General features: G+C 61.9%; 45 protein-coding genes, 1 tRNA gene and 2 pseudogenes. 12 read left to right on the top strand and 36 right to left on the bottom strand.

Annotated elements, in window-relative coordinates:
* Positions 1-36 precede the first annotated feature (36 nt).
* The 6 genes from lon to NTZ26_15165 form a co-directional block, all read right to left on the bottom strand.
* The gene (lon, locus tag NTZ26_15190; GenBank protein ID MCX6561843.1) at positions 37-2,478 is read right to left on the bottom strand and encodes an endopeptidase La; all 2,442 of its coding nucleotides are present in this window, start codon (positions 2,476-2,478) and stop codon (positions 37-39) included.
* 1 nt (position 2,479) lies between these two features.
* Positions 2,480-3,730: an ATP-dependent Clp protease ATP-binding subunit ClpX gene (gene clpX / locus NTZ26_15185; GenBank protein ID MCX6561842.1), complete on the bottom strand. Its 1,251-nt coding sequence runs from the start codon at positions 3,728-3,730 to the stop codon at positions 2,480-2,482.
* A gap of 17 nt (positions 3,731-3,747) precedes the next feature.
* Positions 3,748-4,344 carry an ATP-dependent Clp protease proteolytic subunit gene (locus NTZ26_15180; GenBank protein MCX6561841.1) on the bottom strand — a complete coding sequence of 199 codons (597 nt, stop codon included), beginning with the start codon at positions 4,342-4,344 and terminating at the stop codon, positions 3,748-3,750.
* 19 nt (positions 4,345-4,363) lie between these two features.
* Positions 4,364-5,644, bottom strand: coding sequence for a trigger factor (gene tig / locus NTZ26_15175; protein MCX6561840.1), 1,281 nt, complete (start codon positions 5,642-5,644; stop codon positions 4,364-4,366).
* A gap of 31 nt (positions 5,645-5,675) precedes the next feature.
* Positions 5,676-5,758: transfer RNA gene (locus NTZ26_15170), tRNA-Leu, on the bottom strand.
* Positions 5,759-5,974: 216 nt separating this feature from the next.
* Entirely contained in the window at positions 5,975-7,807 is a 1,833-nt protein-coding gene (locus tag NTZ26_15165) for a tetratricopeptide repeat protein (GenBank protein ID MCX6561839.1), read from the bottom strand.
* Between the two features lie 116 nt (positions 7,808-7,923).
* Here NTZ26_15165 and NTZ26_15160 point away from each other — a divergent pair, with 116 nt between their 5' ends.
* From NTZ26_15160 to NTZ26_15145, 4 genes are read left to right on the top strand one after another with little or no spacing between them, the layout of a single operon-like run.
* The gene (locus NTZ26_15160; GenBank protein MCX6561838.1) at positions 7,924-9,078 is read left to right on the top strand and encodes a glycosyltransferase family 87 protein; all 1,155 of its coding nucleotides are present in this window, start codon (positions 7,924-7,926) and stop codon (positions 9,076-9,078) included.
* A 26-nt stretch (positions 9,079-9,104) separates the two neighbouring features.
* Positions 9,105-9,584, top strand: a complete 480-nt coding sequence (locus NTZ26_15155) for a DUF2085 domain-containing protein (GenBank protein MCX6561837.1) — start codon at positions 9,105-9,107, stop codon at positions 9,582-9,584.
* A gap of 24 nt (positions 9,585-9,608) precedes the next feature.
* Complete coding sequence (locus NTZ26_15150) at positions 9,609-10,118, top strand: hypothetical protein (protein ID MCX6561836.1); 510 nt, start codon at positions 9,609-9,611, stop codon at positions 10,116-10,118.
* Positions 10,115-11,050: a diacylglycerol kinase family lipid kinase gene (locus NTZ26_15145; GenBank protein ID MCX6561835.1), complete on the top strand. Its 936-nt coding sequence runs from the start codon at positions 10,115-10,117 to the stop codon at positions 11,048-11,050. The genes NTZ26_15150 and NTZ26_15145 overlap by 4 nt, the downstream gene beginning before the upstream one ends.
* Before the next feature lie 13 nt (positions 11,051-11,063).
* On the opposite strand, the gene NTZ26_15140 is transcribed toward NTZ26_15145, so the two are convergent.
* The 12 genes and pseudogenes from NTZ26_15140 to NTZ26_15085 all read right to left on the bottom strand — a co-directional run bounded on the left by NTZ26_15140 (position 11,064) and on the right by NTZ26_15085 (position 25,279).
* The gene (locus tag NTZ26_15140) at positions 11,064-11,651 is read right to left on the bottom strand and encodes a lytic transglycosylase domain-containing protein (GenBank protein ID MCX6561834.1); all 588 of its coding nucleotides are present in this window, start codon (positions 11,649-11,651) and stop codon (positions 11,064-11,066) included.
* A 76-nt stretch (positions 11,652-11,727) separates the two neighbouring features.
* Positions 11,728-14,364, bottom strand: a pseudogene (gene alaS, locus NTZ26_15135) (alanine--tRNA ligase).
* A 4-nt stretch (positions 14,365-14,368) separates the two neighbouring features.
* Complete coding sequence (locus NTZ26_15130; GenBank protein MCX6561833.1) at positions 14,369-15,514, bottom strand: type IV pilus twitching motility protein PilT; 1,146 nt, start codon at positions 15,512-15,514, stop codon at positions 14,369-14,371.
* A gap of 119 nt (positions 15,515-15,633) precedes the next feature.
* Positions 15,634-16,566 (bottom strand): protein kinase, encoded by a 933-nt coding sequence (locus NTZ26_15125; GenBank protein MCX6561832.1) that lies wholly within the window; start codon positions 16,564-16,566, stop codon positions 15,634-15,636.
* Between the two features lie 8 nt (positions 16,567-16,574).
* Positions 16,575-17,318, bottom strand: coding sequence for an RsmE family RNA methyltransferase (locus NTZ26_15120; GenBank protein ID MCX6561831.1), 744 nt, complete (start codon positions 17,316-17,318; stop codon positions 16,575-16,577).
* On the bottom strand, positions 17,315-18,454 hold the full coding sequence (gene dnaJ, locus NTZ26_15115) for a molecular chaperone DnaJ (protein ID MCX6561830.1): 1,140 nt from the start codon (positions 18,452-18,454) through the stop codon (positions 17,315-17,317). The genes NTZ26_15120 and dnaJ overlap by 4 nt, the downstream gene beginning before the upstream one ends.
* Positions 18,441-20,018 (bottom strand): molecular chaperone DnaK, encoded by a 1,578-nt coding sequence (dnaK, locus tag NTZ26_15110; GenBank protein ID MCX6561829.1) that lies wholly within the window; start codon positions 20,016-20,018, stop codon positions 18,441-18,443. Before dnaK ends, dnaJ begins: the two co-directional genes overlap by 14 nt.
* A 1-nt stretch (position 20,019) precedes the next feature.
* Entirely contained in the window at positions 20,020-20,703 is a 684-nt protein-coding gene (gene grpE / locus NTZ26_15105; GenBank protein ID MCX6561828.1) for a nucleotide exchange factor GrpE, read from the bottom strand.
* A 13-nt stretch (positions 20,704-20,716) separates the two neighbouring features.
* Positions 20,717-21,763: a heat-inducible transcriptional repressor HrcA gene (gene hrcA, locus NTZ26_15100; GenBank protein MCX6561827.1), complete on the bottom strand. Its 1,047-nt coding sequence runs from the start codon at positions 21,761-21,763 to the stop codon at positions 20,717-20,719.
* 31 nt (positions 21,764-21,794) lie between these two features.
* Entirely contained in the window at positions 21,795-22,583 is a 789-nt protein-coding gene (gene amrB / locus NTZ26_15095) for an AmmeMemoRadiSam system protein B (GenBank protein ID MCX6561826.1), read from the bottom strand.
* Positions 22,584-22,614: 31 nt separating this feature from the next.
* Positions 22,615-23,943 (bottom strand): saccharopine dehydrogenase NADP-binding domain-containing protein, encoded by a 1,329-nt coding sequence (locus NTZ26_15090; GenBank protein MCX6561825.1) that lies wholly within the window; start codon positions 23,941-23,943, stop codon positions 22,615-22,617.
* A complete protein-coding gene (locus NTZ26_15085) occupies positions 23,936-25,279 on the bottom strand; it encodes a bifunctional lysine ketoglutarate reductase /saccharopine dehydrogenase family protein (protein MCX6561824.1) in 1,344 nt (447 codons plus the stop codon). Before NTZ26_15085 ends, NTZ26_15090 begins: the two co-directional genes overlap by 8 nt.
* Positions 25,280-25,403: 124 nt before the next feature.
* Between NTZ26_15085 and cysS the strand changes: the two genes are divergently transcribed.
* Both cysS and NTZ26_15075 read left to right on the top strand, forming a co-directional pair.
* Positions 25,404-26,828, top strand: a complete 1,425-nt coding sequence (gene cysS / locus NTZ26_15080) for a cysteine--tRNA ligase (protein ID MCX6561823.1) — start codon at positions 25,404-25,406, stop codon at positions 26,826-26,828.
* Positions 26,795-27,163, top strand: a complete 369-nt coding sequence (locus NTZ26_15075; protein MCX6561822.1) for a YraN family protein — start codon at positions 26,795-26,797, stop codon at positions 27,161-27,163. Before cysS ends, NTZ26_15075 begins: the two co-directional genes overlap by 34 nt.
* A gap of 13 nt (positions 27,164-27,176) precedes the next feature.
* Here NTZ26_15075 and NTZ26_15070 read toward each other — a convergent pair whose 3' ends face one another.
* The 5 genes from NTZ26_15070 to NTZ26_15050 form a co-directional block, all read right to left on the bottom strand.
* Positions 27,177-29,378, bottom strand: a complete 2,202-nt coding sequence (locus NTZ26_15070; protein MCX6561821.1) for a TonB-dependent receptor — start codon at positions 29,376-29,378, stop codon at positions 27,177-27,179.
* A 46-nt stretch (positions 29,379-29,424) separates the two neighbouring features.
* On the bottom strand, positions 29,425-29,907 hold the full coding sequence (folK, locus tag NTZ26_15065) for a 2-amino-4-hydroxy-6-hydroxymethyldihydropteridine diphosphokinase (GenBank protein MCX6561820.1): 483 nt from the start codon (positions 29,905-29,907) through the stop codon (positions 29,425-29,427).
* Positions 29,908-29,929: 22 nt separating this feature from the next.
* Positions 29,930-31,345 (bottom strand): (Fe-S)-binding protein, encoded by a 1,416-nt coding sequence (locus tag NTZ26_15060; GenBank protein MCX6561819.1) that lies wholly within the window; start codon positions 31,343-31,345, stop codon positions 29,930-29,932.
* On the bottom strand, positions 31,342-32,049 hold the full coding sequence (locus NTZ26_15055) for a hypothetical protein (protein MCX6561818.1): 708 nt from the start codon (positions 32,047-32,049) through the stop codon (positions 31,342-31,344). Before NTZ26_15055 ends, NTZ26_15060 begins: the two co-directional genes overlap by 4 nt.
* Positions 32,050-32,130: 81 nt before the next feature.
* Complete coding sequence (locus NTZ26_15050) at positions 32,131-32,574, bottom strand: CGGC domain-containing protein (GenBank protein MCX6561817.1); 444 nt, start codon at positions 32,572-32,574, stop codon at positions 32,131-32,133.
* A gap of 475 nt (positions 32,575-33,049) precedes the next feature.
* Between NTZ26_15050 and NTZ26_15045 the strand changes: the two genes are divergently transcribed.
* Entirely contained in the window at positions 33,050-34,225 is a 1,176-nt protein-coding gene (locus NTZ26_15045) for an aminotransferase class V-fold PLP-dependent enzyme (protein ID MCX6561816.1), read from the top strand.
* A 16-nt stretch (positions 34,226-34,241) separates the two neighbouring features.
* Here the strand turns inward: NTZ26_15045 and NTZ26_15040 are convergent, their stop codons facing one another.
* Entirely contained in the window at positions 34,242-34,562 is a 321-nt protein-coding gene (locus tag NTZ26_15040) for a TusE/DsrC/DsvC family sulfur relay protein (protein MCX6561815.1), read from the bottom strand.
* Between the two features lie 67 nt (positions 34,563-34,629).
* Positions 34,630-36,300, bottom strand: a complete 1,671-nt coding sequence (locus tag NTZ26_15035) for an aminotransferase class V-fold PLP-dependent enzyme (protein ID MCX6561814.1) — start codon at positions 36,298-36,300, stop codon at positions 34,630-34,632.
* 84 nt (positions 36,301-36,384) lie between these two features.
* On the opposite strand from NTZ26_15035, the gene NTZ26_15030 reads away from it, so the two are divergent.
* Entirely contained in the window at positions 36,385-37,164 is a 780-nt protein-coding gene (locus NTZ26_15030; protein MCX6561813.1) for a hypothetical protein, read from the top strand.
* Here NTZ26_15030 and NTZ26_15025 read toward each other — a convergent pair.
* The 7 genes and pseudogenes from NTZ26_15025 to NTZ26_14995 form a co-directional block, all read right to left on the bottom strand.
* Positions 37,155-38,906: an ATP-binding protein gene (locus NTZ26_15025; protein MCX6561812.1), complete on the bottom strand. Its 1,752-nt coding sequence runs from the start codon at positions 38,904-38,906 to the stop codon at positions 37,155-37,157. The two genes, NTZ26_15030 and NTZ26_15025, sit on opposite strands and share 10 nt — an antisense overlap.
* The gene (locus NTZ26_15020) at positions 38,903-39,583 is read right to left on the bottom strand and encodes a response regulator transcription factor (protein MCX6561811.1); all 681 of its coding nucleotides are present in this window, start codon (positions 39,581-39,583) and stop codon (positions 38,903-38,905) included. Before NTZ26_15020 ends, NTZ26_15025 begins: the two co-directional genes overlap by 4 nt.
* An 82-nt stretch (positions 39,584-39,665) precedes the next feature.
* Positions 39,666-40,406: pseudogene (pstB, locus tag NTZ26_15015) on the bottom strand (phosphate ABC transporter ATP-binding protein PstB).
* Between the two features lie 25 nt (positions 40,407-40,431).
* On the bottom strand, positions 40,432-41,283 hold the full coding sequence (pstA, locus tag NTZ26_15010; GenBank protein MCX6561810.1) for a phosphate ABC transporter permease PstA: 852 nt from the start codon (positions 41,281-41,283) through the stop codon (positions 40,432-40,434).
* A complete protein-coding gene (pstC, locus tag NTZ26_15005) occupies positions 41,283-42,176 on the bottom strand; it encodes a phosphate ABC transporter permease subunit PstC (protein MCX6561809.1) in 894 nt (297 codons plus the stop codon). Before pstC ends, pstA begins: the two co-directional genes overlap by 1 nt.
* A gap of 127 nt (positions 42,177-42,303) precedes the next feature.
* On the bottom strand, positions 42,304-43,215 hold the full coding sequence (locus tag NTZ26_15000; GenBank protein MCX6561808.1) for a phosphate ABC transporter substrate-binding protein: 912 nt from the start codon (positions 43,213-43,215) through the stop codon (positions 42,304-42,306).
* Positions 43,216-43,249: 34 nt separating this feature from the next.
* Positions 43,250-44,326: a hypothetical protein gene (locus tag NTZ26_14995; protein MCX6561807.1), complete on the bottom strand. Its 1,077-nt coding sequence runs from the start codon at positions 44,324-44,326 to the stop codon at positions 43,250-43,252.
* A 354-nt stretch (positions 44,327-44,680) separates the two neighbouring features.
* Between NTZ26_14995 and NTZ26_14990 the strand changes: the two genes are divergently transcribed.
* Positions 44,681-46,540 carry a M28 family peptidase gene (locus NTZ26_14990; GenBank protein ID MCX6561806.1) on the top strand — a complete coding sequence of 620 codons (1,860 nt, stop codon included), beginning with the start codon at positions 44,681-44,683 and terminating at the stop codon, positions 46,538-46,540.
* Positions 46,541-46,605: 65 nt separating this feature from the next.
* Here NTZ26_14990 and NTZ26_14985 read toward each other — a convergent pair whose 3' ends face one another.
* On the bottom strand, positions 46,606-49,002 hold the full coding sequence (locus NTZ26_14985; protein ID MCX6561805.1) for a glycoside hydrolase family 127 protein: 2,397 nt from the start codon (positions 49,000-49,002) through the stop codon (positions 46,606-46,608).
* Between the two features lie 39 nt (positions 49,003-49,041).
* Positions 49,042-50,073, bottom strand: coding sequence for an SEC-C domain-containing protein (locus NTZ26_14980; protein ID MCX6561804.1), 1,032 nt, complete (start codon positions 50,071-50,073; stop codon positions 49,042-49,044).
* Positions 50,074-51,087: 1,014 nt separating this feature from the next.
* Here NTZ26_14980 and NTZ26_14975 point away from each other — a divergent pair.
* Positions 51,088-51,399 carry a hypothetical protein gene (locus NTZ26_14975; GenBank protein MCX6561803.1) on the top strand — a complete coding sequence of 104 codons (312 nt, stop codon included), beginning with the start codon at positions 51,088-51,090 and terminating at the stop codon, positions 51,397-51,399.
* A 112-nt stretch (positions 51,400-51,511) separates the two neighbouring features.
* Positions 51,512-52,153 carry a hypothetical protein gene (locus NTZ26_14970; GenBank protein ID MCX6561802.1) on the top strand — a complete coding sequence of 214 codons (642 nt, stop codon included), beginning with the start codon at positions 51,512-51,514 and terminating at the stop codon, positions 52,151-52,153.
* A gap of 1,537 nt (positions 52,154-53,690) precedes the next feature.
* Here NTZ26_14970 and NTZ26_14965 read toward each other — a convergent pair.
* Positions 53,691-54,797 carry a hypothetical protein gene (locus NTZ26_14965; GenBank protein ID MCX6561801.1) on the bottom strand — a complete coding sequence of 369 codons (1,107 nt, stop codon included), beginning with the start codon at positions 54,795-54,797 and terminating at the stop codon, positions 53,691-53,693.
* 866 nt (positions 54,798-55,663) lie between these two features.
* Here NTZ26_14965 and NTZ26_14960 point away from each other — a divergent pair.
* Positions 55,664-56,641 carry a DUF4263 domain-containing protein gene (locus tag NTZ26_14960; protein MCX6561800.1) on the top strand — a complete coding sequence of 326 codons (978 nt, stop codon included), beginning with the start codon at positions 55,664-55,666 and terminating at the stop codon, positions 56,639-56,641.
* A 763-nt stretch (positions 56,642-57,404) separates the two neighbouring features.
* Here NTZ26_14960 and NTZ26_14955 read toward each other — a convergent pair.
* Complete coding sequence (locus NTZ26_14955; protein MCX6561799.1) at positions 57,405-57,542, bottom strand: ATP-binding protein; 138 nt, start codon at positions 57,540-57,542, stop codon at positions 57,405-57,407.
* Between the last annotated feature and the right edge of the window lie 3 nt (positions 57,543-57,545).

Raw genomic sequence — 57,545 nt, 5'->3', positions numbered from 1 at the left:
GCGCCCTTGTCTCTGATTCGGCATGGTCGTTTCCTCCTAGTGCGTGACCGGCGGTTCGGGGCTGTCCTTGGCCTCGCCGGCCGGACCGGCCGGGGTCTCCCCCGCCCGGACATCGGTCTTGCCGCCGCCGGGCCGGGCCGGGCCGGGCGCCAGCGGCAGCTCCCTGGTCAGAACGAGCTTGAGAACGTCGTCCATCGTCTCGACCAGGTGGATCTTCATGGATTGCAGGATGGTCTTGGGCAGATCTTTCAGGTCGGCCTTGTTGTCCCGCGGCAGGATCGCTTCCCGGATCCCCTCGCGATGGGCGGCCAGCAGCTTCTCTTTGATCCCGCCCACGGGCAGAACCTTGCCCCGCAGAGTGATTTCCCCGCTCATGGCCAGCTTCTTGCTGACCGGGATCTCGGTCAGCAGCGAGAGGATGGCGATGGCGATGGTGATCCCGGCCGAAGGGCCTTCCTTCGGAGTCGCCCCCTCGGGGACATGGATATGGATGTCGAAGTCCTTGGTCACGTCCTTGGCCACGTTGAGCTCGAAGACCTTGGCCCGGACATAACTGAAGGCGGCCTGGGCCGACTCCTGCATGACCTCGCCCATCTGCCCGGTCAGGACGAAAGTGCCCTTGCCGTGAACCCTCATGGCCTCGAAGGTCAGCATTTCGCCGCCGAACTCGGTCCAGGCCATACCCATGGCCACTCCGATTTCGTCTTCGTAGTCCAAGGCCGAGCGCCGGAACTTGGGCACGCCGAGATAGGCCTCCAGGTTCTTGACGCTGACTTTTTCCTTCCGATCCTTGCCCTTCTGGACAACCCGCTTGACGACCTTGCGGCAGATGCGGGTGATCTCCCTCTCCAAGTTGCGCACACCCGCTTCCCGGGTATAGTCGTCGATCAATTGGCCGAGCGCCGAATCGGAGATGGCCAGATTGGCCGCCGTCAGCCCGTGGGCCTTTAACTGCTTGGGCCACAGGAACTGCTTCGCGATCTGGATTTTCTCCTCCTCGGTGTAGCCGGGGATGCGGATGATCTCCATGCGGTCGATGAGCGGCCGCGGCACGGGCTCCAGGGAGTTGGCCGTGACCACGAACATGACCTGGGAGAGGTCGAAATCGGTGTCGATGTAATGGTCCAGAAAGGCGTTGTTCTGTTCGGGGTCGAGGACCTCCATCAGGGCCGAAGCCGGGTCGCCCCGGAAGTCCATGCTCATCTTGTCGACTTCGTCGAGCAGAAAGACCGGGTTGCGGGTCCCGGCCCGCTTGATCATCTGGATGATCCGCCCGGGATAGGCGCCGATGTACGTCCGCCGATGGCCCCGGATCTCGGCTTCGTCCCGCACGCCGCCGAGCGACAGCCGAACGAACTTGCGGCCCGTGGAGCGGGCGATGGACTTGGCCAGGGAGCTCTTGCCGACGCCCGGGGGGCCGACCAGGCCGAGGATGATCCCCTTGGGATCCTTGACCAGCTGGCGGATGGAAAGATATTCCAGGATCCGCTCCTTGACCTTGTCCAGCCCGAAGTGATCCTCGTTCAGGATGCGCTCGGCCTCGGCCAGGTCCCGCTTCTCGCGGGATTTCTTGATCCAGGGCAGGGCGATCAGCCAGTCCAGGTAGTTGCGGCAAACGGTCGCCTCGGCCGACATGGGCGGCATGCTCTCCAGGCGCTCCAGTTCCTTGCGGGACTTTTCGGCGGCGTCGGGGGGCATCTTGGCCGCAGCCACCTTCTTGCGCAGTTCCTCGACCTCGCTGGCCGGCTCGTCCCGCTTGGCTCCCGGCGGCAAAGAGCCGGAGCCGCCCGGGGTGAAGGCGGTCTTGCGCTTGCCGCCGGCCCGGCCGTCCTTGCGGCTCGAAGACTGAAGGCGGTAGATTTCGGACTCGAGCAGGAAGCGAAGCCGCCGCAGCCGCTCCAGGCTGTTGATCGTCTCCAACAGGTTCTGCTTCTCGTCCAGCGGCAGGTAGAGATGGGACGAGATGATGTCGGCGATCCGATCGGGGGTGTGTTCGCGCAAGGCCGGAATGATGGCCTGGACGTTGGCATTCTGGTTGAACTTGAGGTATTCCTCGAACATCGGCAGGACTTGGCGCAGCTCCTCGGCCGCCTCCTTGCCGCCGTCGTCGTAGACCCGGACTTCCTTGATCAGGACCTGGTAGAACGGGTGCGACCCGACGACCTCGAGGATGCGGGCCCGTTTTTTGCCCTCGACGATGACCTTGACGTTCTTGTCGTCGACGGGGGCGGTGCGGATGACTTTAGCCGTGATCCCCAGCGAGTAGATGTCCTTGGGCTGGGGGTTGTCCAGGGTCGGGTCCATCTGGGCCGATAGGACGATCATCCGGTCGGTATCGGCCGACTTCTCCAGGGCCAGGATGGACGAGGGTCGGCCGATGGTGAACGGGACGAGGGTGGCCGGGAAGACGACCAGGTCGCGAAGCGGAATAAGCGGCAGCGTTTTGAGGGTTTCCAGCGATTCGCCGTTCGGTTCCATGTCACTCTCCCGCGACCGGCTTGGTCCGCTCCGACCCATTCTCCTCGACCATCCGCTTGGTGATCTTGATCCGGCCGGGCTTGCGCGAGGAGGGCAGATCGAACATCAGATCGAGCATGAGGTCCTCGATGATCGTCCGCAGCCCGCGGGCCCCGAGCTTGCGCTCCAGGGACTTGCGGGCGATGGCCGCCAGGGCTTCATCGCTAAACTCCAGCTCGACGCCCTCCATCTCGAACAGCCGCTGGTACTGGCGGATGATGGCGTTCTTGGGCCGGGTCAGGATGGCGACCAGCTCGTCCGGGCCGAGCTCGTCGAAGACGGCCACGACCGGGATGCGGCCGACCAGCTCGGGGATCAGGCCGTACTTGATCAGATCCTGCGGGATGAGATCGGCCAGCAGCCCGGAGGCCGCATCCGGCCGGACTTTGGCCTCGGCCTTGAATCCGACCATGGAACGGCCCAGCCGCTGGGCGATGATCCGATCCAGCCCGACGAACGCTCCGCCGCAGATGAATAGGATGTCGGTCGTGTCGACCGGGATGAATTCCTGATAGGGATGCTTACGCCCTCCCTGCGGCGGGATGTTGGCGCTCGTTCCCTCGATGATTTTAAGCAAGGCCTGTTGGACGCCCTCGCCCGAGACATCCCGGGTGATCGAGGGGCTGTCGCTTTTGCGGCTGATCTTGTCGATCTCGTCGATATAGATGATGCCCTTCTGGGCCCGGGCGATGTCGCCCTTGGCCGCCTGGTAGAGCTTGAGGATGACGTTCTCCACGTCCTCGCCGACATAGCCCGCTTCGGTCAGGGTGGTGGCGTCGGCGATGGCGAACGGCACCGACAAGATTCGGGCCAGGATCTGGGCCATGAGGGTCTTACCGGTTCCCGTCGGCCCGATCAGCAGGATGTTGCTTTTGGAGATCTCGACGTCCGAGGCCGAGTGAGGCTGGCGGATGCGTTTATAGTGGTTGTAGACCGCCACGGCGATCTTCTTTTTGGCCTTGTCCTGGCCGATCATGTATTCGTCCAGGGCAGCCTTGATGGCGGCCGGAGTGGGCGATTCCTCGGGCGCCGTCACGGTCTCGGCCGGCTTGGGCTTGTCGGCCTCGACGATCGTATGGGCCACCTCGACGCAGTTGTCGCAGATGAAGATGCCGCCGGGCCCGGCGATGAGCTTGCGGGCCTGGGCCTGGCCGCGGCCGCAGAAGGCGCACTTGACCAGGCTCTCGGACCGGCCGTTCTTGATCTCGTCCATGAGTCTCGGGTCGTCCCCTATTTCTTGGCCGGGGTCCGGGAGGTGTAGATCTGGTCGATAATGCCGTACTCCCGGGCCTGGACCGCGGACATGATGAAGTCGCGCTCGATGTCGGCCTGGATCTTGGTCTTGGGCTGGCGGGTGTGCTTGACCAGGATGTGGTACAGGGAGTCCCGCATCCGCAGAATTTCCTTGGCCTGGATGGCGATGTCCGAGGCCTGGCCTTGGGTGCCGCCGAAAGGCTGGTGCAGCAGGACCCGGGTGTTGGCCAGGGCGATCCGTTTGCCGGGCGCGCCGGCCGCGAGCAGCACCGCCGCCATGCTGGCTGCCTGGCCGACCCCGATGGTCGAGATCTCGTTGCTGACGTATTGCATGGTGTCGTAGATGGCCAGGCCGGCGGTGATCGACCCGCCGGGCGAGTTGATATAGACCGAGATCTCCTTCTCCGGATTCTCGGCTTCCAGGAACAGCAGCTGGGCGATGACCGTGTTGGCCAGGCTGTCGTCGATCTCGGTCCCGATGAAGATGATGTTGTCGCGCAACAGGCGGGAATAGATGTCGTAGGCCCGCTCGGAGCGGCCGTCCTGCTCGACGACAAAGGGGATGAGAGTCATGGGGGGCCCGGGAAGCCGGTTACTCCATTATAGCCTGGCCGACCAGGAAGTCAACGGCCTTGCGCAGGACCAGATTGGCTTTGAGCCCGTCTCGACGGCCTTCCTGAGCGAAGGATTCGAGGAGCCGGGGCGCCGGCACGCCATTGGCTCGGGCCAGGTCGCGGATCTCCTGATCGACTTCGTCTTCGCCGACTTCGATCTTCTCGGCCTCGGCGATCCGGCGCAGCAGGAGCTGTCGCTTGATCGCCCCGACGGCCTGCTCGCGGGCCCGCGGGCGGAACTGCTCGACGAGCTCGGGGGTGACGCTTTCGGCCGGAATCGATTGGAAGGTCTTTTTCAGGACTTCCTCGGCTTCCTCTTCGACCGCTCCCTCGGGCAGGTCGATGGCGGTCTGCTCGATGAGCTGGGCCAGGACGTCCTCGGAAGCATCCCGCCGAGCCTGGGCTTCGCGGGCCTTGCCGAGCTCGGAGCGGACCTTTTCGCGCAGGACGGCCAAGCTGTCGAACTCGCCCAAGCTCTTGGCGAAATCGTCGTTGAGCTCGGGCAAGCGTTCGGCCTTGATCGACTGGACTTTGAGCGTGGTCTCGATGTCCTTGCCGGCCAGAGCCCGGACCGGGGCGTCTTCGGGGTAGGTCGATTGGAAGGACTTGCTTTCACCCGGCCGAAGGCCCCGGACGTTCTCGTCCACGGCCGGGTCGTTGCCCGGGCGGCCGACGAGGACGACGGCCTTTTCGACCGGCCGCATCCGCTTAGTCCGGAGGTCGCGAGCCTGCGTCTCGACGACGACGTAGTCGCCGGCGACGACGGCGCGGTCCTCGACGGGGATGTATTCGGCCGCTTTGCGCCGCAGGTCCTCAATCGTCTTGTCCACGTCGGCCTCGGGAACCTCGGCCGAGCGGCGGGTCGTCCGGACCTTGCGGTAGGCCGGCAAAGCGAAGTCCGGCCAGATTTCGACCACGGCCTTGAACTTCAGGGGCGCCCCAGCCTCGATCGAGAGGTCCTCGATGACCGGGCTGCCGACGGGATGAATGCCGTGAGCCGTCAGGATCTCCTCCAGGACCATGGGGACCAGCCGATCGACCAGCTCGTGCTGGATCTCGTGCTGGTAGACCTGCTTAACCATGTCCTTGGGCGCCCGTCCGGCCCGGAACCCTTTCATCCGGGCCCGCTCGGCGTAATGCTCCAAGACGTGTTCGAACTCGTGGGCCACCTCGGCCGCGCTCAGTTCGGCCTCGACTTCCTTGCGGGTGGGGGCTAGATCCTTCACCGTGCTTTTCAGGCGCTCGATCGGTTCGGTCATGGGAGTCCTATCCTTGTCCGGGGATCGTCCATGGGCAAGGCGGGAATCGAACCCGCATTCCCTTTCAGGAACTAGGTCCTAAGCCTAGCGCGTCTGCCGTTCCGCCACTTGCCCATATGCAAAAACAGCCTTCAATTCGAGGGATCTTGGAGACGCGTTCGAAGGGAACGGGGAACTGAAGACAATCTTTTATCACAACCCTCCGCCCCCTGTCAAACGGATTTCCTCCGGGCCCGGCGTCTCCCTCCCCCGCCGGTCAGGAGAAGCGGGTCACAACCCCGCCTCTCCCCTTCCTAGGGGAGAGGCGGGGCCGGGTCGCGCCGCCGCCGCTTACTTGATGTAGCCGCGCAGCTTGACGGCCAAGTTGGCGTCAATCGCCTGCAGTTTCTTGGCCACTGCCTGGGCGCTGTATTTGTCGTGCAGATTAAGGTAGATGATGCCCAGGTTGAAAAGCGCCGTCCCGTCGTCCGGCTTCAGGTCGACGGCCTTTTTCATCGGGTCCATGGCCAGGGTGAACTGCTTGGTCTGCATGTGGCACATGCCGATGTAGAGGTAGGCGTAGAAATTGTCGGGAACGATCTCGACGTCCTTCTGGAAGGCTTTGGCCGCTTCGGCGTAGTTCTTCTGCATGTAATAACAGAAGCCGGTCTGGAACCAGGCAAAATCGTAGGTGGGCTTCAGCTCGATGGCCTTGCGGAAATTGGCGATCGCCTCCGGGTAGTTCTGCATCTTCTGATACATGAACCCGAGGTTGTAGAAGGACTGTTCGTCCTTCGGGTTCAGCTCGACGAGCTTCTTGGCCGCAGCCACGGCCTTGGTCGGGTTGTTGGCCTTGTCGTACATCGCCAGGATTCGCTGGTAGTGGCCGCCGGCGTCCTTGGGACTCATTAGCGCCAGCTTGGCGTAGGCCGCCTCGGCCTGCTCCAGCTTGCCGCCCCGCTCATAGGACTGGGCCTGCCGAAAGGCGATGGATTGGTCGTCGGGTTGGGTTTTCAGTGCCTCGCCGTACGCGGCGGCTGCTTTTTCGAACTCGTTCGCTTCCAGCCGGCAGTCGCCCAGGCTTTTGTAGATCGTCCAGGCGTTGGCCGGGCCGGCCACCAGGTACTTCTCATAAGCATCCGCCGCCTTGGCCCATTCCCGGGCGTCCTGATAGGCGTTGCCCAGAAACATCAGGGCTTCCTTCTTGGAGGGGTCGATGGCCAGAGCCTTCTCCAGGTAGGGCGCAGCTTCCATCGGCTTCTGCATCCGGACCAGGATATCGCCCAAGCCTAGATAGGCGACGACGTTTTGGGGGTCAAGCTCGATGACCTTCTTGAAGGCCGTCACGGCGTTGGCGAAATCGCGCTGCTTGTTGTAGACCGCGGACAGCAAGGTCCAGGCTTCCAGGTTGTTCGGCTGGGCCTTGGTCACCTTCTCCAGGTTGCGCTGGGCGTTGAGGGATTGCTCCATCCAGTTGTAGAGGCGGCCCGCCAGCCAGGCGCCTTCCACCGTGCCCAGATATTCTTCGGGCGTCCAGGTTTTGAACGCCTGGACGGCCGCGGCCCGATTCAGACCGTCGAAAGCGGCCGCCGGCACGACGAACCGGAGCTGGCGATCCAGGATCGTCAGCAGGCCGACGAACTTGCCGTCCTCGCCGAACACCGCTCCACCGGCGAAAGCCTCGGGCACTGCGGCGCTGATTTCCGCGACCGTGGATCCTGCTCCCAGATCGCGGGCATCCCGGATCTCGCCCGAGGCGACGACGATTTCGCCCGCTTCGTTGGCGCCGATGGCCAGGACTTTCTTGCCTTTGCCCAGGGCGTCGGGCGCGGGGACGAGCGGAGTCACCTTGCCCTTGATCCGGATCAGGGCCAGATCGAGGGCCTTGTTGACGGCCACGATGCCTTCGACGTCGACTTCCTTCTTCTTATAGTTGAAGCCCATGGCCGAGGCCGCGCCGCTGATCAGGTGGTAGTTGGTCAGAGCCAGATCCTTGGCCAGGGCGACGGCCGAGCCCTTGGCGATCTCCTTCTTGTCCTTATCATAGGCGATCAGGGACAGGACGCCGGGCCCCGAATCCTCGAGTCTCTTGACGGCGGGATCTTCCTGTCCCGCGGGCAGGACCACCGCGGAGCCGAGGAGCAGCGCCGCGCAAAGACAGACGATGATGGATTTATGCTTCATGATGCCTCCTGAAAGGCCGCATCGCGGCCCGGATGAATGGATATTTTGACATGCCGTTCCCGCCCTGTCAATCATCGAGTTGACTTCGCGCCGACCATCGGGTAGTTTGAGGTTCGATGCGACGCACTCGACCGCCGGCCGCCGTACTTTATGCCGTCCTCCTGGCCGTCGGGCTGGCCCTGCTCTGGGTCGGGAAAGCGGGCTTGCGAGATTTCCAGGTCAACCTCCAGGCCGGCGATCGGCTGATCCACGGCGAGACGCTTTACCGGACGTCGGACGAGCACTACCAGTTCAAGTACGCCCCGTTCTCGGCCGTGATCTACGCTCCGTTGGCCGGGCTTCCCTTGACCGTTGCGAAATCAGTCTGGCTGGCCTTGATCCTGGGCGCTTGTTTTCTGGCCGCTTCGTGGTCCGCTCGGTTGGCCGGTTTAGCGGTCCCCGATCAACCTTGGCGGGCGGCCTGGCCGGGGCTCATCCTGGCCAAGTATTTCCTGCGCGAGCTGGAATTGGGCCAGATCAACGCTCTGATCACCGCGGTCTTCCTGGGCATGGCCCTTCTGCTGACGGCACGGGAAGGCCGCCGCGCTCCCTTGGCCGAGGCGTCGGCGGGACTTCTGGCCGGACTGGGCGCGGCCCTCAAGCCTTATGGCGTCATCATGCTGCCCTACCTTTTCTTGAAAAGGCGCTGGGCGGCCTTGGCCGCGGCCGTCTCGTTCCTGGGCCTCTCGCTTCTCCTGCCCGCCGCCTTTTATGGCTGGAAAGGCAACTGGACCGTCCACGCGGAATGGATCCGGACCTTGTCGCGATCAACGCCGCCGCTGCTCGTGTCGCAGGACAATGTCTCTTTGCTGGCCTTCTTCTCCAAGTGGCTCGGTCCTTCCGCGACGGCGACCTGGCTCTATGGAGCCGCCGTTGCCCTTCTGGCCGCGGCCGTTCTCTTCGTCCTGATCAGGGGAGACGGAATCAGCCGCCCGGAGCCGCTGGAAGTCGGATTGCTCCTGCTGGCGATCCCGCTCATCTCGCCTCTTGGCTGGGAATATACTTATCTTTCCGCCATCTTGGCCATATCCGTCCTCCTGGCCCGCTGGTCGAGCTTTTCCGGAGCCTTCCGAGCCGTTCTTACGGCGGATTTCGTCCTGATCGCGCTTTCTCTTTACGACCTGATGCGACCGGGGCTGTTCCACTTCTACCTCGGCCGATCCCTTCCGACGCTGGCCTTCCTGATCCTGGCAGCCGGGCTCCTTGACTTGCGCCGGAGGCGGGCCGCGTAAGGCGCGGGGGCCGAGGTCGGACAGCCATGAAGACCTTCCGGACCCGGATGGCCTGGTTCTATGGCCTGACCCTGGCCGCCGGCGCCGTCGGGCTCGCCGCCGTCGCCGCCGCGCCCCTGCTCATGGCCAGGGGCTCGAGAGCCGCCGCCTTCCTCTATGCCGTCTTTGCCCCGCTCTGCCATCAGCAGCCGGAACGGTGCTTTTCCCTGGCCGGGTTTCCCCTCGCCGTCTGCGCCCGCTGCACCGGCATCTATCTGGGCGCCTTCCTCGGGTTGATCGCGCGGCCGTTCCTCCGTCCTCTCACCGACCTCCGCCCGCCTTGCGCCGCGGCGTTTCTAGCCGTGAGCCTGCCGATCGCCGTGGATGCGGCGGCCAACCTGTTCGGGATCTGGCGCTCCCCGGGAGCCCTGCGCTTCGCCACCGGATTGATCTGGGGGCCCATCCTGCCGTTCTATTTCTTGGCCGGTCTGGGGAGCCTGTTTGCGTCCGGAGCGGAAAAAAAATAGAATGACGAGGACGTGGAGAATGGCATGAATGGTCGCAAGCCCAGTCTTTTAGCCCCGGCTCTGATCGCCGGCGCGGCCGGCGGTGTTCTTTCCGGCATCCCCTTCGTCAATTGCCTTTGCTGTCTGTGGATGATCGGCGCCGGCATCCTGGCCGCCTATCTGATGGCCAAGGATGCCCCCGCGCCTCCGACCGCGGGCGACGGAGCCCTGGTCGGAGCGTTCACGGGTGTCGTCGCGGCCGGCGCCGTCTCGCTCATGAGCATCCCGCTGGCCGCCTTGAACGCCGTCTTCTTCCGTCGTTTCCTCGAACGCATGGCCGAGTACGTCCAGGAGATGCCGGCGGGCTGGGAGCAATGGTTCACCCGCGGCGTCGGCCCGTTCTCCTTCTTCTGGTTCTTTATCGGCCTCGTCATCAACGCCGCCGTTTTTGCCGCGCTGGCCGCTCTCGGCGGAATCATCGGCATGTCCCTATTTGCCCGCCGCACCCCGCCGCCGGGGGCGCCGCTGCCGCCGCAGCCCGGGAGCCACGTTTGAGGCGCTTCAAGACCCAGGTCATCGTCAACCCCGAATCGGCCAAAGGTCAGACCCGGCGCCGCTGGACTCAGATTAAGGAAGGCATCCGCCACTTCATCCGGGATTTCAAGGTCGAGTTCACCGAGAAGCCCCTGCAAGCCATCGAGATCGCCCGCTCGGCGCTTCGCGACGGCACCGACCTGGTCATCGGCGTCGGCGGCGACGGGACGATGAACGAGATCGCCAACGGCTTCTACGAGGACGCCCGACTGATCAACCCGGCGGCCAGCCTGGGCATCGTGCCGTCCGGGACGGGCTGCGATCTGACCCGCTCGCTGCGGATCCCGCCGCGCCTGCGCGGCGCGATGCAGGTCATCACCGAAGCCCCGACCCGAACGATCGACGTCGGCCGGGTCGCGTTCCGCGGCGGTGACGGCCGCCCGGACGAGCGGATTTTTCTCAACGTCGCCGACTTCGGCGTCGGCGGCGAAGTCGTCCACAAGGTCAACACCCGGCGGCTGGAGCGGAAAGCCTCGTCCTACGTCCGCTGCCTGGTCGAGACCATGGCCCACTACAAGAATAAAAAAGTCCGCATCCGGGTGGACGGGCAGGAGCTTCCGCGCGGCGAATATCTGATCGGGGCCGTGGCCAACGGCCGGATTTTCGGCAAAGGCATGAAGATCGCGCCCGATGCGCGCCTCGACGACGGGCTCTTCGATACGGTCCTGGTCCGAGGCATGCGCTTCGTCGAGTTCTGCCTGCACGGCTGGAGGCTGATGAACGGCTCGCACACCGGCTACCGCAAGGTCGACGTAATCCGCGGCCGCCGGGTGGAAGCCGACCCCGAGGACGACGATCCGGTCCTTCTCGAGTTCGACGGCGAGCAGTTGGGCACCCTGCCGGCGGTCTTCACCATCGCGCCGCGCAGCCTGCCGATCAAGGGATATCTCTGAGCCTGCTCCCGCGCTAGCGGGATTCCCGCCGGGCCAAGCGCGGATCGTTGGTCACGATCTTGCGGCCGTCCGCATCCACCACCGTGAAGAGCCTCGTCCGGACCCGGCTCCCGCTCTTGCGGAAAGCGGCCTGGACGGTCGCAATGTAGGCCCGCGTTTCCTTATAGGGAGGAATGCCTTTGTATTTCTCGACCGCCGCTTGCCCGGCGTTGTAGGCGGCCAGGATGAGGTCGGTGCGGCCGTCGTAAAGCCGGTCGAGGTCTTTTAGATAGCGTACGCCCCCCTCGATGTTCTGAACCGGCTCGAAAACGTCGGCAACTCCATAGAACGCGGCCGTGGCGGGCATCAGCTGCATCAGGCCCTGCGCACCGGCCTCGGACACGGCCCAGCGGTTATAGGCCGATTCGGCCTGGATAACCGCATGGATCAGGCCCACTTGCAGCCCGTTGCGGAGCGCGGAAGCCCGAATCAATGGGTCATATTTAGTCTTCAAGTAGGCGGGAAAGCCGGGGGCGGGGGGAGCAGCGGCGGACAGAACCGCGCAGGCCGCGACGGCCAGGGTTCCGATCCGAATGAAGCCTCGTTTCATCGGCTTCATCATGCCGGAATCGGCCTCCCGCCGTCAATCGCCCGCAGGGGTGATATGGGGGGCGGGTCTCTCCTCCCCTTCGGTCCGGTCAGAGCAGGCGGGCTACGGCCTCAAGGCCCGCGGCCAGAGCCTTGTCGAGCTCGCCTGTCAGAGGGCCGCCGGCCTGGGCAAAATCGAGCCGACCGCCTCCCCCACCGCCGATGACGGGAGCCAGAGCCTTGATCAGCCCGGCCGCGGAGACGCGGCCGCTCAGGTCCTTGGTCACGGCCGCGACGAGAAAAGCCTTGTCCTCCCGCACCCCTCCCAAAAGCACGATGCCGGAACCAAGCTTCTGCTTGAGCTGATCGGTCATCGTCCGGGCCTCCTCGGGGCTGAGGCCCTCCATCCGCCGGACCAGGACTTTCAGCCCCCCGACTCGGCGAATCTCCTCGGCCGGAGGCTCGGCCGAGCCGGCCAGGATCTTCTGCCGCAAAGCCTTGATCTCGTGGTCCTTCTCCCTCATCTGGTCCAGCATCTTCTCGAGCTGGGCCGGCAGGTCCTTGCGGGGAACGTTGACAAGCCGGGCCGACTCGGAGGCCAGCCGATCGATCTCCTGCAGATGCCGCAGGGCCTCGTCACCCGTCAGAGCTTCGATGCGGCGCATCCCGGCCGCCACACTCGTCTCGGCCGTAATCTTGAACAGGCCGATCTGGCCGGTGGATCCGGCGTGGGCGCCGCCGCACAGCTAGCGGCTGAACTCGCCGACGACGACCATCCGGACCCTCTCGCCGTACTTCTCCTCGAAGATGGCCATGGCGCCCGATCGCAGCCCCTCCTCGAGCGACATCTCCCGGATCTCGACCGGCTCGTCATCCCGGATCTTCTCGTTGACCAGGGCCTCGACCCGGGCGATCTCTTCGGGCGATAAGCCTTGAAAATGGGTAAAATCGAAGCGCAGCCGAACGGGCGAAACGAGCGATCCGGCCTGCTTGACGTGCTCGCCGAGGACTTGGCGCAAGGCGGCGTGCAAAAGATGGGTCGCCGTGTGGTTGGCCCGCACGGCTTTGCGCTTGTCGAGGTCGATGGCCGCCTCGACCGCATCGCCTTCGGCCACTCGCCCGGCTACGACCCGGACCCGATGGCTGCGGACTTCCGGCACGGGGTAATACGCGGACTCAACTACGGCCGAAAAGCGGCTGTTTTTGAGCCGGCCCGAATCGCCCACCTGGCCGCCCGCCTCGGCATAGAACGGCGTCCGGTCGAGGATGACCTCGCCGCTCTCCCCCGCGGCGAGGGCGAAGGTCCGGGCCCCGTCCTTGAACAGGGCCAGGACCTTCGCTTCCGGAAGCAGGCAGGATTCGTAGCCGGCGAAGGAGCTGACGACACCTTTAAGGCTGTCGTAGGCTTGCCTCTCCTTGATCTGGGCATCCCCTTTCCAGGCCAGGCGGGCCCGGGTTTTCTGGGCTTCCAGCTCGGCCGCGAATCCGGTCTCGTCGACCCCCAGCTTTTCGTCGGCGGCCAGTTCCATGGTCAGATCGAGGGGGAATCCGTAGGTGTCGTAAAGCTTGAAGGCCGCCGGCCCCGACACGCGGGCCGCCCCGGCCGTTCGGGCCTCGACGGCGTAGGTCTGGAAGACGCGGAGCCCGGAGGCGAGGGTCTGGGCGAAGCGCTCCTCCTCCGACCGGCAGACCCGGGCGATGAGCGGCAGGGCGGTCAGCAGCTCGGGGTAGGCGCCCTTCATGACCTCGGCCACGGTACCCATCAGGGTGTGGACGAAGGGCTTCTCCAGCCCGATCTTGTTGCCGTTGCGGAAGGCCCGGCGGATGAGCCGGCGCAGGACGTAGCCGCGGCCGTCGTTGGCGGGCATGATGCCGTCGCTGATCAGGAAGGCCGCGGCCCGGGCGTGATCGGCGATGATGCGAAGCGCGACGTCGCCTTCGCCCCCGGCCGGGTATTCGCGGCCGGCCAGGCCGGCGATTTCGCCGATGATCGGCGTGAACAGGTCGGTGTCCCAGTTGCTCGTCTTGCCCTGCAGCACGGCCGCCATCCGCTCCAGGCCCATGCCGGTGTCGATCGAGGGCTTGGGCAGGGGCTTCATCGCCCCCGACCCGTCCTGCTGGTACTGCATGAAGACGAGGTTCCACAGCTCAACGAAGCGATCGCTCCCGGAATCGATCAGGGCCCGAGGATCGCCGGCCTCGAGCCCGGGGGCGAGGTCGAAGTGCAGTTCCGAGCAGGGCCCGCAGGGGCCGGTGTCGCCCATGGCCCAGAAGTTGTCCTTCTTGCCGAAGCGGAAGATGCGCTCGGCCGGGAATCCGATCTCCCCGCGCCACAGCTCGTAAGCCTCGTCGTCGTCCTCGTAGACCGTGGCATAGAGGCGGTCCTGGGGAAGGCGGAAGACGTCGCTGACAAGCTCCCAGGCGAAGCGGACGGCCTCGCGTTTGAAGTAATCGCCGAAGGAGAAGTTGCCCAGCATCTCGAAGAAGGTGTGATGCTTGCTGGTCCGGCCGACCTGCTCCAGATCGTTGTGTTTGCCGCTGACGCGCATGCACTTCTGAACCGTGGCCGCCCGGCTGTAGCCGCGGGTCTCGAGCCCGAGGAAGACGGACTTGAACTGGTTCATCCCGGCGTTGGTGAAGAGCAGGCTCGGGTCGTCCTTGGGCAGCAGCGAGGCGCTGGCCACGATCTTGTGGCCGCGGCCGGCGAAGTAGTCGAGAAAGGTTTCGCGGATGCTTTGCGCGTTCATGCCCTCAATCCTCGGGTTTGCGTTCGGGCTTCATCTTGCCCAGGTTCTTCTCCATCTCCTCCTGGGCGATATCCTGGGTGGACTGGATACCCTGGACCCGGAGCCGGAAATTGTCGGGGCTGGTGGAATAGCGCAGCCCCTGCTCGAACGAGATGAAGGCCCGGTCGTAGAGATGAAAGACGGACTGGTCGAAGGTCTGCATGCCGTACTGGGAGTAGCCCGCGCCGATGGCATCGCGCAGGAGGAAGGTCTTCTCCCGCTCCTGGATGCACTCCCGGACATAGGGAGTGGCCAACAGGACCTCGACCGCGGGCACCCGGCCGCGCCCGTCCTTGCGCGGCACCAGCCGCTGCGAGATGACCGCCTGCAGGATAGAGGCCAGCTGCAGCCGGATCTGGCGCTGCTGATGGGGCGGAAAGACGGAGACGATGCGGTTGATCGTCTCGGGAGCGTCGACCGTATGAAGGGTGCTGAGGACGAGATGGCCCGTCTCGGCCGCCAGGATGGCCGTTTCGATCGTCTCCAGGTCGCGCATCTCGCCGACCAGGATGATGTCCGGATCCTCGCGCAGGGCGCCGCGCAAGCCGCGGGCGAAGCTCTTGACGTCCCAGCCGACCTCGCGCTGGCAGATGACGCTCTTCTGGTCGCGATGCAGGTACTCGATCGGGTCCTCGATGGTGATGATGTGCTCGCGGCGGCTCCGATTGATAAAATCGATTATCGAGGCCAGGGTCGTTGTCTTGCCGCTGCCGGTCGAGCCCGTGACCAGGACCAGGCCGCGCTCGGTGGCGGCGATCTGCTCGATCACCGGCGGCAGCAGGAGCTCCTGGAAGCTTTTGACCTCGAAGGGGATGATCCGCAGGGCCACCGCCAACGAACCGCGCTGGCGGAAGATGCTGCCGCGGAAGCGGCCGAACCCGGGCAGGCTGTAAGCCAGGTCCAGGTCGAAATCCTCCTCCAGGCGCTTCTTCTGGGCTTCGTTCATGACCTGGAAGGCGATCTCCTCCGTGTCCTGGGGACCGAGCTTGGGCAGCTGGGTCAGGGGCACCAGAATGCCGTGAACCCGGAATTGGGGGTGGTTGCCGACCTTGATGTGGACGTCGGAAGCGTCCATCTCGATGGCGATCTTCAGCAGGTCGTCGATGTGCATGTCGGCCTCCCATCAGTCCTCGGCCGCGCCGGCCCGCGGCGGGCTCGGCGGCCTCTGCGGCGCAGGGGGCGGCGGAGGCAATCCATCTTACCCGGCCGGGGCGGCCCGGTCAACCCGAGTCAGCCGGATTCGCCGCAGTAGGGGCAATGGCGGGAGCGGAACGGGAGGGGCCGCCGGCAGTTCCAGCACAGATCGCCCGTCGAGCGCTCCCGGGCCCGGATCCGGCCCAGAATGTCGTCGATCTCGGTCTTGGGATGCTTTTCGCCGCGAATCTCGGCCAGGGCCCGCAACAGCTCGCCCGGACGTTCGTACCGCTCCTCGGTCTTGGCCGCCAGGCATTTCATGACGATCTCGTCCAGCTCACGCGGGACCCGCATGTTCTTGATCCGGGGCGGGGTGATCTTGCCCTCCTGGGCTTTCTCCAGGATCTTGAACGGGTCGGGATCGTAGATGGGCGGCCGGCCGATCAGCATCTCGTAGAGAATGCAGCCCATGGAATAGATGTCCGCCGCGAACCCGGCCTTGCCCAGGAACTGCTCGGGCGCCATATAGGGAGGCGATCCGATCCGGGTCGTGGCATAAGGGACGTTCTGGAGCCAGGCCGAGGTTCCGAAGTCGGTGATCTTGACCTGCCCTTCCTCGGAGACCATGATGTTCGAGGGCCTCAGGTCGCGGTGAATGATCTTGTTCTTGTGGGCATGCTCGACACCGGCCGCCACCTGGCGGATGGTGTCGATCGCGGCCGGTACATCCAGGGTCTTCTCCTTCTGCAGGATCTTCTCCAGGGTCCGCCCCCGGACGTATTCCATGACAAAGAAGAAGACCTTGTCCACCTTCTCGGCCGCCAGCAGGCGAACGATGTTCGGATGGTCCAGGGCCGCCTGCATGCGCGGCTCCTTGAGCAGCTTGTAGAGCTCCAGGGACTGCTTATGGGGGACCTTGATGGCCACTTTGATGTCGAGCCAGACGTCCTTGGCCAGATACACGGAGCCGAATCCTCCGCTGCCCAGAGACCGGATGATCTCGTACTTCCCTACTTTCTGGCCCTGCATGAACACGATCAAAAACTCCCGGCGTGGATCAGGATCGCGACGGCGCTTAAAGCCGCCGTCTCGGCTCGTAGGATGTTCGCCCCCAAGCTGACCGGTTCATAGCCCGCGGCGACGATCGAGCCCACTTCCCCTTCCGAGAAACCGCCCTCCGGCCCGATCAGCACCAGCCAAGCGTCGTCTGCGGACGCGGGGAGAACGGCGGCCGCGGCGATGACGTCCTTGAACGGCCGGCCGCCGTGCTCGGTCAGAACGACTTTGCGGCCGGCCCGGTCGCCGGCAAGGAACGAGGCCAGCGGGACCGGCGGCTCGAAGGCCGGCAAACGGCCGCTCTTGCACTGCTTGGCGGCGGCCAGGGCCACCTGCCGCCATCGATCGAGCTTTCGGCCCCCCCCGTCCTCCAGCCGGACGACCGATCGTTCGGCCAGGACGGTCAGGATGGCCGCGACACCCCATTCGACCGCGCCCGAAACGACTTCATCCATGGCCTTGTTCTTCAACAAGCTCTGAACCAGCGAGACGCGCGGGCCCGAGCTCCCGGGAGCGAGACGGAGGCCCAGCTTCAGCCGGGTCCGTTCGGGGCCGACCTCCTCCACCAGGGCCTTGACCTTGCCGCCCTCCTCGTCGAAGAGCCAAACTTCGTCGCCGGGCCGCAGCCTCGCCACCCGGCCGAGATGATGGTGCTCCGGTCCTTCCAGCAGGCATTCGGCCCCGGACAGTCGGGCTTTTTCCAGGAAAAACAGGTTGGCCGTCACCGCCCATCCTTGGCCGCGGCAGGCCGGGTCCGCCGGATCGTTTCGCGGTCGATGATCTCCAGGGGCTCGCCCCGCAGCGATGCGAACTGACGCAACAAAGCCTTCTCGTCCTTGCCGAGGTCGGCCGGCGTCTGAACATGGACGCGGACAAAGAGATCCCCGGTCCGGCGGCTGTCCAACTCCCGAATCCCCTGCCCTTTGATCCGAAAAATCGCTCCGGATTGGGTCCCGGCCGGAATCTTGAGCTTCTCGACGCCGCCGCCGAGCAGCGGGATCTCCAGCGTCAGCCCCAGGGCGGCCTGGGCGAACGACAGCGCCACCTCGCAGTTCAGGTGGCTCTCCTGCCGTTCGAAGAAATCATGCGGCTGGAGCCGGATGCCGACATAGAGGTCGCCGCGCGGCGTTCCCCGTTCGCCGGCCTCGCCTTCGCCCGTAAGCCGCAGGCGCGTCCCGCCGTCGATGCCGGCGGGAATGCGGACGCGGAGGTCTTTTTTACTCCGTTTGAGCCCGCTGCCCCGGCAGTCTTCGCAGGGCGAGGAGACGATCTCACCGGTGCCCCGGCAATGGAGGCAGGTCCGGGCTACAGAAAAGAAGCCTTGCTGATGACGGACCTGGCCTCTCCCGCCGCAAGTCGGACAGGCGGATTTGCGGGTGCCTGGCTTGCTCCCCGAGCCGTGGCAGGCTAAACAAGGCTCAGCCCGGTCCAGGGCGATCTCCTTTTCCGTTCCGGCGGCCGCTTCCTCGAGGCTGATCTCGATCTCCAGGGCCAGGTCCTGGCCCCGGGCTTGGATCCGCGATCGCCGTCCGCCTCCGAACAGGTCGCCGAGGCCGAAGTTGAAGCCGAAGAAATTGCCCAGGATATCCTCGAAATCCTCGAAGACCGTCGAGTTGAAGCCTTGAAAGCTTTCGCCCCGCAGCCCGTCGTGCCCGAACCGGTCGTAGGTCGAGCGCTTCTCGGCGTCGCCCAGGACGCTGTAGGCCTCGGCCGCCTCTTTGAACCGATCCTCGGCCGCCTTGTCGCCCGGGTTGCGGTCGGGATGGTGGCGGAGGGCCGCCTGGCGATAGGCTTTCTTGATCTCCTCGCCGCCGGCGCCCCGGGGAACGCCTAGGATCTCGTAGTAGTCACGTTTGGCCATGCTTGGTTTCCCGGGCCGCAGCCCGCTCCATGATCGCGTCGCGCTGCGGGCGGCTCAGCCCCGAGGATGGCTGGACGACCATCTTCTGCTCACGGCCGGACGCCGCGTCCCGGGCGGAGACCCGGACCATGCCGTTGGCGTCGATCTCGAAGGTGACGTCGATCTGCGGAATGCCCGCGCCGGCCGGGGCGATCCCGACCAGGTCGAACATCCCCAGCGAGGTGTTTTCGCCGGCCTTGGGGCTTTCGCCCTGCAGGACATGGATGCGGACCCGCCGCTGCCCATCCTCGACCGTGGTGAAAGGCTTGCTCTTGCGGACCGGCAAGGTGGCATTCTTCTCGATGATCCGCTCGAACCCGTCCTGATCGGTCTCGATGCCCAGCGACAGCGACGTCACATCCAGGAGCAGGACGATCTCGTTCATCTCGCCGGCCAGGATGCCGGCCTGGATGGCCGCCCCCACGGCCACGCCCTCGTCGGGGTTGAGCTGGTCGTTGGGGGCTCGGCCGAAGAATTCGGCCACCCGCCGGCGCAGCAGCGGCATGCGCGTCTGCCCCCCGACTAAGATGACTTCCTCGATGTTGCCCGCCCCCAAGCCGCACGCGGCCAGGGCCTTCTGGATGAGCGGAAACGCCTTGTCGACCAGGTCCCGGGTCAGCTCCTCGAGCAGCGGCCGGGTCATGGTCTTGCGCAGGTGGCGCGAGCCGGAGGGCAGGGAGGAAATGAACGGGAGGTTGATTTCGGACTCGTGGGTGAAGGACAGCTCCCGCTTGGCCTTCTCGGCCGCTTCCTTGATCCTTTGCAGGGCGTATTTGTCATGGGACAGGTCTTCCCGCGTCTCTCGCCGGAACTCGGCCAACAGCCAATCGACCAGCCGCTGATCGAAGTCCTCGCCGCCGAGGAAGGAATCGCCGGCCGTGGCCAGAACGTGGAAGACGCCGTCGCTGATCTCCAGGATGGTGATGTCGAACGTCCCGCCGCCCATATCGAAGACGGCCACCTTGCCGGCTCGCTTGCGATGGAGCCCGAAGGCCAGGCTGGCCGCGGTCGGCTCATTGATGACTCGCAGGACATCCAGCCCGGCGATGATGGCCGCGTCCTTGGTGGCCTGCCGTTGATTGTCGTCGAAATGGGCCGGCACGGTGATGACCGCTTCCCTGACGGTCTGCCCGAAATAGGCTTCGGCGCTCTTCTTCAGGTAACCCAAAACGAGAGCCGAGACCTCCTGCGGCGTGATAACCCGCCCGCCGGCTTCGATCAGAACGTCGCCGTTGGCCGCCTCGGCCAGCGTGTACGGCAGGCGCCGGCGGGCTTCCTGCACCCGCGGCGAACGGAACTTCTGGCCGATCAGCCTTTTAATCGCGTAGAGGGTTCGTTCGGGATTGGTCAGGGCTTGCCGCAGAGCCAGGTTGCCGACCAACGTCTCGCCCGAGGAAGTCAGGCAGACCATCGACGGCGTCGTCGGCGCGCCTTCCAGATTGGGGATGACTTTGGCCACGCCGTCGATCATCCCGGCCAGACAGGAGTAGGTCGTTCCGAGGTCGATGCCGATGAGGGGTTCCATATCAGTCCTTTTTGGGGATCAGCACCTTAACCAAGGCCGGCCGCAGCAAGCGGCCGTGCAGGCGGTAGCCGCGCTGCAGCTCCTCGGTCACGCGGGGCTCCTCGACCTCGGTCGAGGCCTCGGTGACGATGGCCTGCTGGATCGAAGGGTCGAAGGCGTCGTCCTTGGTTTCGATGGGCTCGACGCCGCGCTTGCGCAGGAGGTCCGTCATCTGCTTGTGGATGAGGCCGATCCCTTCCTGGAATCCGGCCGGGTCGGATCCCGGTTCGGCCTGCAGAGCCCGCTCGAAGTTGTCCAGGACCGAGAGCAGCTCCTTCATCAGATCGGCCAGGGCGAACTGGAAGTATTCCCCTTTCTCCCGCTCCAGGCGCTTGCGCTGGTTATCCGTCTCCGCCACGGTCCGCAGGTAGCGGTCTTTGAACTCGGCGAGCTCCCGGCGGACGTCAGCCAGGGCATTTTCGGGCGGGTCCGCCGAAACGGGCTCGTCCTTGTCCTTCCCCCGTCCCCCCCGTCTCCGAGGCAAGTGAGCCGGCTCCGCTTCCCCCGCGGTTTCCGCCGCCGCCGCTTCGGCCGGAAGCGATGAAATCCCCGACCCTTCATCGGGCGGGATTTCGTCCACTGGGGCAGCCATCACGTCCGCCGCAGGGCCCTGATCCGTCTTGAGCTCGTCGTTGTCGCTGGTCATGCGTAGTCTCACCTCAGGAGGGTTTCCGGGTTATGGTCCGGCTCAGCTTCGTAGCCACATGATCGACCAGAGGGATGATCTTCTGGTACGGCAGACGCTTGGGGCCGATGATGCCCAGCGAGCCCAGCACCTGATGGGCGTCCCCGTAATGGGATAGGATCAGGGAGCAGTCGGCGATCTCGGGCACATTGGCCTCGGCCCCGATCAGGACCTTGACCCGATCCAGGGCGATAAAATCGGAGAGCAGCTTGGCCAGGTTGGCTTTCTCCTCGAAGCTCTTCAGTAGGGTCTTGAGGACGGTCATGTCCGCTTCGTCGAACTTATCGATCAGCCGGGAGGCGCCTTGGACAAAAATCGGCGGCTCCTTTTCCTCCTGGGTCACGGACGACTTGAGGAGGGACATCAGCCGGCCGAAAGCCTGGTCGAACTGCGACTTGGCCCGGGGCAGATCCCGCAGCAGGTAGTCCCTGACCGAGGCCAGGCTCTTGCCGGCGAAATTCTGGTTGATGTACTGCGAAGCCCGGTCGAGCTCGGGTTGGGTGAAATCGGTCTCGACCGCGACGATCTCGGTCAGAACCATGTTGAAGGTCGTGACCAGGATGACCATGACCTTGGCCTCGCCGATCTGGACGAACCGGAGGTGCTGGAAGTTGATCCGCGAGACCCGCGGCGAGAGAACGAACCCGACGCTGTCCGAGCCGTCGGCCAGGAGCCGCGACGCCCCGTCCAGAAGGGCGTTAAGGTCCCCCCGGCGGGAAGCCAATCCCTCCATCGCGATTTCGGGCTCTTCCCCCCCCCGCGGCCCGTCGACAAGCAGGGTGTTGACGTAGAAGCGCAGGCCCAAGTCGGTCGGAACGCGCCCGGCCGAGGCGTGGGGCTGGGTCAGGTAGCCCATTTCCTCCAGCTTGACCATGATATTGCGGATCGTGGCCGGCGAGTCGTTCAGGGTCTTCCGGCCGTGAATGAGGCCGGAACTGACGGGACAGCCCGATTGCAGATAGATTTCGACGATCGTCCTCAGGACGGTGCGGTCTTTCTCTCGCAGGCCGGATTGGGTCATGGCTGGCGAGGATTATTATATCATGCCGGGATCAGGCGATGCGAAGGCCGGCGTATCCGACGACTTCCCGCTCCTCGCCCGTCCGCTCGCCGGAATGGGCGTACATGATCAGGTCGGCTTTCCGGGCGCCCAGCTCGAGGGCCGCGGCCAGCACGGCGGCCGCGGGCTGGAAGCCGCACATCGAGATGGATTCGGAGCGGACGATCTCCACCAGGCCCCGCGGATCCAACTCGAGAATCTTCTGGATGGCCAGGAAATCTTTTCGCCGGGCCTCCTCGGCGCCGACATAATGGCTCATATCGGTGGAGGCGATGAGGAGGACATCGCGCCCGCATTCGCGGATCGCGGCGGCGGCAACCCGGCCCAGCTCGAGCAGGTCCTCGACCCTGGCTTGGATGGAGACGGCGACCGGAACGATGGCCGGCGCGGGGCGAAGCGCCTGCAGAAAAGGCAGCTGAACCTCCAGCGAGTGCTCCATCTCGTGGGCCGAAGGATCGATCCGGACAAGGGGCAAGCGCCGGACCAGCGCCTGGGCCAGGTCGGCCGCGATGGGGACGTCGCCGAGAGGCGTCTCCCAGACGCCTTCCGTCATGACGGCGAAGATCGGCCGGATCGGCCGGTGGCTGGGGGCCATGATGATAAACGTATCCGGCAGATCGGCCGAAGAGAAGACCGCCCCGGCCACCGCCCCGGAATACTCGTAGCCGGCATGCGGCGAGATGAGGGCGATCGCCGGGCCTCGGGAGCGGCCGGGCACCAGAAGATGGGCCAGCTGGAGGCGCAAAGCCGCTGGATCCCGCGGGTAGAAAGCCCCAGCCACGGCCGGCCGCCTCCGGGGAACATCGCCCATCTCAGACCGCCGCTTCGTCGCGCCGCTCTTCGAAGATCAGCCCCCGGCCGGCGATCTCGGCCAGGATGGGTTCGTAGATTTTGGGCCAGATCGGAATCAGGACGCCGCGCCGGGCGATGCGGCCCTCCAGCAGGAGGCGCGCCCCCGCGGCCGCCGGCAGCCCGACCGTGCGGGCCATCGCCGAATCCCCGCCCGGGATGCCGTAGGCGATCAAGGTCGAAGCGATCCGGATCGGCCGGCCGCTTCCCATCCGGGCATCGATGACGTGCCGCAGCAGGATCATGTCCCGCTCGCCCGGCTCGTAGCGCAGCTTGCGCAGCATCAAGCGCTCCAGAACGTCGAGCGGCGATCCGTGTGCGATCTCGATCAGGTCGTCGTCGAACAAGCCCAGCCAGGCCATTCGGTCCAGGATGTCCGAAGCCGGATCCAGCCCCAAACGAGCGGCGACGGCGGCCCGGGGATCGCCCCCGGACGAGGCCTCAACCAAGGCCAGGGTCAGGGCTCGCGGGCTCCAACCCTCCAGGACCCGCCCTTCCTGGCCCAGATAGCCCAGCGAGGCGATGGCTTTCATCGTTCGGCACCAGCCGGGATAGCGGTATGTCCCGCGGAACATCGAATGCGCTTCGGGGATGCCGTAAAGCGCCAGGTAAGGAACCGAGTTGCGGTTCGGGTAGCCTTCGAGAAGCCCCATCCCAGGCACGGGCAGGACCGCGTAGTGGTCGAAGAGATCGCGTCCGGGAATGTGAATTTCCCGGCCGTCCTTGAGGTAGTGGGCGTCGTTGGTTCCGGCCAGAAGGACGCCGCGCGGCGACCAGGAGAACTTATAGCCGAACGGGTTGGTGTTCGCTTCGGGCGCCGGCAGGCCTCCGCAGTAAGAATTGAAGCCCAGCACGGTCCCGCCCGATGCCTGGACGCCATGGATGATGCGCATGGCCTCCATGTGGTCGATCCCGGGGTCCAGTCCGACCTCGTTGAGGAGGACGATGCCGGCCTGCCGGGCCTCGGCGTCCAGGGCCCGCATGGCGTCGCTGGCGTAGGATGTCGTGACCATGTTCTTGCGATGGCGCAGGCAGGCCCGGGCAACGCCGACATGGAAAGCATAGGGCACCAGGCTGATGACGATGTCGGCCGCCGCGACTTCCTTGTCCAGGGCCGCCTCGTCCCTCAGGTCGAGGCCGAAGGCGGAGGCCCGGGGGTCGTCTCCGGCCAAGACGGCCGCCTTATCGGGCTCCAGGTCGCCGATCCGGAGTCGTACGTTTTCGCGCTCTAAAAAATAGCGAACGAAGGGACCGGCCACAAAGCCGGCGCCGAGGACGAGGATGTCAGGCATGGGGCGCCTCCGAGGATTCCTTCGGCTCCAGGAAATCGCGCAGATACTCGAAGCCCGGCGTCAAGCGACCCCGGCACAGGATCATGGCCCGCTTCAACGGACCGGGCAGGTCGCAGACGCCGTCGTTTCTCCCGAAATCCGTCTTGGCCAGAATCGGGATAAAGGCTTTCAAAGCCTGGCTGAAGAAGACCGAGGACTCGAGCGGAATCTCGGCCGGGAGATTGTCGACGGCCATGACGGCCGGCCCCCGGCCTTCGAAACCCGAACGGGCCGTATCGGCGGCGGGGTCGTAAACGAAAACCGGATCGGCCGGGTCAGTGGAGTGAAGGGTGAATTCGATGCCGCCCTCGACGTCGCAGGAGATATCGCCCACGACCCGAAGACGGGGCTGGCCGGGCGCTCCATAAAGCTCACGGATGAAGGCCTTGCTGGCGAACCGGGGATACGCCGGCGCCCAGAAGATCCCGTTGACCAGGACCGTCAGGTGCGGCAAATAAGCCTCCAGCAAGGGCTCGTAGGCGTCCGGGTTCTCATAATAGTCCTTCAGCTCGAAGAGCCGCCGCGGGCTTCGCGGCCGAACCAGATGCTCTTCCCGGAATACTGTCTTATAGACGCGGTGGGCCGAATAGTTCTTCTGGCGGAGGAAGGAGCCGAAGCGCTCCGGCGGGATTTCCTCCATCGGCAGAAGGTCGAAGATCTCCTGCGCCCCCTGCGACACGTGGCCGTAGCCGTTGAAGCCGCAGATGAACGGAACCAGCGCCTCGGGCAGACCGTCCGTCCGAATGGCGTGGGCGACCTCGGCGATCTCCTCTTTGGCCTCGACCAGGCTGGTGTAATGGTATGTCTGGAGCAGGCCGCCGAACGGGCTCGCGGTGCCCTCGGCGTCGAGCTTCCGGCCCAGGGCCCAAAGGGTGTCGATCATCCCCGCGTGGCCGGCCTGGCGGCCGAAAAAGAGGAGGCGGCGGTTCTGCTCGTCCGTGATCTTCTCGTAATCGATCAGAGTGCATCCGAGCTCCATCAGCCTTCGCAGCATCGGCATATTGTGGGCCTGCCCCTTGATGGTGTGGGAAAAAAATAGATATGTTTTGCCCGCCTCGAGCAGCGGGAGCGGGATCTCTTTGACGGCCAGGATGACCGCGCAAGGCTCCAAGCTTTCTTCGACGGGCACGCCTTCCATCCGGTAGTCCTCATCCCGAAAGATGCGAATGGTGGAGGGCTGGACGATGAAGCCGAGCCCGTTCTCCTGGCGGAGGTCCCGCAGGTGGCTGGGGATGAGCGGGACGCGCCGCTCCCAGCGGTTCTTGTCCTCGCGCCGGATGCCGATGGTGTTTGGCATGACTGAATCCTAGCCCCGAAGGGAATGGACGGTTGATCGGTAGACTGAATTATGACATATCGGATCAATCCTCGGCAATAGCGGCCTTCCCTTTTGCCGCCTGGATTCCTATAATGAGTCCATCATGTTCTCCTTCCACAATACTCTCGGCGGCCGCAGCGAGCCGTTCGAGCCGCTTGTCCCGGGCCGGGTCGGCCTCTATACCTGCGGACCGACGGTCTACGGCGCCCCCCATATCGGGAACTACCGGTCCTATGTCTTCGAGGATCTCCTCAAGCGGGCCTTGAAATTCGCCGGGTACGGCGTGCTCCACGTCATGAACATCACCGATGTGGACGACAAGACGATCCGCAACGCCCGGGAGCGTGGTCTGGCCCTGAACGATTACACGGCGCCTTTCATCGCCCAGTTCATGGCCGGCCTGCGGTCGCTGCGCATCGAGCCGGCCGACCGCTACCCCCGGGCCACCGAGCATATCCCGGAGATGGCCGTCATGATTCAAGGACTCTTGGACAAAGGCGTCGCCTATCGCAAGGACGGCTCGATCTACTTCGCCATCGCCCGCTTCCCCGGCTACGGCAAGCTCTCGGGCATCCGACCCGAGGACCTGCGCCAGACGGATCGCGTCGGCGCCCGCCTGGAGGCCGACGAATACGAGAAGGAGAGCGTCCGGGATTTCGCCCTCTGGAAAGCGCCCAAGGAAGGCGAGCCGGCCTGGGAAAGCGCGATCGGGCCCGGCCGGCCCGGGTGGCATATCGAATGCTCGGCCATGAGCGCCAAATACCTCGGGCCGAGCTTCGACATCCATTGCGGCGGGGTCGATAACATCTTCCCCCACCACGAGAACGAGATCGCCCAGTCCGAGGCCTATACCGGGCGGCCGTTCGTCCGATACTGGCTGCACTGCCATCATCTTGTCGTGGACGGGGAAAAGATGTCCAAATCGAAGGACAATTTCTACACCCTGGCGGACTTGGAAGCCCGGGGCGTCGATCTCTCCGTGCTGCGGTTTTTTCTCCTTTCGACCCATTACCGCCGCGTCCTCAATTTTACTTTCGAAGCCCTGGACCAGGCGGCCGCCGCCCTCAAACGGATCACCGCTTTCCTGTTCGAGCTCAAGTCGCGGGCCTTCGCCCCGGGGACTACGGATGAGGCCGCGCGGCTGATCGACGAGGCCGAGCGCGGCTTCCTGGCCGGATTGCAGGACGACCTCAACATCGCGATCGCATTAACGGCTCTCTACGAATTCATCCGCAAGGCCAACACCTTGATCAAGGACGATCGGCTGCGGACCGGCGACGCGGCGGCCATGTCCGATCTCCTCGGCCGCCTCGATACGGTCCTGGCCGTGCTCCCGGACCGCGGCCCGGAGGCCTTGATCGAGGACGGGATCCGGGCCCGGATCGAGGAACGGGAAGCGGCCCGCAAGGCTCGCGATTTCAAGCGGGCCGACGCGATCCGCGGCGAGCTCCTGGCCGCGGGCGTTCTCTTGGAGGACACGAAGGACGGCGTCCGATGGAAGATCATCAAGACGGGCGGCGGCGCCTAGGCCGTTGGGGAGAAGACGAAGCCGCGCGGCATCTGGTCCGCAAGGGTTATGAGCTGATCGAGCGCGGGTATCGCGGGCTGCGCGGCGAGATCGACATCATCGCCAGGGACGGCGAGATGCTGGTTTTCGTCGAGGTCAAGACTAGGACCGACGAGGATTTCGGCCCGCCCGAAGAAGCCGTCACGCCGGCTAAGCAAACCCAGGTCCGGCGGATCGCCCGGGCCTTTTTAGCGGAGAAGGGTCTCGGCTCGCCTTTTTGCCGCTTCGACGTGATCGCCGTCGAGATCGCCGAGGACGGGAAACCCGTCCTCCGTCACCTCATCGACGCCTTCTGATCCCGGTCAAGGGTCAGAAGCTGAAGCTCGCCCCTATCTTGACGCCGCGCCCCGGCTCCTCCATCGCTTCGGGATCGGCCCGGCCGAGGTATACGCGGTCGGTGAGATTGCCCGCGACCAGGAAAAGGCCGAACGGATGAAGATAGTAATTCGCCTTCAGGCTGAGGACCGAGTAGGAGGGGATGGCGATCTCGGCCGGCCCGGGATCGCTTTTGCGCCGCTGGAGAAGAGCCGTGGCCTCGACCGAGAAGCGACCGAGGAAGACCCGGCCGCCCAGGGTCAGGCGGGCGGGAGGCACGTCGTTCACGGACGCTCCGATCGCGACGCTCCGGCCCTCGAGAAGGGCCAAGGAGCCGAAGACCATCCAATCGGCCGACGGGTGGAACTCCGCCTCGAGCTCGAGCCCCCGGATGCGGGCCTTGTCGAGGTTCCCGTATGTATAAATTTGGGGCGCAACCAGGTAGCGGTCGATCAGCCCGGCGATCGTGTACTGAAAGACATAGGCCCCGGCATAGATGCGGCCGCCGATCCACTTGAGGCCCGCGTCCCAATTCGAGCTTCGCTCCGGCGTCAGATCCGGTTGGGCGATGATCATCCCCCGCCCCGTGATCCCGGTGTAGAACAGCTCGCTCAGCCCGGGCGTCCGATACGCCGTGGAGAGGTCGACAAAGGCGACCAGCCGCCGCGACAGATGATAGGAAAGGGCGAGGAAGCCGGTCCAGGGCGAACGTCGGCTTTCCAGGCTCGTCTCGCCTCCTCCGGGGTGGGCGGCTTGAACGATTGAATCCCAACGAACCCCGCCGACAAGGTCGAACCCCAAAATCCCGGAATAGTCGGCACTGAGATAGAGGCCGACGTCGCTCCTCCGGCCGCGGTCGTAGGCCTTCTCGTCATACGTCTTGGTCAGTGCTCCGGACCCATCGAACGATTCCTCGTGCAAGATCGCTTGAACGCCGCCGCGGCCGAAATAATCCAGGCCCGCGGTCAGCCGGAACGATTCGCTCAAGCGCCGGGCGAAGGACAGCTGGGCCCCGAAATCCGTTGTCTCCGTCCGGCTGAAGGAATCCTTGTCGACATATCCGGCAGCGGCGATCGTTCGGGTCCGGGTTTCGAGGAAGTTGGGATTGGCGTAGGCATTGAAAGCCAGCTCGCCTCCGGCGAAAGCCTTTTCCCGCCAGGCCAGATGGATCAGGTTCTCATTCTCACGCGGGTACCAGGTCGGCTTGGCGGCGCTTGTCCGATTGGGTTTGCCGATGTCCGTGCCGCGGGACCCCAGCAGGCTCAGGCTGACACGGCGGGCTTCCGTCTCATAGACGACCTTGCCGAAGAGCCCGTTTTGCGCGTACTGGGACTGCAGGACGCTGCCCAAGGGCGAGCGATAGTTGCCCGCGTCGAGCCCTTGGCAGGAAAGATGGAAGCCCCAAGGCCCCCGGCGCCCGGCCAGACTCAGACCGTAGGACTTTTCTCCGTTGTTCGAGCCGTAGCCGGCGTGCACGCGGCCCGAAAAGCCCGCCTCGACCGGAGGATCCGCGGTGAACAGCTGGACGACGCCGCCGATGGCGTCGGATCCGTAGAAGATCGAAGACGGGCTGCGGAGGATCTCGATGCGGCCCAGGTCTTCGGGACTGACAAAGGAGGCGTTGGGCCCGGTCCTCCGGTCGCTGACGATTCGGCAGCCGTCGACAAGCAGGAGAATCCGGTTGCGGGCGAGCCCCCGGATCGAAGGCACGAGCGAGAAACCGCCCGAGCCGAGAGGCGCCAGGCCCGGGATATCGGACAGGGCCTCGGTGATGTTCGGCGCCATCCGCTCGGCCAGGGCCTCGGAGGAGACGACGGTCTGGGCGGCCGGGATCTTGGAGATCGATTCGGGGTACCGGAGCGCGGTCACCGCAATCTCCTCGCTCTGGCGGATGAGCGGCGTCAGGCGGACGATGACCGCCGCGGATCGATCGCCGGGACCGAACAGGATCGTCTCCTCGTAGAAGGAAGGGTGTTTGACGATGAGCCGGTAGCGCGCGGCGCCTGGAACTTCGAGGGAGAACGCGCCGTCGGCGTCGGTCTCGGCCCGGACGGATTCGCCGGCGACAGAAACGATCGCTCCGGAGACGGGCTTGCCGTCGAGAGTCACAACTCGGCCCTTGACGACGCCCTCGGCCGCCGCCGAGCCCAGAACGAGACTGCCGACGAGGAGGAGGATGGACGCGGTTTTTCTCATGAGAGGCCGATGCTATCGATTGGGCGGAAGGCTGTCAATCGCTTGTTCAACCGGGCCACAGCTCCACCCACGACGGATCGGGGCATCGTCGGAGGAGCGTTTGGATCGCGGCCTTCAGGACCGGATGGCGAAGCCCCGGAGCGATCTCGGCCAAGGGAACAAGGACGAAGCGTCGCTCGGCCAGGCGGATATGGGGAATGGTCAGGCCGGCCGTGCGGAGGACGGTCTCCCCCATGAGCAGGATGTCGATGTCGATCGGCCGGGGACGGTCTTTCCCGGTTGACCGACGCCCCAGAGCGGCTTCGATCGACTTGGCCAGGATCAGAAGCTGCCATGGCGTCAGGTCGGATTCCGCCTCGACCGCCCCGTTCAGAAACCGGGGCTGATCCTTGCGCCCGACCGGCTCTGTCTCGTAGATCGAGGATTCCCGCAGGAGGCGAACTCCTCTGCAAGTCAAGGCTTCGCGGGCGGCGGCCCAACAGGCGGCCCGATCGCCCAGGTTTCCGCCCCAACCGAGATGGATCTTCATGGGTCGATTCCCGCTCCCGGCGTCAGAGCACCAGCGCGGCGTCGACAAGCTCCAGAATCTGGACGACTTTCATATCCAGGCCATAGTGCTTGATGACGTCGGTCAAGCCGTCGATGCAGTTATGGCACATCGTGCAGACGAGCTTGGCGCCGGTGGCCTCGAGCTGCCGGGCCTTGACGGCGGCCGCTTCCAAGCGGACCGGGCGGTATTCGGCCATCGAGAGGAGACCGCCTCCCCCGGTACAGCAATAGTTCTCCGTCCGGTTGGGGGTCATTTCCCGGAAGTCCGCGCAGACGCGCGCCAAAACCCGGCGCGGCTCTTCGGTGATCCCCCCGGATCGGGCGATGTTGCAGGAGTCATGAAACGTCACGGGCAGCGGGTTGCGGCCGGGATCGACCCGCAGCCGCCCCTCTTCCAGCCAGCGGAAAAGCGTGACGACCACCGATTCGCTTGGGACATCCTGGTCGCGACCGGCCCAGCCGTAGCCTTCCCACCGCGTCGAGCGGAAGCCGTGGCCGCATTCCGAGATGACGATCCGTTTGGCCTTCAGCCGGGTCGCCGCGTCGTAGGCGTTGGCGGCCACGAACGCCCCCAGCGCGTCGTCCCCGGAAAACAAGCCGAAGTTCGTGTTGTCCCAACCCCAACGGGGCATCGTCCAGGACTCTCCGGCCAAGTGGAAGATCTTCGCTGCCTGTCCGATCGATCGCGGATCGAACTTGATCTCGCGGGGATTGATGACATAGAGGAAGTCGCAGCCCTCTTTGTCCACCGGGATGTCGACCGTGTCGGTTCCCAGCTCGGCCCGGACTTCGTCGCGCATCCAGGCCAAGGTTTCCAAATAGTCCTCCTCGGAAACGCCCATCTGGTTGCCGGTGTCCCATTGATCCCGGCTGACGTTGAAGATCCCCTCGGGCACGATGCCCAGCTCGGTCAGGAGGCCGCGGGCGAAGCGGATCAAGCCGGCGGTGTCGACCCCCATGGGGCAGTTGAGCGTGCAGCGCCGGCAGCCGCTGCACAGGCCGAAGACCACGTTCTTGAGCTCGTTGAGATCCTCGTCGTCGACCGGCCGGCGGGCTCCGACCCACCACGGCGCGATCCGCCCCGTCCAATCGATATGCCGCTTGAAGATTTTACGGATCCGATCCGCCTTGGCCACGGGAGCCATCTGCGGATCGTCGGGAAAGGCCAGCGAGTAGTGGCAGGCATCGGCGCAAAGTCCGCAGTGGACGCAGCCCGTGAACGAGACGGCCAGCTGCCTGTTCATCCGCCGGGACAGCAGAGCCAGGAACCGCTCCACATTCCTCCCGTCCGGCCGGTACGTGGCCAGGCGGCCGTCCTCGACGCAGCGCGCTTTCTCCGTTATGGCCTTCTCCTGCGTTCGGACATCGAGAGGCAGATCGATGACCTGACGCGATCGGGGCGCCGTTGTCCGGCTCATGACGGCCTCCCGGCGGCGGTTCCGTCCGCGGAAGATGCGGATCCGCGCCGTCCGCGGGCCGGCGGCCAGACGCCGCGGCGGCCCAAGGTCAAGCCCAGGAAATAGCGGGTGAACGGATAATAGAGGTAGTGGCAGATCTTCGAGAACGGGACGTAGACGAGAAAGAACGCCGTCAGGCCGAAGAACGCGATCAGAGCCGCCTCCCCTTTCTCCGGATGATTGGGAATCGCCAGCGTCCCGGCTAGAAAGAAGGCGATCATCAGGGCCAGCGAAGCATAGTCGTCGGGCCGGCTGATGGAGCGGAGGGTGCGGTTGGACAAGCGCCGGACGAGGCGCAGAACGCCGGAGGCAAAGGCCGCGCCGATGACGATCTGGAAGCCCCGAACGATGAACCGCTTTTCGAACAGGCCGGGGGCGTAGGGGATGATGAAAGTGGCGGCGATCGCGGCGACGACACCCAGATGAAAGAAGACGAACTGGATATAGAAGAAGGGGCGCCGCCGGATCGACTCCATGGCCCAGGGCATCGCCACGCTGCCTAGGGAGTAGCCCGCGCCCCTGAACCCGCTGCCCTCGGCCAGCCCGCGATCGCGAGCCGAACGGAAACGGAAGATCCATGCCAGCCGTAAAATATAGACGAGGGCCAGGAACGCGAGGCAGATCAGTTGGACCTCGTTCTCGAGCGTTTTCAGGAAAGGGCTCATGCCGGATCGTCTCCCAGCCCGAATCGGACGGACTATTATACAGGCCCCGATGATCGAATCCAATCGGGCGAGTCCTCCGGTCTAGTTGTAAGCTTCCATGACCTCCGGGCTTTCGGCCAGGAGATCCCCCGCCAGATCGGCCATGCCGGACTCCTGCCAAAACGGAAGCCGGTCATGGACCTGCTTGTATTTCAGAGGAATGGGATGGGTCCCGATGACGACCGGAAGGCCGTAGCGAGCCTCGATGAACTCCTTGAACCGCCGCAAGTGGGGGCAGGGCGGATAGCCGACGATGAGGCCGGTCGCCAGGTGGATGGCCTGGGCGCCGTTCTTTTTCATCTCCTCGGGCACCGATTCGATGTTTCCGCCGGGACAGCCTCCGCAATTGGAAAAGCCGACGATCTCGACGGTCTCCTCTTTTGGGTAGCGGGCGAACGCGCCGGCCCGCTCCCGCAGGGCCCGAAAGCATTTGCCGCCGCCGCAGCTTTGGTAGCGGGCGCAGATGACGATGCCGATCCTGGTCATGGCCGAGTCTCCTTTGTTCCTGTCCCGGCCCCCATCGGAGCCGGCGCCCCGCGCCGCGGGGGAAGTCGATTTCATCGCTTCGGAGGGCCGCTGTCAAGCGAGTTGTGCGTCTCGAAAATCTATTGGCCAAGTCCCAAGCGAGCTGGACGCACGACCGCCGGGGAGTATGAGGGAGGCGGCGAGGCCCCCTCAGGGGGTCAGCGGAGCGCCGAAGGGGGGCTTGTCTCCCCCCTGGAAGTGTCCCGTCTCCGGGGAGACTGTGGGATTGGAATTTCTGAGACGGGACACTAGGCCCGATTGATTTTCGGCCGGCCTTCCACTAGTATAAGCCCGCTCGATGAGCCCGGCGTATTCGCAGGGCTCATACGGAGCGGCGCTTTTGGCCCCGCTTTGAAAATCGGGGTTTTAGCGCCGCGAAGGTATGGAAAACTCCGCCGCCCGCCGGGCGCATTCCGCAGACTATTCGGAGGCCCTGATGATCGACACCGACAAAATCATATTCCTGGACAACGGAGCCACCTCCTATCCCAAGCCGGAGGAGGTCTATGTCTTCATGGATCGCTTCTACCGGAAATTCGGCGTCAATCCCGGCCGCTCGGGCTACGACCTGTGCCTGGAAGCCGGAGAGATGCTGGAAGGCACCCGGAAGCAGATGGCCTCTTTTTTCCACGGGGCCGACCCCAACCGGCTCTGTTTCACCTACAACTCGACCGACGCCCTCAACCTGCTCATCTTCGGCTTGCTCGGGCCGGGCGATCATGCGATCACCACGACCCTCGAGCACAATTCGGTCCTGCGACCGCTCTTCCACTTGAGCCGTGATCACGGCGTCGCCGTCGATCATGTGGCCTTCAACGCCGCCGGGTTCGTCGAGCCGGAGGCCATCGCCGCCCGCTTCCGGCCCGAAACCCGGCTGGTGGTCGTCAACCACGCCTCCAACGTCATCGGCACGGTCCAGCCCATCCGGGAAATCGGCCGACTCTGCCGCGAGCGGGGCATCCTCTTCCTCATCGACGCCAGCCAATCGGCGGGCAAGGTCCCGATCGACATGGAAGCGGACTTTCTGGACGCCGTGGCCTTCACCGGCCACAAATCCCTCCTCGGCCCGACCGGGATCGGCGGCCTCTATGTCCGCGAGGGCGTCGAGGTCCGGCAGACCCGGGCCGGGGGAACCGGCGTGCGCTCGGCCCAGCGGTCCCATCTCGAGGAATATCCGTACCGGCTGGAATTCGGTACTCCGAATATCATGGGCATCGCCGGCCTCCATGCGGGCCTGGAGTGGATCCAAAGCCAAGGGATGGAGACCATCCACCATCGGGAAATGGCGCTCCTGGCGCGGTTGGTTGAGGGGTTGCGGCGGATCGACCGGGTCAAGATCTACTGCCTGGACGGCCTGGCCGATCACATCGCCGTCATGAGCTTTAACCTCGATAACCTGGAGGCCGCCCACGTCGGCACCATGCTCGACGTCGATTACAACATCGCCTGCCGGACCGGGCTCCATTGCGCACCGATGGTGCATGAACAGCTCGGAACGGATAAGATCCACGGCGCCGTCCGCTTCGGTATCGGCCCTTTCAATACCGAGGCCCACATCGACGCGGCCATCGCAGCCGTCCGGGAGATCGCGGCGACACCCGTCCGGCGCTAGGCGCTTCGCCGATCACTTAAACGCAGCCGTCGGGCTTGGGCAGGCCGGCCAGCTTGCAGGCCCCTTTGGCCGGGCCCGAGGGGAACAGCTCGTAAATCCGTTTCAAGGTGAAGCCCGACGCCTGGCAGACTTTGCGGACCATCGGAGCCATGTTCCTCTCAACATAGAAGCCCCGGATAAAATCGATGACTTTCCAGTGATCCGGAGTCAACGTCTCCAGCCCCTCCTCATGCCGAGCCAAAGCTTCGGCGACGGCGGCATTCCAACAGGCGGGAACCGCGAGAAATCCTTCTTCGTTGAGCTCGACGGCTTGGCCTTCGATCGTCAGCGTCGGCATGGCGTGGCTCCAGTTTGAGATTCGGAAGGAGCATTTTACCACAGCCCCCTCGGAAAATCCGCCGCCTCTAGCGAGCCCGGATATAACGGAAAAACTTGAGCCCCTCGATCGCCTCCGTATCCCTGATATAAGCGGGCTCGCCGAGCAAGGCCAGCCGTTCCGCCTCCGCCTCCGCCTCGGCCAGATAGAGGCACCGCAGCTCCGACAGCGGTTTGTCCCCGGCATCCGTCCGGGAAGGATGCCAATCGACCGACAGGATCGGCCGCTCTTGCGCTTCGTCCTCTTGCATCCACTCGCCTGTAGACCGGTCGAAAAGGTAGAGCCGCAGAAACTCCGCCCCCCGCCGGGCGATGAAAGCCAAGGCTGCCAGCAGAAAATCCACGTCCTCTTCGGTAAAGGTGTAATGGAGGTTGATCCGCACCCAACCCGGCTTGACACCCTGATAGCCGCATTGGATCGCCTGCCGGTACTGCAGGGATCGTTCGTGGTTGATGTCCAGCAGGAGATGCCCGTAGGGCCCGGCGCAGCTGCAGCCGGCCCGCGATTGGATGCCGAACAGATCGTTCAGCAGTCGGGCCACGAATTTGGGGTGGAGGATACGGTCGCCGTGCCGGATGTTGAACGAAAGGATCGGCGTCGATTCCGGATCATCGGGACGGCCGATCACCTCGACCGCCGGCAGGCGGCCGAGTCCATCCAGGAAGCGGGCCCTCAGGCCCGTCTCGATTCGGCCGATCACGTCGGCTCCGATCTTGTCCTTCAGGTCCATGGCCAGCGCGGCCCGGATGGTCTGCAAAATGGGGGGCGTCCCGGCCGATTCCCGAGTCTCAATGTCGTCGGAGAAATCGTGCGTAGTCGGCCCAACGAAGACGACCGTCCCGCCCCCCGCCGTCGTCGGCGCGAGATCTTTGCGGTACAGATGATCGTTGATGACCAGGATCCCGGCGCTGCCCGGCCCGCCCAGGAACTTATGCGGCGAAAAAAAGATCGCGTCGAAATAGGCTTCCCCATCCTTATTCATGTCGATCTCGACATAGGGGGCGATCGCGGCAAAATCGAAAAAGACCGGGCAGCCGTGCCGGTGGCAGAGGCGGGCGACATCGTAGACCGGCGTCCGCAGCCCGGTGATGTTCGATCCGGCCGAGAAGGACCCGAAGCGCATCCGTTCGGCGAAGCGCGGATCGGTCAGCTTGTGCTCCAGATCGGCCAGATCCATCCGGCCGCGGCCGTTCAGCCCGACAACGATAACCTCGACGAACGCTTCCCGCCACATCAATTCGTTGGTGTGGTGCTCGTAGGGGCCGATGAAAACGACGGGCTTGCCCCGGTCCAAGCCGGCCGCCAGGGGGCCGACGGCGGCGATCCGCTCGCGAAAGACGGGCGCCACGTAGAGGCCCAGGATCTCCAAGAGCTTTTTCAAGGCCGCGGTCGAGCCCGATCCGGCGGGAAGGACAACACCCCGAGGCCCGGCGTTGACCAGGCGGTGGATGAGATCGAGAGCGGCGTGGTAGAGGCGGGTCGAACGGCGGCCCGAATAATCGTCCTCGGTATGGGTGTTGGCGTAGGATTCCAGGATCTCCCGGATCTGGTCTTCGATGGGCGCCAAGCCCCGACCGGACGCCGTGTAATCGGCGTAGAACATCCGGCGCCGCCCATACGGGGTCGAGAACTCCAGGTCTTGTCCGATGATCCGAGCCCGGGCGTCTTCCAATCTAGCCAATCCGCGGGTCGTCGACATGGGCATGCCTCCTGGGGGCTCATTATACCCGATCCGGCGGCAGGCGGGAGGACGGCGCAGCCGGATTCTGCTAGAATACGGGACATGGCCCGCAAGGAATCCGCCTCCGGCTCCCGGCGCCAGCGGGTTTCCTGGCGCTTGAAGCTTTCCCTGGCCCTCGTCGTCGCATCCGCGGCTACGTATGGCCTGCACTACCTGCTGTTCCGCGATCTTCACCACATCGCCATCTACCTGGTGGGCGACATCGCCTTCCTCTTCCTCAACATCCTGGTCGTGACCCTGGTCATCGATGGCATTCTGGCCCGGCGGGAGAAGACGGCCCTGCTGCGGAAGATGAACATGGTCATCGGGACTTTCTTCAGCGACGTCGGCTTCGAGCTGCTGGGCCGGTTTCCCAGCCTCGTGCGGAACGCGGCCGATCTGGCGCCCCGGCTGGCTTTCGAGCCCCGCTGGCAGAAGAAGGACTTCCAGGCGGCCATATGTGAAGCCCGCGAATTCGCCTATGACGTCGCGGTATCGCCCGACTCGCTGATCTGCCTGCGGGATTTCCTGCGTCGGCACCGCGAGTTTCTGCTGCGGCTGCTCGAAAACCCGAACCTCTTGGAGCACGAGCGGTTCACCGACCTTCTCTGGGCGGTCTTTCATGTCGTCGACGAACTGGAAATGCGCGGAGACGCTTTGGATCGCCTGCCCCCCTCCGATATGGCTCACCTGGCCAACGACGTGAAGAGGGCCTTCTCGCAGTTGGCCGGCGAGTGGGTGGCCTATGCCCAACACCTCAAGGCGAGCTATCCTTTCCTCTTCTCGCTGATCGTCCGGGTCAACCCCTTTTCGGCCTCGCCCTCGCCCATCGTTCAGGACTGAGCCGGCGCGGCCGGTTCGGCCGGGAGGCGGACGGTAAAGGTCGTCCCCTTCCCCTCCTCGCTGCGGAGCGTAATCGTCCCGCCGTGGAGCTGGACGACGTGCTTGACGATCGCCAGCCCCAGCCCCGTCCCGCCCAGCTTGCGCGAGCGCGACTTGTCCACGACGTAGAACCGCTCGAAGACGCGGGCCTGGTTCTCGGGCGGTATGCCCGGTCCCGTATCCGACACTTCAATCAAGGTATCGCCCCCCTCGCGGCGGAAGGACAGAACCACGCGGCCCCGGTCGGTGTACTTGACGGCATTGTCGATGAGGTTGTGGAGCATGCGCTCCAGCAGGTCCGAGTCCGCGGTGAACGGGGGCAAGCCGGGCGCCGATTCGACCCGCAGCTCGAGGCCCTTGGCCGCCGCCCGAGCCTGGTAGATCGGGACCACTCGGGCCGCGAGCTCCGGTCCGGTCAGAGGCTTGAGGTCGAGCCGAAAGCTGGGAGCCTCAAGCTCGCCCAGCTTAAGGAGGTCATCGACGATGCCGCCCAGCCGGCCGGCGTTGCGCTTGAGGATCTCCAGCGCGGCCGCGTCCCGGGCCGGGCTCGGGTCGATCTCCAACAGCTCGGCCGCCCCCAAAACGGCGGCAATCGGCGTCCGCAGCTCGTGCGAGGCGTTGATGACGAAGTCCTTCTTGATGTCCTCCACCCGGCGCAGCTCGGTCAGGTCCTGCAGCAGCAGCACGACGCCGTCCTGATGCGGGAGATAGCTGAGTGTGCAGAGGTAGCTGCGCTCATCCAGCCGGAGCTCGCGGCGCAGGACGCCGCGCTCGGCCCGAACCAGGGCCACCAGCTCCCGCAGAGCCGGCCGACGCAGAATCTCCCAAAAGAACTTGCCTTCGGCGCCGGCTTCCCGAGTCATGGTCCGGAAGGCGTCGTTGGCCAGGATGATCCGGCCGTCCTTGTCCAGGACCGCGAGTCCTTCCTGGATGGCGCCGATCGTCCGAACCAGGTTGTCCTGCTGGCGGGTGGCGTCGGCGAACAGGGCCGTCAAGCGTTCGGTCATCAGGTTGAAATCGGCGGCCAGCGCACCCAGCTCGTCGCGCTGGCGAACCTTGACCCGGACGGAAAAGTCGCCTCCGGCCACCCGGTCGGCGGCCAGGCGGAGACGGGCCACGGGCTTGGCGAAGTGCAGGGACAACAGGACGGCTCCGACGAGCGTCAGGGCGATGACGGCCAAGGCCGCTCGGAATGTCGCAACGCGGTTGTGGCTGATGAACTCGTCGATGCCCCGCATATACTGGCTCAGCCGCAGGACGGCCCGGACGGAGCCTCCCTTGACCAACGGCATGCCGATATAGAGCATTCGGGCTTCCACGGTATAGCTGAAGCGCAGCGACTCGGCCACCCGGCCCTGCAGCGCCTCCGCGACTTCCTGGCGATACCGATGGTCTTCCATCACGGCCGGATCTTTTTCGGAATCGGCCAGGACGCGACCAGACGGATCGATGACCGTGAGCCGGGCCCCGATCGTCGGGCCCAGGGCCTTGAACCAGACGTCGAGACCGTGTTCGTCTCCGGCGTCGAGGCGGGCTTCGACTTCGGCTTGCAGCGTCCGGCCCAGGGACTCCAGGTGCTTGGACGTGCTGATCTCGACGCTCCGGCGCATGGAGGCAAACGAAGTCAGGACGATCGGCAGCGTGCCCAGCAAAATGACGACGACGAAGCCGGCCAGAATCTTGAGAAAGATGGTCTGTTTCATGGTTCGACTTTGTACCCGACACCGCGGATGTTTTTGACCACAAAAGCCGCCGGCCCCAGCTTGTCCCGCAGGTTTTTGATATGGACGTCGACCGTCCGGTCAAGGACGATCTTCTCGTGGCCCCAGAGCTCGTCCAGGATCTGTTCCCGGGTCAGAACGCGGCCTTTCTTGGAGGCCAGCAGGTGCAGAATGCGGAATTCCGTCGAGGTCAGATCCACGAGAGCCCCTTTCCAGCGGGCCTCGAAGCGCTCGGAGTCGAGGACAAGATCCTTGCCGACCGCAAGCGGCCGGCCCTCTTCGGGCGCCCCGCTGCGCCGCAGGACGGCCTTGATCCGAGCCGCCAGCTCCTTATGGGAGAAAGGCTTGACGACATAATCATCCGCGCCCAGTTCCAGCCCGATGACGCGGTCCGTCTCCTCGGCCCGAGCGGTGGCCATGATGATCGGGATGGACCGCCAGTCATCGGATTGTTTCAGCGTCCGGCAGACGTCCAAGCCGCTCATGTCCGGAAGCATCAGATCGAGAACGATGAGATCAGGCCTTTTCTTGGCCAAGGAGCGGAAGAATCGTTCGGCCTCGCCGAACGTTTCGACCCGGAAGCCTTCCCGGCGAAGATGCTCCGCCGTCAGAGCCGCCAAATCGGCTTCGTCCTCGATGATGGCCACGAGTTCGTTCATATTCGACCTCCCCGGCGTTTTCGTTTATAGCCCAAAAGGCGGGGGAAGTAAATCGACGCGGGCCCGGCGAACAGGTCGGGGATCATCCAAACCGCCCCGTAATGTAATCCTCGGTCATTTTCCGGGCCGGCGCGGTGAAGATCGTCTTGGTATCCCCGAACTCGATCAGCTCGCCCATCATCAGGAACGCGGTGAAGTCCGAGACTCGGGCGGCTTGCTGCATGTTATGAGTGACGATGACTACGGTATAGTCCGTTTTGAGCCGCTGGATGAGGTCCTCGATCTTGGCCGTGGCGATCGGATCGATGGCCGAGCAGGGTTCGTCGAAGAGAATGACCTCGGGCCGGACGGCCAGGGCCCGGGCGATGCACAGGCGCTGCTGCTGCCCGCCCGAAAGGGAGAAAGCGTTTTCGCGCAGGCGGTCCTTGACCTCGTCCCAAAGGGCGGCTTCGCGCAAGCTCCGCTCGATCACCTCGTCCAGCTTCTCGCGGTTCCTGTGGCCGTTGATGCGAAGCCCGTAGGCGATGTTGTCATAAATCGATTTAGGGAAAGGATTGGGCTTTTGGAAGACCATGCCTACTCGCCGCCGCAGGTCCACGGGGTCCGTGCCGGGGGCATGGATCTCCTCGCCGTCTAAGAGGATCCGACCGGCAACCCGGGTCCCGGCCACGACGTCGTTCATCCGGTTGAGGGTCCGGATGAAGGTCGATTTGCCGCAGCCGGAGGGCCCGATGATGGCCGTCACGGAGTTCTCCGGGCAGGATAGGTTGATGCCCTTGAGGGCCTGCTTCGGCCCGTAATAGAAGTCGAGGGTCCGGGCTTCGAGCTTGGGTCGGGCGGACATGACGTTATCTCCTCCGGCGGCGCAGCCGGTAGCGCAGGACGACCGCGGCCATATTGAGGCCGAGAACCAGGACGACCAGGACCAGGGCGGTGCCATAGGCCAGCGGACGAACCTTGGCGATGTCGTGATGCTGGGTGGCCATGATGTAGAGATGGTACGGCAGAGCCATGAACTGGTCGGAAAGCGACTTGGGCAGGAAAGGCAGGGAGAAGGCCGCCCCGGTGAACATGATGGGCGCCGTCTCCCCGGCCGCCCGAGCCAGCCCCAGGACGGTGCCCGTCAGCATGCCCGGCAGGGCATACGGCAGGACATTCGTCCGGATGGCCTGCCATTTGGTCGCCCCTAGAGCCAAGGCTCCCTCCCGATAGGAGTTGGGGACCGTTTTGAGGGCTTCTTCCGAAGCCGTGATCGTCCAAGGCAGCGTCATTAGCCCCAAGGTCAGGCCGGACGAAAGGATAGACGTGCCGAACTTCAGGAGGTTGACGAAAAGAATGACCCCGAACAAGCCGTAGACGATCGAAGGCACGCCGGATAAGTTGCGGATGGAAAGCCGGATCAGCCAGGTGAAGCGGCTTTGGCGGGCGTATTCGTTCAGGTAGATGGCGGCGAACATCCCGACGGGGATGGCCAGCAGGGCCGTCACGATCGTCACCAACAAAGTCCCATAGATGGCCGGAAAGATCCCGCCTTCGGTCATGCCGCGGCGCGGCGCCTTGGTTAGGAACTCCCAACTGATCACACCGGCGCCCCGGCGGATGATGTCGGTGAGGAAGAGGGCCACGACCGCCAGGACGATCAGGACCGAGAGGCGAAGCGCCCAAAAACCGAGGAATTGGACGAGGGACTTGCGCCGGATCATGCTTCCCGCTCCTGGTACTTGCGCAGGACGACGTCGGCGATCATGTTGACCAGGAAGGTCATGAGAAAGAGGACCAGTCCGATGGCGAACAGCGCGTAATAGTGGGTGGTGAAATAAGGCACTTCGCCCAGCTCGATGGCGATGTTGGATGTCATTGTCCGCAGGCTATGGAACAGCCCGGTCGGGAAGGCCCGGGCGTTGCCCGTGGCCATCAGAACGGTCATCGTCTCTCCGACGGCCCGGCCCATGCCGAGCATGACGGCGGCTATGATTCCCGACAGGGCGGCCGGAAGCTTGACTCGGATCAGGGTCTGCCATTTCGAGCCGCCCAGGGCCAGGGAGGCTTCCCCATAGGCGATCGGGACGGCGGCCAGCGAGTCTTCCGAGATGCTGATGATCGTCGGCAGGGCCATGACGGCCAGGAGCAGGCTTCCGTTCAAGCCGATCAACCCGTGGCCCAGATGGAACAGCTTGGCCAAGCCCGGCCCGATCAGGACGATGCCCAGAAACCCAATCACGACCGAGGGGATCCCGGCCAGGATTTCGACGACGGGCTTGACGATCTCCCGGACGCGCCAATGCGCAACGTCTGAAAGGTAGGCCGCGACGCCGAGGCCGATCGGGACGGCGATGGCCATGGCGCCCAGGGTGACCAGGATGGAAGAAACGATCTGCCCCAGGATGCCATAACTTTCCTTGAGCGGGGACGTCGGATCCCAGGTCTTGGTGAAAAGAAAATCCTGCAGGTTGATTTCTTTGAAGGCCGGAAACGCGGAGACAAGGAGCAGGAAGAATATCCCGGCCAGGACGACAACGGCTAAAAGTCCGTTGAGGAGGAAGAAGCCTTTGATGGACTTCTCTTTCAGGTTCCGCAGCGCTCGCTTGGTCATATTTCACTCCCCCTTAGGGAGTCTTGTCGGCAGCCTCTTTAGGATTCGGCCCCGGAGGCGGGCCCGTCGGCCCGTCCCCGGAGGCACAGGACAAGGGCCTGGGGCCCTCGCCCTTGAGGCTGCGGACTCACTTCAGGTTCTTGGCGTTCATCTCCACGTACTTGGCGCCGATGGCGTAGAAACCCTCGCGGGCAACGATCTTCTGGCCTTCGTCCGTGAGGATCCAGTTGATGAATCCGGCCGCGACGGCCTTGGGCTTGCCGTTGGTGGCCATCCACAACGGGCGGGCGATGGGATACTGGGCGGAATCCACGGCGGCCTTGTCCAGGGGGGAGAAGGCTTGGGCCTTGGCGTCCTTGTTGATGTTCAGGATCTTGAGTCCCTTCATCGGCTTGCCCGTGGCTTTGTCGACGACGTAGCCCACGCCGACGTATCCGATGGCGCCGGTGTCGGCCAGGACGCCCTCGATGATCTGGGCGTTGCCGTTCATCTCCTTCATGGCCTGGGAGTAGGGCTTGTTGCCCATGACGTGCTCCATCATGAAGGTGTAGGTGCCGGAGTTGGACTGGCGACCGTAGAGGCTGACCACGGCGTCGGGGCCGCCGAGGGCTTTCCAGTTGGTGATCTCGCCGCGGTAGATGGCGCCGACTTGGGTCATCGTCAACTGGGTCAGGGGATTTTTTTCGTTGACGATGATACTGAGGCCGTCCACGGCCACGGCGAACATCTTGACCTGTATGCCCTTCTCCCAGGCCAGGTCGAGCTCTTTCTGTTTCCAGTCGCGGCTGGTGTTGCAGATGTCGCAGGTGCCGTTGATCAGGGCCGTAACTCCGGTGCCGGAGCCGCCGCCCAGGACGGCGATCGGGGACTTGGGATTCTTGGCCATGTATTCTTCGGCCAGAATCTGGGCCAGGTTGATCATGGTGTCGGACCCTTTGATCTGGAGGTAGCGACCCTGGGCCGAAAGCAGGACGGGGGTGAAGACGGCGGCCATGGCCAGGCAGGCCAGAACCACCCACTTGATCCATTTCACGCTCATGAGGTTATCTCCTTTTTAATTGAATGCGTCATCATTAGAAGCTGAGGAAGAAGGTCAGGTTGGCGACGATGTCGCCCTTGCGGGAGTCGTTATACTTCCAGATCCAGACGTTCGGCTGGAGCCGTCCGTAGCTGCCCCAGGCGAACCAGTCTAAGCCGACGATGATCAAGCTCATATCCTTGATGGAATCGGAGACATTCGGCTGGTAGGCGTCGTAGCGGGCGAACAGGCCCAACTTGTCGGGGGTGATCTTGTAGGTGGCGAAGGCCGACCAGCCTCCGATCTTGTTGGCCAGGGTCTTGTTGTCGTAGCGGAACCATTCGAACGAGATATTCAGGTTCTTGATCATGTCGAAGCAGGCATCGAGCTTGTAGGTCGAGGCGCTCTTGGCCGAGCCATCGGCCAGGGGCTGCTTCTCGTAGTCCGTGAAGCCGACGACGCTGAAACCCCGGATGGGGACGATCTGGAGGTAGCCGCTGACCTTTTTGTACTTGTCGGTTTCCGGGTGCGAGTAGGCGGCGCCGTTGTGGAAGCCCAGGCCGAAGCGCAGCTCCTTGGAGAGCGTGCCCTTCCAGGTCACGCCTAGGTCGGCGCTGGTCTGCTTGATGTCCACACCGGTGATGTCCTTGTAGCCGTCCAGCAGCGTCTTGGCCACCGAACGGTAGCTCCAGCGCTCTTCGGCCAGCTTGAAGGAGATGGTCTCGATCATGCCGATGTTGACCTTGGACTGCAGGAAGTCGTTGCTCCACTCGATATAGATGTGCTTGATGAACGGCCGGAGCTTGTCGTCCTTCGAGGTCGTCGATTTGACGAAGTTCACCGAGGTGATGTTGGCCGTGTTGTCGGCGTCGGTCCGGAAGCGGAACTTCAGGTAGTCGCTGATCTTGTTCTCATAAGTGAAATAGGCCCGGCGGAAGGCAAACTTGTTGCTGAGGGCCTGCGCGCTCGGCGTGCCCGTCAGGAAACCGTCGTTGGACGCGTTGGTGGAGTAGTCGAAGTAGATCGTGGTTGTGAATGTCTGCGGGGGCGCCGGCGGCGTCTGGGCGGCCATCCATCCGGCCGCGGCCAGAATCACCCCGGCGGTCAGAGCCAGCTTTTTAAAACCTGTCATTTTACGATCCTTCTTGGCTGATGATCTTGGTCCTCCCGGCCGGTCGGTGCACCGACGCCCCGGCCCGATGGAGGACTCCACCTCCATGAAGTGGAAGTCAGAATAATCTCTCGCGGTTAAGGTTCGATGAAGCCCGGATGAAACTTCCGTTTTCCCCTCGCTAGACACGATCAACCCACTTTAATAAGCGGGCTAACTAAGGTTGACTTCTAAATCTATTATTATCAAAGCCCTATAATTCCAGGCGCGGGTGAGGAACCGGAGCGCCCGGCGGATCAAGAAGGAATGGGAAGAAAACTCAGATGGCGATCGTCAAAAGCCAGACGGTGAAGTCTAAATTATCAGGAGGTCGGAATGAGAAAGAACGCGTGGATCATCGTTCTCCTCTTCACGCTGCTCGTGGCTGGCCGGGCCCAGATGCCCCCCCAGCAGGCGCAGATGAAGCTCGAGGACGTCCAGAAGGCTCTCAGCCTGGTCGACAAACCCCAGCCCGTGCCCGATAAGTACAAGGTTGGGTTCGATTCCATCAACGCCAAGGACACCATGGCCATGTTGACGTTCCTGGCGTCCGATTGGATGGAAGGACGCGAGACCGCGACCAAGGGCTACGCCCTGGCCGCCGATTACGTTGTCTCGCTGTTCAAGATGTGGGGCATCAAGCCCGGCGGCGACATGCCGCAGGCCGGCTTCGGCGGCCAGCGCGGCGGCCAGCGCGGCGGCGCGGCGGCGACGCCCCCCGAGCGCAGCTACTTCCAGAACTTCGCCTTGAAATCGACTTCGGACGTTCAGAGCTCGATGGCCCTGGAAGTCAACAAGTCCGGCGCCCTCAAGTCGCGGATGTTCCAATCCGGCGTCGACTACCAGGCCATGGGCCGTGGCGGCGGAGAGCCCGGGTCGCTCACGGCGCCCGTCGTCTTCGTCGGCTACGGCATCCAGGAGCCCTCGATCGGCTGGGACGAGCTCAAGGGGCTGAACCTCAAGGGCAAGATCGTCCTGCTGCTGACCGAAGCGCCCGGCAAGGACAATCCCGCCTCACCCTTCAACGCGACCAAGGAGCTGAAGGACAAGTACTTCCCGGCCGGCGGCGGCCAGGCGGCGTTCGCGGCCATGGGTCCCCGTGCCGGCGGCCCGGCTCGCTTCAACAAACTGGACGCGATCCAGAAGCTCGGCCCGGCGGCCATCCTCCAGGTCCAGAACACGGGCAAGGATGCCGACACCTATCGGAACCTCTCGGTTCCCCCCGTCGTCCACGTCAATGACGACCGGCCGATCATCAACAAGCCCCGCGTCAGCCTGGCTATTCCCGGCGTCAGCGGCGGCATGATGGGCGGAGGCGGTGCAGCCGCCATGACCATCACTCGGGACATGGCCAACGCCATCCTCGAGGCCACCGGCAAGACGATTGACGACCTGAAGGGCCAAATCGAGACGGCCAAGAAGCCCGCCTCGATGGACGTGGCCGGCGCCAAGATGACCATGACCACAACGGCCAAGACGGGCCTCGTCCGAGCCACCAACGTCATCGGCTACATCGAAGGCTCCGACCCGACCCTGAAGGCCGAATACTTCGTCGTCGGCGCCCACTTCGACCATAACGGCATCTGGGGCGATTACATCTGGAACGGCGCGGACGATAACGGCTCCGGCTCCGTCGGCGTTATGAACATCGCCCGGGCCATCGCCTTGAATCCCATCAAGCCGAAACGGACCATCGTCTTTGGTCTCTGGGCGGGCGAGGAAGAGGGGCTGCTGGGCAGCCGCTATTACACCCTCAACCCGACCTTCGCCATGGACAAGACCATCGGCTACTTGAACTACGACATGATCAGCCGGCCTTATGACGCGACCACGATCGCCCGCACCATGACCCGCTACAGCGTCCCCGGCGCCGAGGAGCTGGTCAAGAAGATCCGGGCCCCCTGGTTCGTAACCCTCAGCTGGACCGAGGGCACGCCGCTGGCCGACATCGCCCGCGAAATGAACGCCTACGTCGGCCTCGACCTGGCCCTGCAGGGCAACGCCCTGGGCGTAGGCTCGGGCGGTTCCGACCACGCTTCCTTCGCCGGGGTCAAGAAGCCGTTCGTGTACTACATGGCGGCCATGACCACCGACTACCATCAGCCGAGCGACAGTGTCGAAAAGGTCTCGGGCGAACTGATCGCCAAGATCAGCCAGCACGGCTTCCTGACCATTTTCGCCTTCGCCGACAGATAAGAACCGGACCGCAGAAGATCTAACGGCCCTCATCCCGGCCATAAAAAGCCGGGGTGAGGGCTTTCTTATTTCGCGCGGAGAACGCGGATCCCGTAGATCGTTCCCGTCTCCTGGCCCGCCAACCCCTCGAAGCGGACGGTGACCTTGGCCTTCCCGGCCGCGGCCTCGGCCGGGACATCGAACTCGAAATCGAAGAAGCCTTCCTTCTCCTGCGGGCTACGGCGGGCGATCCGGGCCTCCCCCACCTTGCGGCCGTCGATGAGGACGGCGAAGGCGCGATCGGCCCGTTCGTCCCGATTGCAGGTGAGGATCAGTTTGAGCGCCGAACGCGGATCCACCGCCAGGTCGAACGAGAACCAGTCCGCCGCCCGGCGGCCGTAGCGGCCCTGGTATTGGACGGGTGAAGTCTTCCCCCCCTGCTGGTTGAAATCGCGTTCGCTCTGCATTTGGCCCGGTTGGACGAAAGCCACGGTCGCCGCCTCGAGGCGTTGGGCGGCATCCCGCGCCGCTTTCAGGTCTGCCGCCAGTCGATCCCATTTCGGCGTCGTCAGGATATCCCAGGTGGCGGTGTAAATGCGACGATGCAGGCGGTAAAACGGAACCAGGTCGACGTCGCGATCACGCCCCGCGCCGACGGTTCGAAAGCGCGCCGGATTTCCCGGGACGGCTTTGATCCAAGCCGCCGGAGACGGCTCATCCGTCACCAGGATCGGCGTTTCGGGCCCGGCCGACGAGGTGTCATTGGCCTCCTCGTCGCTCGACCGCCCCGCCGGGATGGCGCCCAGATCGCCCGCCAAAACCAGGGGGCCCCACAGGATCGCCGCCCGGTCCGGGTTGTCGGGAAGAGGCTCCAACCGGAGAGACTTGGGCAGGCTCCATTCGATTTTATCCCCCGCCTTCCATGTTCTCCGGATGCGGATATAAGTACCCGCCGGACCGATATCTTTGAGGACGACGCCGTTGACTTTGACGGCGTAGCCCTCGCCGGCCCAGAAAGGCCGGCGCAAGGCGACTTCGAACGTCCGAGGCGCCTTCGCCTGTATGGTCAGGGCGGCCTCCTCCCCTTCCGGAAACGTCGTCGTCATGGCCAGCCCGATATCGGCGGATCTCCAAACCGCCGTCGAGGGGACAAAGAGATTGATCCAGAGCGTGTCCCCGGACTCGTAATAGATGCCGTCGCCGTGCAGGGCGTGGCTTTCCATGCCCGAACCGACGCAGCAGGTGAAGTCCCTTTGCATGTCCTGGTATTCCTTGCGCACGCCGCGGCCGACCGGAACCATGTAGCAGGTGGCCCCGTCGGCCGGGTCCATCGATCCCAGGACGTGGTTGAACAAGGCTCGTTCGTGGAAATCGGCGTATTTCATTTGGGGATCAAGCGCAAACAGCGTGCGGGTCATCTTGATCATGTTGTAGACATTGCAGCTTTCGGCCGTGCGGCCCTCGGTCATGGCGTCCGGCTTGTCCGCCTCGCCGAAATACTCGTTCCGGCCGTGCCCGCCCGTGGCGAAGCTGTGGTGAAGGGCCGCCCGCTCCCAGAAGAACCGGGCCGCGGCGCCATCCGGTTCGCTGCCCGTGGCGATGAAACGGGACAGCGTCCCGATCATCTTGGGCACGATCGTGTTGCCGTGCTTGCCGCGCAGGATGTCCTCTCCGCGGGCCAGAGACTCGATGACGGCGCGGTGGCGGAACTTGTCGGCCAAGGCCGGCCAGCGGGCGTCGCCGGTGTCGAGGCCGAGGTCGATCAGGACTTCGTTCATGCCGCCGAACTCGGTGCCCAGCATCTTCTGGATCTGCTCGTCGGTCAGCCCCGACAGCACCCCCTCGGCCCAGGCCGCGAATTTGATTTCGACGTCCAAGGCGGTTCGGTTCCCGGTCCAGCGAAAGGCATCGCGCAGCCCGGCGAAGATCTTATGCTGAACATACCAAGGCGACCACATTCCGTTGAGGTCGAAGCCGCCCGAACGGATGTCGCCCGCGGCCAGCTGCCCGTAGAGCGTCCGGCCGGGGACTTTGGCCCGATCGGTCTGGGCGCCGATGTAACCGTCGCCGTGCTTGTCCTGGACGGCCTTGAGCTCATCGACTAGTCTATCCGCCCGCTCTTTGAATCGCGGATCCCCGGTGGCCGCCCACATTAGGCTGACGCCCGAAAGATAATGTCCGGCGATATGGCCCGTCAGTTGGCGGTCCGCGCCGTCCCACCCCCCATAGCCTTCGGCTTTGAGGGCCAGCCCGGCGGATTGGCGCAGGAAAGCCATCATCCGATCGACCTCCAGCGAAAGCAGGTAGCGGCCGTTCTGGTCCTGAGCTGTTTTGAGCGGACCGCCGGTCAGCCGGACATCGGACAACGGCAGGGACCGGGCTTTGGCGATGATCGCGGCTTTGACGGTTCCGTTCCCATAAACAGAAGATATGAGAACCGATCCTATCGATAACAACAAGGCTGGGACGACATTAAGTTTCACGAAACACTCCTCATATGAATTCTTTTGAGGGCAATCGGTTCAATGGACAAGCAGCCGAGAAGGGACTTCCGTTTTCCATGTCATCAAGCGATCGAAGAATCCGTTCACTTGCAGAATACGTATATGTCCCAGAGGATCACTTCGCTCTTGAACATCGATGAGCCCGAAATAGCCGCAGAATCGCTCAATAAAACGCAGAGCAAAACAGTCGTCGATGATCGAGAAGATATTTTTCCAAGGTGACTGTACTTCAGCGAGAATCCGAGGGAAGGCCCGTATGAAATAAGGGCTGAGAGAATGGCTGGCGACGGATTGGCGCGCCTTTTTATGAAGAAGATAAAGCGAAAATAAAGCCGCCCGCTGGATAATCTCAAATTCCGGATATCGATCTTGATAACCCCAGTTGAATCGGCATATATAAGAGGATAAAAGATCCAGATAATTAGATGCGGACAAGCCGACGTCAAGGGCCTTCCTCCCCTTCTGAGTTAGACGAAAATATCCTTTTGACTTCCTGACCCAGCCGACAATCTCAAGGACCAGGCGCAACGTGTGGACATCCAAGGAATCCGTTTCTGTTCGGAATTTGATGTATTTCTTCAGTCGCGACCGGTCCAGCTCTTCGAACAGGGCTTTGGCAAATTCGCGGGGAAGATTCCCGGTAGCTGTTGCCTTCAGGGGCTCGGCGCCCGCAAAGGCATCTAGGAAACGCCGGACATCCTTAACGATTGGAATTTCCGTTAGAATTTCCGTTTCATAATCCGCGTTGAACCGAACGATATCCGATGTGTGTGTGAAAGGGAGATCGATCAAACGATGAATCTGATCCGATGACAAGCCTAAAAAATCCGCCCGCGGTTCGGAATTTCGCCTAGTCCAGTAGACGCGGAGGAATTCATTAGCCGCCTCGAGAGAAGAGAAATCCTTCCGAGCCATGATTTTCTTCAATTCCTCTTTCGAGTTTTGGAGCGGATTTTCTCGGCTTTTCTCGATATGCCGATTGAGGCAGCATTCGACATATCGTTTTCCCGACCCGCAAGGACATAACGCTTTTTCGTAGGCTTCTTCCATTTTATTCGCTCTATTTTCAACCACTTAAGCAGATGCGGCTAATCGAAGAGTTATCATGATCGCATTTTCAAGCATTCTTCATCGCATAGATAGCAGCCAGTCCTTGAAGTGTTTTATTGTCCGAAATCGCATCGTGGGAAATAAGAAGATACAACGACGGCTTGCCTCCATTTTCTTTCTCATGGGCTGTGGCGCCGGCAATCGAACGGGATAGGGACTCGATCGTCCCGGACGGATCACGGAGCGTTAGAAGATGAGCCCAATATTGGCTATGACAAGTAGTTGTCATTCGGGCTCACTCAGGAGAAATGATACGAGCATGGATTTCGCGATGGCCGTTCGCGCAGAGCAATACGCATTTGTTTAATTCCGCTTTGGTCCTCTCCCAGCTACGAGAATGCCCGCGGGCGGATATTCCAAAATCTTTTGAATCTGAAGAAATGTGGTGGAATTCTAGCGCTTCAAGGCACCGATCATAGCCGCAACGAGAACACTTCCCCCCTTTGTACGCTATGGCTAATTGCCGGATTTTCTTTCGCTGTAGCTGAACGGCGCGCAACAAATATTCGCGACGGGATCGATATGAACGCTTTTCCCCTGTCACTGGCATGACTAAGCTCCCAACGATCAACTGGGAATAATCATATACCAAGAGTCAGCACATTTCCAGAATAGGAAATTGAGGATAACTTGCGGATAATAAAAATTGGCTCCCCCGTATTAAAGATTATTTAACTTATATCCGACACAATTCCCAATATTTACAGATCCAGGCATTGCAAGGCCTCTGTTCGCAAGAAGCTGGAATATAGCTGGAGGATGCAATGTTCCCCATGCCTCCCTCCCGGCTCGGCCACAGCGGCCGGAGCCCGCCCTTTGGCCTCCTGGTCAGCAGGATGCTGGGATAGGCCCAACATTTAAAATCTAAAAATCCACGAGGAGGCATATCTATGGATGAGTCGGAGAGGGCCGGAAAGGGCCAGTAATGGTCCTAGGCTCAAAGGAAAAAACACGATGAAAAAAAATTCGGCAAAGAAGAAAATTTTTCCGGAAGTACGTGAACGACCAAAGGGGCATCATTCGAAAGGGCCACATCGCAATCGTATTTCCAAGGGAGAACCGGATTTGATAAGTCAGAATGGTCGATCAGTATACGATAAGCTGCTTATTAAGCTCAGGTTTTTGCAGGTGTTCTTTGCCCGGATGGCGGAGAGTACTGATTCCAATAAAGAAATTAACGATCTCAACAAAAAGCTGTCCCGGGGTCTAAGCGTGATGCTCACGGAGCTCTCTGATATATACCTTAAGGATCCAGACATTAACTAGATTTTACCTCCAGCGGAGTAAGTGCAGACGGCGACGGGAGGGGCACGAGTCTCAATTTTTAAAGAGATGACTGCCCCTCCCCCCTCGTTGACGCTGGCAGCTGGGTATAGACGTGAAAAAAGTAATCTTTTTGCAAATAAAAGCGGATCAAGACGCGGCAAAACGGCGCGGGCGGCCTCGGCAAACCTTCTTTGACCAGACGCCCCAAGCCCTGAGCAGAGACCCGAACATAAGCTCTGGGGCTAAAGCCCTCTTTGCCCTCCTCCACGGATACTGCCCGCAGAAGCGCCTCCAGAATCGCCCGGAAGTCGTCATCACAAAAGAAAGGCTCGCGAAAGACAGCGGTAAATCAGTTCGCAGGATAGATATCCGGGTCAATGAACTGAAGGAGAAAGGCTGGATCGACGTCCAGCGCCAAGGGCGCAAGCAGCCGAATAAATATGTCCTGAACGCGGCACCTATGAAGTTGCTGGTGGCATGGAAAGGCAAATGTCCACGCCCCGCAATATATGACATTTTCGGCAAGGAATATGATCCATATTCTCGGGAAAGATATCGGCGCGAACTAGCCGCCATTTACGGCAATAATGGATCAAAATTATCCGAGAAAGAGATGATTGCATTTTTTGGCCCTCCCCCGGATATTGAGGATATACCCTGTGCAGATCTTGGTGAAAGCGGAGCGGTGCGTAAAGACTACCCTGTTTTCCCCGAAAGTGACGATGCATTTCTCGCACATACAGATCTTCCCTGAACCCCTGGAAGTAGATCGGATTCCGGCCTTCTTTATAGCTCGGATTACGCATTTTGTAAGATACTTATATTAATATAATTAACCCCTGGTGATGCGTCGTTTCCGACGCCCGTAATAAACAAAGAGGGCAATGGTGGAAATTTCTTTTTTAGATTCTTATGCGGCGCGGCATTTTCGCGCCGCAGCCCGCTTCGGGCTCTGTGGATTGCAACAGAGGTTCTTCTAATATGCCTCCCTCACGCTCGCCGCGGTGGTCGGGGCCTCTGGCCCCCGCCCACCGGCCTCGCTTCCGGTCGGCATGCGCCGAAACCGGCGCAGAAGAAAACCCGAGCCCCCCTGGGGAAGGAATACCCGAGAAATTTTTCTGCGAAACAGAACGCAACGTCACAATGGGACAGTGGGTATTCGTTATGAAAGTGCGAGCTGCGATGCGCTCAGGCTCTGAGATCTTCCCCCTAGCGGACTAATCGAGAGCAAGAGGGGCATGGCCTTCACCTGGACGGTGTTGCATTAAGCCTGCAAAATGAATTGCAGGGGCCTTGATCATGCGGAGAGTGGCGGAGGAATTCTCGGCTCAGCGGTGATCTTCATTCTCTTACCCCAGCGGTCAGGAGGGCAATTCGATTCTCCCTTTGAATCAGCTGTATTCCAGCTTAATAGTGATCGAATCCATCAGAGGAAACGTTGATAAAAGGTCGGGCTTATTACGATGATCTTACTCGTTGCAGGGCGCGAAACGGAAAACAGGTATAGTATGGCTAAGAGGAAATAAAATATCCTCACCATCCGACCCAGGGCGGACTTTGATAACCGGCCTATAAACCGCGTGAAGGCAAAACCTATTAGAAAGCAATAAAGGCCATCGGGAACCACAGAGGCAACCGATGGCCATGCGATATCTATTCTACGGGCGCAAGGTTACGGCCTATTCCCAGATTAGAAGATGAGAACGCCTGTACTTCTGTCTATTTTGATCGGGCGGATTCCATTCTATCCAGCGTCAGTATCCGGGCTCGTTTTCCCAGGCTGCCGAAGAGTTTGCTTTTTCTTAGGTTATTAAGCTGCAATGAGAGGTAGGTTCTGCTGAAAGGCCGAAGCGCCTCCGGAAAGGACAGGAGGATCGCCTTTATACCCCCCCCAGAGAGTCCATATCAGGCCGATCGCAGCGGGGTAGAATAATTCGGCCGCGAAAAAAGATCGCCCGTCCTAGGGCTCCTGGGGCGTTATTTCGAGGGAGATCAAGGCCGTTTTCGTTCTCCAAGCGCGGGGGATAGTCACTTTCGGCCGGATAACATTCTACTCCAGCGGTGCTTTCCGTCTTTATATCCTTACTACGGGCTGACGGATAAGTCCACTTGCCCAAGTGAAAAAGTTTCAATGCATGGCTCAATACTATTAAGAGAAGTCTCTAACAAGAACAATGACAGTGCCGATATAAGATCGATTGACCTAAGCCCGACAAGAAATGGGAATTATCCGCACTTATTTAAGAAACTTACGGTTCGAGGTGATTACATTGGATTTTTGGCCGCGCAGCTTATTTTGATACCGGAAGGCGATAAATCGCTCTTCGCAATATAGATTGCGTATCCCCGCTTATGTCTGTCGAGTTGTCATTCGATAATTCGAATTTTTGGGGACCCTTATCTATCAGAATAGAATAATTCCAAAATATTTCGTTTAGACCAATTTGAGCGATCCCGACAACAAAATATTTCCCTTTTGGCAAAATTATTTCGGCGTCGCCGTTTAGATTCGTTTTAAAAGTCGTTATTATGCTCTCGGAGAATTTTTTTTGAAATTCAGTGAAGCTGTTTTCGAGGTTCGCGATTCTTTTCTCTTCTAAGGATGCAGCTTCTTGTGCTGATTGTTTTTTATCTTTATCGCTTATTTCCGAGACTCTTTTCGCCAAATCTGATTTTAGGGCCTCGATTTCTGACTTAATAGAATTAATACTGGCCCTTTTCTTTTCGATCTCAACCCGCAGACTATTTAAAGGAGCGTCAATCCTCCTAAAAGAATCCAATACTCCTAGAAAGCCGGTATGTAAGCCAGCCCATTCTTTTTTTAGCCCGGGTTGCCAATCTTGGCTTGTTATTTTTTTATACAGCGCTTCCTGTTCGATGATAGCGGAACGAATTTCGGCATAACTTCTATTTCCTTCATCGAATCGAGTGAAGCCCCCTCCATACTGTAAGCTTAGATCACATGCTAATTTCATGTTTTGCTTAAGAGCCGGCAATAGAGTTTCTATTTCAGCTTGCTTTTCATTTTGGAGTACGGAAAGCCGCTCGTTCAATGAGTTGATTTGATTATTCAAAGAAATAATTTGGCTTTGTAATGTCCTGTTTTTATTGTCATAGTCAATCTGGTTCTTGACATTGTTCTCGATGTCTTGATGTTGTAAAAAATTATATGACGCATTTCCGGAAGCTTCCGTTTTCGGCAATATAGTTAATATATCTATTTTAGAAACAACGAAATCTTGTCGTGCCACGTTTTTTACGTCTCCGGATTTCATCACCACGCCCACTTTTAGATTGATTTTAGATCCGTGTAGGGTAAGTTGAGCCGAACGATCCGAACAGCTCATCATTAATAATGGGAGCAAATATATTGCAGCCTTGGACGAATTGATCTTCATTTGCCTCTCCTTGAACATTGATAATTTTATAGCCCTTGGAAATATTCATGTCAACCGAAGAATTGATGCGTCTCTGGCGATTCCAAGCAGGCATTATCACGAAGAACCCCTATTTTCAGAGCCCCCCCTATGAATGTTCAAATCAAACGGATGTCGTGCATGCCGCCTTGAACGTCCGTATAAGGGTGATCGCAGCGAGGTAGCAAATCCCCGACCCGAGGGAAAGCTCGCCTATTCTAAGCGCTACTAGCGCGTTTTTTGGAGATACAGGGCTATATCCATTCAGTATTTTAGAAATTTGGGCTTTTTGTCAGGATTTATTCGGAAACTAAGCCTAAATCTCTTATCAAATCCCGGCATTATAGAATACTTAGCGGTAGTTTCACCAACGAAGCTAGAATTCTATGGGGAATGATCTCTTTTGCCGGTGATAGTTATAGAATATTTATAATTTTATATAATTATTAACCATTTTCCCTTGCAATAAGATCAGGCTCGTCGAATTTACTGAGACGGCCCGTCTGCCACTTTTGAAGTGAGGCAATAATATTAGGCTTCACCCGTCCCGCTGTTTTTCAAGGAAGTCCTGGCCGGAGACGCTATAGGGCCTTCCTTCGGCTCATCCGCCCCCCCAACTGTTGGCCCCTCCTGCTGCTCTCCGGTAAAATGGAGCTCTGGACGCTCCCGGCGCTACTTGGGAGGCATCTGGCTGCCGTCGTTATCCCCTAGCGGGTAATGCGATTCATGTTTGACAGCACCGTCCGCTCGGCTGTAGCATCACATCATGATATAAAGAATCCTATCATTATCTTAAGCGGGAAATCCCGCGCCGAGTAATGAAATAATGGATTATTTGGGGAGAAGTCATGCCTGAAATACGTACTTCAAGAAGCGGAATAGATTATTTATTGGGCATACTGAGAGACCGACCGACCGTAATTACTAGAGTTTCATTTTGGGGAATTCCCCGGTCATCAGGTTGCTCAGACGTTGCCCTCAAATTAGGACGCTATAATAGAATTAGAACTTCTACAGGGCTTGAATTTGAAAAAGCTGAGAGTGAGCAACCACGGAGTGAACTCACACTAGATACGGAGGAATTTCTCAACCTTGTTAACTTTCTTCAGGAGAACTATGCCCCATTCCAGAAGGGCATCAAGCAGTACGTCCCGATAGATGGACGATTCGATGAAAAAGACGTAGCTCATTTAAAGGCGATCTTTGAGAACCCTGAACAGCAAGAACTTATTGATTTCATAGTAAGCCATGAAATTATTCCACAAGATCTTGTTTTGGCTCTTGAAAACATTAACCGTAAAAACGCAGTCGAAGAATTCGAACATATGCTTGATATTGATATCGTAGAGCATCGCTGGCAAAAATGGTTCGAACAAAATGACTGGGTACTTGGAACAGAATTTGTACGAATACTCGACGAACGTGATATTGATATTGACAACATCTCTGATTTTCTAATGCAGGCTTATGACGGTTTCCTTGATATAGTTGAAATCAAACGACCAGAAGGTGCTCTAAAGTTTTGGATGGATAGCCAAGATCACGGGAACTATATCCCTTCATCGGATCTAGTAAAAGCAATAACCCAAGCTTCCAGATATATATATGAGGTCGAACGAGAAGCAAATAGCATAAAATTCCTTGAGCGTGTAGGATCTGTCAAAACAGTTAAACCTCGATGCATATTAATTTTCGGAAGGTCGTTTGATTGGGACGAGAAGAAATGCGAAGCATATAGAATTCTTAACTCAAGCTACCATAATCTTACGATTCTCACCTATGATCATGTTCTGGATAGGGCAAAGCGTATTGTTGGAATCGAGTAAATAATGCGACTTCGCCATAGCAAAGTTGAAAATGTGATGACGCGGCTCTCGGTTTCCGACCAGGTCGCGATGAAAGACTTAAGCGGCTGAAACTCATGCAAAAGGCCATGGATTTGGCGAATGCGGTGATCGCGAAAGGGCACGCCAACCGTCTTGGGTTTTTCCGCATATCATTCGTATCGATCGGGCCATCGATCTTAAGAAATCCGCGACGAGTCCCAGCATGAAACTCATTCTTTTCCTTGGGGCGGGAGTATCCGTACCGTCCGGCCTGCCAAAAGTGGACCGGCTGACGCAGATGATCCTTCATGACCCATACCACCAGGATCGAGATGGGAACTTCATTTCGGGACGCAATCCAGACGCCACGTCCCAGCAGATATATCCAACTCCAGTTATTCGCACGTTTCTCCGATGTATATACAAGTATGACGAGCGCGGCACTAAGAATGCCGTTTATCGAGGAGCGCCTACCTATGAGGATTTGTTTTCGCTCTGTGAGGCAATAAAGCTGTGGCACTTAGGGCTGGCAGATAACTCGATCCCAACTTCATTCGTCGAGTCGATTGAGCGTGCTGTACGCCCGATACTGAAGGGAAGGAGTTTCGAGGCTCGAGTACGCGATCTGGGCTCTCTTGTAGGCGGCAATCAAAAGGGAGCCAAAAGCGGCAAGGGTGGCGCCGTGCGGAAACCGCTTAGTCCGAGGTTCTTCCCGCTTTTTCGTTTCCGGGCCGCAGTATAGGGTTCTCGTTGGGTTCGAATCTCACTTCTGGCTCCGATAGGACCTCCCCTCACAGATGATGAAGCGGCCGTTTAAGCTGAGCCGGTCGAGGATGGCCGAAGCGGTGACCGAATCAAAGATCTTGCCCCACTGCGAAGGGATGAGGTTAGTCGTGACGATGGT

Source organism: Candidatus Aminicenantes bacterium (assembly GCA_026393855.1).
In the GTDB taxonomy this organism is placed as follows: Bacteria; Acidobacteriota; Aminicenantia; order Aminicenantales; family UBA4085; genus UBA4085.
This window is presented reverse-complemented; position numbering and strand designations above follow the sequence as displayed.

What these genes read in the sequence shown, in the direction of transcription:
- NTZ26_15075 (MCX6561822.1), top strand. Translation starts at nt 26,795, where the DNA reads ATGGAAGATCATCAAGACGGGCGGCGGCGCCTAGGCCGTTGGGGAGAA.
- cysS (MCX6561823.1), top strand. Translation starts at nt 25,404, where the DNA reads ATGTTCTCCTTCCACAATACTCTCGGCGGCCGCAGCGAGCCGTTCGAG.
- dnaK (MCX6561829.1), bottom strand. Translation starts at nt 20,018, where the DNA reads ATGGAACCCCTCATCGGCATCGACCTCGGAACGACCTACTCCTGTCTG.
- NTZ26_15085 (MCX6561824.1), bottom strand. Translation starts at nt 25,279, where the DNA reads ATGCCAAACACCATCGGCATCCGGCGCGAGGACAAGAACCGCTGGGAG.
- NTZ26_14995 (MCX6561807.1), bottom strand. Translation starts at nt 44,326, where the DNA reads ATGACAGGTTTTAAAAAGCTGGCTCTGACCGCCGGGGTGATTCTGGCC.
- NTZ26_15040 (MCX6561815.1), bottom strand. Translation starts at nt 34,562, where the DNA reads ATGCCGACGCTGACGATCGAAGGCCAAGCCGTCGAGCTCAACGAAGAA.
- NTZ26_15150 (MCX6561836.1), top strand. Translation starts at nt 9,609, where the DNA reads ATGAATGGTCGCAAGCCCAGTCTTTTAGCCCCGGCTCTGATCGCCGGC.
- NTZ26_15130 (MCX6561833.1), bottom strand. Translation starts at nt 15,514, where the DNA reads ATGCACATCGACGACCTGCTGAAGATCGCCATCGAGATGGACGCTTCC.
- NTZ26_15020 (MCX6561811.1), bottom strand. Translation starts at nt 39,583, where the DNA reads ATGAACGAACTCGTGGCCATCATCGAGGACGAAGCCGATTTGGCGGCT.
- NTZ26_15045 (MCX6561816.1), top strand. Translation starts at nt 33,050, where the DNA reads ATGATCGACACCGACAAAATCATATTCCTGGACAACGGAGCCACCTCC.
- NTZ26_15160 (MCX6561838.1), top strand. Translation starts at nt 7,924, where the DNA reads ATGCGACGCACTCGACCGCCGGCCGCCGTACTTTATGCCGTCCTCCTG.
- dnaJ (MCX6561830.1), bottom strand. Translation starts at nt 18,454, where the DNA reads ATGGCCAAACGTGACTACTACGAGATCCTAGGCGTTCCCCGGGGCGCC.
- hrcA (MCX6561827.1), bottom strand. Translation starts at nt 21,763, where the DNA reads ATGACCCAATCCGGCCTGCGAGAGAAAGACCGCACCGTCCTGAGGACG.
- NTZ26_15090 (MCX6561825.1), bottom strand. Translation starts at nt 23,943, where the DNA reads ATGCCTGACATCCTCGTCCTCGGCGCCGGCTTTGTGGCCGGTCCCTTC.
- NTZ26_15060 (MCX6561819.1), bottom strand. Translation starts at nt 31,345, where the DNA reads ATGAGCCGGACAACGGCGCCCCGATCGCGTCAGGTCATCGATCTGCCT.
- lon (MCX6561843.1), bottom strand. Translation starts at nt 2,478, where the DNA reads ATGGAACCGAACGGCGAATCGCTGGAAACCCTCAAAACGCTGCCGCTT.
- NTZ26_15000 (MCX6561808.1), bottom strand. Translation starts at nt 43,215, where the DNA reads ATGAGCGTGAAATGGATCAAGTGGGTGGTTCTGGCCTGCCTGGCCATG.
- NTZ26_14965 (MCX6561801.1), bottom strand. Translation starts at nt 54,797, where the DNA reads ATGAAGATCAATTCGTCCAAGGCTGCAATATATTTGCTCCCATTATTA.
- clpX (MCX6561842.1), bottom strand. Translation starts at nt 3,730, where the DNA reads ATGGACGAGATCAAGAACGGCCGGTCCGAGAGCCTGGTCAAGTGCGCC.
- NTZ26_15180 (MCX6561841.1), bottom strand. Translation starts at nt 4,344, where the DNA reads ATGACTCTCATCCCCTTTGTCGTCGAGCAGGACGGCCGCTCCGAGCGG.
- NTZ26_15155 (MCX6561837.1), top strand. Translation starts at nt 9,105, where the DNA reads ATGAAGACCTTCCGGACCCGGATGGCCTGGTTCTATGGCCTGACCCTG.
- NTZ26_15050 (MCX6561817.1), bottom strand. Translation starts at nt 32,574, where the DNA reads ATGACCAGGATCGGCATCGTCATCTGCGCCCGCTACCAAAGCTGCGGC.
- NTZ26_15030 (MCX6561813.1), top strand. Translation starts at nt 36,385, where the DNA reads ATGGCCCGCAAGGAATCCGCCTCCGGCTCCCGGCGCCAGCGGGTTTCC.
- NTZ26_14960 (MCX6561800.1), top strand. Translation starts at nt 55,664, where the DNA reads ATGCCTGAAATACGTACTTCAAGAAGCGGAATAGATTATTTATTGGGC.
- NTZ26_14975 (MCX6561803.1), top strand. Translation starts at nt 51,088, where the DNA reads ATGAAAAAAAATTCGGCAAAGAAGAAAATTTTTCCGGAAGTACGTGAA.
- NTZ26_15055 (MCX6561818.1), bottom strand. Translation starts at nt 32,049, where the DNA reads ATGAGCCCTTTCCTGAAAACGCTCGAGAACGAGGTCCAACTGATCTGC.
- NTZ26_15165 (MCX6561839.1), bottom strand. Translation starts at nt 7,807, where the DNA reads ATGAAGCATAAATCCATCATCGTCTGTCTTTGCGCGGCGCTGCTCCTC.
- NTZ26_15035 (MCX6561814.1), bottom strand. Translation starts at nt 36,300, where the DNA reads ATGTCGACGACCCGCGGATTGGCTAGATTGGAAGACGCCCGGGCTCGG.
- NTZ26_15070 (MCX6561821.1), bottom strand. Translation starts at nt 29,378, where the DNA reads ATGAGAAAAACCGCGTCCATCCTCCTCCTCGTCGGCAGTCTCGTTCTG.
- NTZ26_15140 (MCX6561834.1), bottom strand. Translation starts at nt 11,651, where the DNA reads ATGATGAAGCCGATGAAACGAGGCTTCATTCGGATCGGAACCCTGGCC.
- folK (MCX6561820.1), bottom strand. Translation starts at nt 29,907, where the DNA reads ATGAAGATCCATCTCGGTTGGGGCGGAAACCTGGGCGATCGGGCCGCC.
- NTZ26_14990 (MCX6561806.1), top strand. Translation starts at nt 44,681, where the DNA reads ATGAGAAAGAACGCGTGGATCATCGTTCTCCTCTTCACGCTGCTCGTG.
- NTZ26_14980 (MCX6561804.1), bottom strand. Translation starts at nt 50,073, where the DNA reads ATGGAAGAAGCCTACGAAAAAGCGTTATGTCCTTGCGGGTCGGGAAAA.
- grpE (MCX6561828.1), bottom strand. Translation starts at nt 20,703, where the DNA reads ATGACCAGCGACAACGACGAGCTCAAGACGGATCAGGGCCCTGCGGCG.
- tig (MCX6561840.1), bottom strand. Translation starts at nt 5,644, where the DNA reads ATGACCGAACCGATCGAGCGCCTGAAAAGCACGGTGAAGGATCTAGCC.
- NTZ26_15125 (MCX6561832.1), bottom strand. Translation starts at nt 16,566, where the DNA reads ATGCAGGGCCAGAAAGTAGGGAAGTACGAGATCATCCGGTCTCTGGGC.
- pstC (MCX6561809.1), bottom strand. Translation starts at nt 42,176, where the DNA reads ATGACCAAGCGAGCGCTGCGGAACCTGAAAGAGAAGTCCATCAAAGGC.
- NTZ26_15025 (MCX6561812.1), bottom strand. Translation starts at nt 38,906, where the DNA reads ATGAAACAGACCATCTTTCTCAAGATTCTGGCCGGCTTCGTCGTCGTC.